This is a genomic window from Methanoregula sp. (genome assembly GCF_041645475.1).
In the GTDB taxonomy this organism is placed as follows: Archaea; Halobacteriota; Methanomicrobia; order Methanomicrobiales; family Methanospirillaceae; genus Methanoregula.
In genome coordinates this window covers 57,672-115,342 of the sequence record NZ_JBAZQA010000001.1, presented here as the reverse complement: position 1 = coordinate 115,342, position 57,671 = coordinate 57,672, and the positions used below count along the sequence as shown (strand labels likewise).

Genomic DNA, 57,671 nt, shown 5'->3' with positions numbered 1-57,671 from the left:
CGCCAGCTGGAAGATCATGTTCCGGAGTTCGGCAAACTGGGCTTCGATCTCCATACCTTTCTGGAGGTAGTAGGCAGCCCCGCTGTTGAGTGCCTCGATTGCAACCTCCTCCCGGCCTTTGCCGGTAAAGATGATAAACGGCGTCTCGTTTCCCATTGATTTCAAGGTTTTTAAGAGGATGATGCTGTTCGTGCCCGGGGGGAGTTCATAGTCGGCAACAATTACATCAAAGGAACGGGTGGTAAGAATGGCGAGAGCCTCATGCGAAGAGTGTGCTGTAATGATATCCCGGAACCCGCTCTCTTCGAGAAAGACCCGGCTCAGGCTGAGAAAATCGGGATCATCGTCAATGAGTAATAATCCGATATCGTTTTTCATGAGGAATCATTCCGGCCCGGATTTACGGGATGCCGTCCGTGAATAGTTCTCTGCATCCCGGTTGGAAGTTCATGCTCTGATTCACCGACCTGTATGCGAATCCGCACAGCGGGACACTCCCGCCACTACCTGATTATCTGTGAGTGGCGGGAGGTGTGGTTCCTGTTTATCCCGGACCGGTACCTGCTGGTGCGGAGGTGATACTGGCGCGGGCTGCCCGGCTGCCGGGATACTGCTGATCAGACCGTGAATTTCGCCATCTCGCGGGAGACATTATCCGCGATCTTGTTGACGTTTTCCACAACACGGTTCACTTCACTGACCGAAGCAGTTGCCTCTTCGGCAGCTGCCGCGGCATTGCTTGCTTCCTTTGCCGTGCTGTCGATCTTGGAGCTGACTTCGTGGACGCTTGCCGTAATCTCCTGGACGGTTGCTGCCTGCTCCTGGGATGCTGCGGCCACTTCTGCTGCAGCATTTGCCACACCCTCAGCGGCAACCTTGATCTTCCGGAAGGCTTCAAGTGCTTCTGCAGACATCTGGGTGCCTTTCGTAACCTGGTTTTTCGCGTCGTTCATGGCAACCGCTGCTGCCCGGGTGGATTTGTTGAGAGTGGCAATCATCTCGCCAATCTTTTCCGCGCTGCCCCTTGATTCCTGCGCCAGCGATTTGACTTCAGTTGCGACAACGGCAAATCCCCGGCCGGCCTCTCCGGCCCGTGCTGCTTCAATGGCCGCATTGAGAGCCAGCAGGTTGGTCTGGTTGGCAAGGTCGCTGATGAGCGTGACTATCTTGGAGATGCTCGCCATCTGGGTCTCGATGTCATGGACAACCTCGTACACGGTTGCCGCGGATCTGGCAATGTCTCCCATTCCCTTCTCGACATTTTCCGCAATGATTGCACCGGCTTTTGAGGCATCGCTGGCCTGTTTGGCCTGGTTGGAGACACCTTCCATGCTGGACGTAACCTGCTCGACGGCCGCATTCATGTCTTCCATTGCCTTGAGCACCTGTTCAACTCCCATGGCACTCATATCGGCATTTTCATTGACTTTCTGGGCATTTGAGGCGATATGGGCAGAGGCAGACGATACCTCGTTGAGGCTGTTGAGGGCTTCCTGTGCGGAATCTGCAAGGGTGGCGGTCTGGACACTGACCCCTTTGACTGCAGCAGATACGGACACACCGATACTGTTGAGTGCCTCCCTGAACACGATAAAATCGCCGGCAACCGGGATGGTTGCATCAAACCGGGCAGCGAAATTCTGGCGGGCGTATTCCTGCGACATCCTTAGCGCTTCATTGACCGGTTTTGTGAATGCATCAAGCGTGTTGTTGACGCCTTCGACAATCTTCCGGAAATCTCCCTGGTGCGGGGCCACATCCGCCCGTTTATTGAGTTTTCCTGCAACGGCAGCAGCAGCAAGCATGTTGGTATCAGTGATCATGAGCCGGAGCGCATCCCGCACTTCCGAGATTGCGGTATTGATGATGATGAACTGGTCATGCGCTTCCTGGGTGTTCGCATTTGCCGTTGGAAGTTCCAGATGGAAATTCAGATCGCCCGTGGCCATCCGGGTGAGGTCATTAGACAGGGTTTTAAAATACGTGCTCTGGTACAGCGTGACCTCCGCTTTTGCAGCATCTATCTTCCGCTTTTCCGTATTGTCATTATAGACCGCCATGAGGGCAACGATGCTCCCGTCTTTATCCAGGAGCGGGATGGTGTGCTGCTCGAGATAATGGATACCGGTCGGGAACTCGACCGTCACATCGCCGGTTACTCCTTTCCTTGTTTCAAGGGCCTCGCGGAGGTTATGGCCGCTCTTCTCCAGCACCTTGAAATCCCGGATGCTCATGCTCTGGAGTTTTTCTTCCGTGATCCCGCTTAAGGTAAGGAAGGCCTCGTTTGCGATTTTTATATGATACTTTGTGTCCACCAGGATGAGAGGCTGGGGATTCTGCATCATCATCGTAAAGGCAAGCTGTTTCTGTTTCTTTGCCTCTTCTGTCTGCTTTTTGATCTTTTCGGCCTGCTCTTTTTCCTTCTCGAACTCCTCAATCTCGCGCTTCACGGCCGGGACCAGCCGGGAGTACTGGCCTTTTACAATAAAGTCATGGGCGCCGGCCCGCATCGTGTTGACCGCCGTTTCCTCCCCCACTACCCCGGAGAGAACAATAAAGGGAAGCGTTATGCCGAGTTCCTTGACGAGGGCCAGCGCTTTCATGGCACCAAAATTGGGGATATTGTAATCACAAAGGATGATATCCCATGCTTCGCGGGCCAGCGCGGCCTTCATTGCTTCCGCGGACTCCACCCGGGTGTGGGTGATCGAAAGGCCCCCCTTTTGGAGCTCCAGCACAACAAGGGTTGCATCATCGGGCGAGTCTTCTACAATGAGCACGTTCAGGGTTGGTTTCATTTTACCTCAATCCGTAAGTCTCTATTTCAGGTGTCCCGTCTTTATAGTTTCCGTATTAATCCGCGCCGGAATGAGTGTACGTTTTAAAACGTGCCGATCATGGGCCATAGTAAACCCGGGAAAAGGATTGTCTCATGCACTCTGTCCCTGCGGCCTGATACCGGGAATATCCGGCCCCGGTCCTGCAACAACCGGTAAAGGCTGGATATCGCGAATGGCAGAGCACGGACAAGAAAACAGGTAAACCGGAAGGATCGGCAAAGAGTCAGATTCTGTTCACGGGACATGACCCGCCCGGTTTTTCCCGGAGAACCGGTAAAAAATGTGATCTCACAGGGTTACTTTCTTGACAATCTGCCCGTGCCGGAAGACCGTGATACCGCCACCGCTCTGCGAAACCACGATACCAACGACATTCGTCACCTGCGTGATCGCGGCAACCGAGTTGTGCCGGGTTCCCATGCCCGGCGCAAGCGAGACATTGCTCGTGTCAACCGTGATGTACCGGCCCACAGCCTCGACAAAACCGTCGCCGGTGATAACGAACGCACCATCCAGCTGCGCGAGGGCTTTGATATTCTCCTTGAGTTCGGGATTGGTCACTACCCGGAGCTCGGGTTTGTGCCCTTCGAACGGGTTGAGGATGATCTGCCGGGATTTCTCAAGTACATTTTTCGTATCGCCAATAAGGAATGTGGTGCCGACCGGCTTTCCTTCCCGGCCCTCGATCGAGATCTCCGTGCAGATGTGGAAGACTGCATCGAAGACCGCATCTTTCACATCGGAGTCGACAATCACGGTATCTTTCCAGGAATCGGTGCTGATCCGCACCTCGCCGCCCCGCTGTTTCCGGTCGGTGATGTCGTGACCTATGCAGAGGATCTCGATGATGTGCCCGTGACTGTCCCGGATCGCCTTGTTGATCCAGGCAATCCAGACCCGGTCGCCATTCCTGCGGACATTCTCGTTTACGTTCACCGCGTAGCCCTCGGCATTGAAACCAAGGTCGTTTACCATCATGGAGAGACCGTGCTGGATGCGGGTCTTCTGTGCGACAATGGTTCCCACAACGTTTTTCCCGATTACGTCCTCGCTCGTATAATCGAAGAACGTCAGGGCATAGTGGTTGAAGAATGTGATATTGCCCTGGGTATCCATACGGATGACGATACTCTGGGTGTTCTGGAGGATCTCGCGGTATTTGCCCTCGCTCTCTTTAACGGCATCGGCCATCTTCTGCCGCTCGGAATTATCCGTGATAACAAAAGTCCCGCCTTTCGTGACATCGCGGGGATCCAGGGGCTGCACCTGGATGTGGCAGGGAAGAAGTGTGCCATCTGCCTTCTGGATCCTGCACTCGGCGTGCAGAAGCCCGGCTGCATCCCGCCGGATCAAAAACTCCCGGCAGGTCTGATCGTACTCTTCGGTTGTCGTAAAAAAGGAGCGGAAATCCTTTCCCACAAGGCCGGACTCTTCTGTTCCGAGCATGACGGCAAACGGCCGGTTCACCCAGCCAAGGATACCATTTCTCATCTGGAAGATCCCAAGCGGCGTTGCCGACAGGATGGTTGCCAGCTGCTCGTTCTGGATCTTGAGATCCCGCTCGGCTTTCCGGCGCAGGGATGTCTGCTTGATGAGGTTGACCATCTCGAAGAGCTGCGGGCGGATATCGCCGGTTTTGGGAAGTGCAATCTCGGTCCCGTTGTTCACTTCCTGGAGGGCGATCTTGTTCCCACCCCTCCGGCAGAGAAGGATCACGGGAGTGGTATTCCCAAGAGACTTCAGGTACTTTAAGAATTCGATCCCGTTCATATCCGAGACGAACTCGATCCCGTTCACGTCCGGAATCTGCTCATAGGAGAGGATCACGTCAAAGGCCCGCCCTTTGAGTTTCTCGATCGCCTGCTTTATGGAATGGGCGGATTCTACCTTCATATCCCCGGTTTTTTCAAGGAAGGTGCGGATTTGCGTGAGGAGATCGGTGTTGTCGTCAATAAACAAAACTGATATCATCGGGCATCTCCCGGGAAAAATTGCGTGGAACTCACTTATATCAGGTGGATGGCCTGACGATAAATAGTTGTTGAGAACCGCGTTTGAGAGCGGTTCTGACCGATGAAAAAATAGGATTATTCAGGATCCGGAGTTGATTCCGGGTGGGAACCATCATCATCGTCTTCAGCATCGTCATCATCATCGTCATACTCCGGCTGCTGCCGGTATGTGATCCATCCCGTGATAAAGATGAGCGGAATACCCAGGGGAATTGCAAAGCCGGCCGTGAAACGTTCCAGTGCAGAGAGGCAAAAGAGAAGACCGGCCCCGAAGACCAGGAATGAAGCGTTCCTGATAGGTACCGCCTTTTCGCCAAGGGAGGCAATTAGCGTTAGGAAAAACGCGACAAGGAGCAGGATACCACCGGTTGTCCAGAAGACCACGGCAAGAATATTGTGGATTCCTGTTGTATGCCCGAGCAGGATAAAGTCGATATCCCGATTGACCGGGATAAACCCGGATCCCAGTCCTGTATACTGGTACCGGACAAATGCCCACTGCAGGTTGACCAGGAGCCAGTTGCCCCACATGTAGACGTTGAGTGGTATAAGAAGGGTAAGACACTGGAGAAGAAGGGGGATTTTGTACCTGACCATAACAAACAGGTACTCTTTTTATTGATGGGGTATTGAGCGTATCGGAACAAACCCAAAAAAAAATTATTCGTCTGTGTGCTGGACAATTGCCAGCTGGTACATCCAGTCCATGAGCGGGTGGCACTCTTCCACAATACATTCCAGCTCGCAGCCGATGCAGGGTATCAGTTCATCGCCGGCCAGGAGATCGCAGGGATTGACCGGCATCTGCTTTGCCCGCAGGAGATAGGTCTTGATCCCGTCTTTCTTGAACTCGACTCGTTCGATAAGTCCGCTGTCTTCCAGTTTCTTGACGATCCGGGAACACTTCCGGCTGTCGACACCCAGCTCTTTCCAGAGCTCGCTCTGAAGAACGCCTTCAGGCCTTGACTGAATCAACTTCAGTCCTTCATCTACCGGGTCTCCCATGAAATCCACCTCGAAACTGTGCTCAGATGACCGGGGCAATCGTGAGGATGTTATTTCCCCGGATTACGACAGTACCAAGGCTCCGGCCTCTCTGGTTGTCGACAAATTCGGTTGTCTCTTCCATGTGAATATTGAGATATTCATCAACAGCGACAAGGCGCCCCTGCAGTTTCCGGCCTTCGTCTTTGATCTCGACGGATATTTTAGAATCCACAAGCGCAAACACTTTCTTTATTGGCAAAACAATTCCGTTAACCATCTGCCCTAATTTGGGATGTAAGATAATTAAAGTTTGCTCATCGCTCCCTATACAGTGGTATATGCCGGAATCTCAAACAACGAATAAAATTATTTAAGGGAAAGGGATTCCCAGCGGTCTGCGAGTTCCGTCTCAACGCCGGGAAGGGTTGTGTATTCCATCTCGCCAAGAGAGCGCCGGTGGGGCTCGAACGGGCCCTGTGCCCGGATGATATCGGCCAGTTCATTGCAGCGGCTCCGGACCCGGTCGAATGCCGGATCATCGAACATGTCCGCAGGCCCGATCAACCGGCCATCGGAGACCTGGAATCCCATGCAGATGCACCGGGGCGGGCCATCGAAACGGGTGCAGCTCGATTCGCAGAGCCCGACCGGCAGGAAGGGGCCATGATGCGAACCCCGCATCCAGCCAGCAACCAGGACGGGAGTGCAGAACGGTTCGATAACTTCCCCTACTGACGGAAACCCGCTCTGGGCCCGGACGATCATGACCGGATCGTCTTTACCCACGTACCGGCCTGCCACAAGGTTCAGGTGCTGGGTACTTGTGGATGCTGCGATACTCCCATCCCTCCCAAAGACATGCTTGATAACATACCGCGACGGGGCGCCGATGTAGACGAGCAGGCTGTACAATTCCTCGGGACACGATAAGCGGATCTTCCGCTTGCCGATGAGATCGTGCACTTCGAAGATGAAACCCTTGTGCATGGAGGGATCGATGACAAGCCCGGACGTGTTGAAGGGATCGGCAAAGATCTTGTACAGGAAAAAGTTCCATGCCCCCGGCTCGGTCTTGTCCGCCATAAAGATGAGGACCGGATCCGATCCCCGTTCCTCGAACTCCATCTCGGCAACGCCAGGACCCATGCCCCGGACATTGCCGGAGAAGGCATCGGCAAGCAGGTCCTGCCCTGCGCCATAGAGCTTGAGGCTCTTTGCAATCTTTGTACATTCCGAAAAGACATCCCATGCAAGCCGGTGGACCTTCTCATTGTCCACGCCATGGGTATGGGTCATGATAAGTTCGAGATCATCGCCGCAGTGCGTGACAAAGGAGTCGATCAGGAGCTTCCCGTTCTCCTCTTTGAGGAGCTTCTGTGCTTTTTCAAGAAGTCTGGGGTGGATGCGGGAGTGACCCGGGAAACTTCCCACATCCGCCTTAATCACGGAGATCGTTGTCTTGGACACGAGATATCACAGTATGAGATCGCATTGTGATACTAAAAGACTGACCTTTTTGAGGGTCCGTTGGGTTATGCCTCTTCTCACGTCAGAAGTTGATAACCGGATTGATGCACCCTGAAAAACCCGAAGCGGATACCGCCAATAAGGCAAATCCAGAAAAAGAATGAAATATTCCTGAATTATTTTTTAAGAGATTTCCTTACCCGGGACGCCGACCCGTACGCGCCAAACGCCCGGAAGAAGACAAGACTCTCGGCATAGGCTCTTGCCCGGATTGCCTGACTGGTTGCGTCCTCAACCGAGTAAATCTGTTTATAGAATTCCTTGATCGCCATCTTGCAGTTGCCGTCAAAGACCTGCCGGTCTTTCTTGCCGGGGTTCAGGGGCCGGAACTTCTCGAGAGTCCATTCCTGGATCTCCTTGTAAAGCGCAGGCTCGTACACCTTGAGGATCTCGAAAACAACGTCCTGCCAGAACGTTCCGACATTGCCCTTGATGATGTCACCCTTGGGGAAATGCAGGTTGATGAGATCGCGGGGAGTACCGGTGATACCGTGCTGGGCTATGCCGACATGCAGCTTGTTGTCCCGCAGGGCTTGTGCAATCGCTTTTGTCTGGGGGATATCAATGGAGAGCTGCTCGACAACGTTCCCGTTTGCATCGTACGCATGCCCGTGCGAGCTGCCGTTTGCAATGGCGAGGACATCCGGGAAGATACCGTTCCCGTTGAGCGCCCGGATGAACTCGACCGCCTCCTCGGGGCGTGTCAGGATAAGGCCTTCCTGGTCTTTTCTCCCGATCTCCCCCACTTCCACTTCGAGGCCGAACTCTCGGTTGTTCATCCGGCTTTTAATGTGGCGGGCAAGCTCGGTGGTTACCCGGATGTTCTCCTCAAGTTCTTCCCGGACGTTCTTTCCTTCGAAATTGAAGAGGTGGGACGCGTCGATTGCAAAGGAGGTATACCCGGCGTTTACCTGGGCATCGATCAAGTCCTTGGTATCCTGGATCTCCTTTGCATCCCCTTTCTTGACCGAGATGTGATCCGCATGGAGGGCCCAGATATCAAACCCTGTTGCTTTTGCAGCCGCGCTCATCTTCTCCGAGAAGTTTTGGGGAGTCATACCGGTATACCCCCCCTTGAGATCGCATTCCGACCGTGCAAGTTCCATAAACACTACGGAGTCGGTATCCTTTGCAGCCTGGAAAATGCCATCTGCCACCGTGGCAATCCGGACATTCGCGGCCATGGCAATGGTCTTCTGGCCGGAGATGCCCTTGAGGATAGCCGAGCCGGAAATGGGAGCGTACGAGTTCTCTTTCATAAACCAATCACACCTCTTTGTTCACTCAATAGTCATTAAGGTTTCAATGAGCGCGATCTCCTTTCTGCCACCCACGTAAATCGGGGTGACCTGCCCAATGGATTCCGGCTTGATCGTAAGAATATCTGTCTTACCATCGCTGACTGCCCCGCCGGCCTGGTAGATGATCATGCCCATGGGGTTTGCTTCGTACAGGAGGCGCAGCTTTCCCTGCATCTTTCCCTTGTAACCCGGGTACGAGAACACGCCCCCCTTGTGAAGGATCTGGTGCACATCACCAACAAAACAGCCGCTGAACCGGAGCTTGTACCCGGCACCCTCAAGGGACTCAATCCACTGGGCATGGGCGGGAAGGTAATCCTTTCTGAGCGCACCGGGGGCATAGATCTTCCCGTCCGGAATCCGTAAGTCCTTGTGCCTCAGCACGAATTCACCGGTGTCTCTCATAACGAACTCGTGCACGCCTTTTCCGGTGGTGAAGGTTAAGGTTGTGAGCGGGCCGTAGAGAATGTAAAGGGCCGCGACCATGGTCCGTCCCTTTTCCAGGACATGACCGGGATAGATGCCGATAATGGAACCCACACAGAGGTTCACGTCAATCAGGGAAGAACCATCCAGGGGATCGATGACTACCCCGAACTCGTTCTTCGGATGTTCGACTTCAATAATCTGGTCCTGCTCTTCCGTTGCGATATATCGTACCAGGCGGCTTTTCTTAAGACCGGAGATAAAAACATCATCGGCATACTTGTCGAGAGCCATCTGTTCTTCGCCGAACTGGTTGCGCGTTATCTCTTCGGACGGGGTTCTCGGGATTGTACAGAAAAACCCGTGTTTAACGTTCCGGGCCTGTTCGCTGAAAAATACAATCAGATCAGTCAGGTTTTTTTCCGTTCCTGAGTCGACAAGGAATTCTTTAAGCAGCATTATTTTTTCGCCTTCCGCCTCATTATCGGGCAGCAGTACCGGATCTGCCTGTTCACTGCCCGGAGTATCTGTGTAGTCGTTGGATGCAGAGACATATCAGGATTATTGTCCTGCCGGGAGAGGACCTGTATCCCGTAAACCCGAGTGACGCACGGACTGATACGTGGCGCACGGAGACTACGCCTGGGTACAGGGCTATGGGTAAAGATCCCGGAACAATGACTCGTATTTTTCCGGATAATTGAGGAAGTCCAGGATGGATGCCCGTTGCTCTATCAGGTTGTATAATGGATCGGGGATCGTATCGGAAAGATCAACGAGCGGTTTTGCCTGGACAAGCCGTAGCGGCATTACATCCGCATATGCCGGATTTTTTACGAATTCTCCGTTTACCATCTCATAGTAGGCAGCGCCGTGCTGTTCTTCGTACTCACGGTACCTGCTGGAGAACCGGGAAGATACGATGTTTGCCATCTCAAGCACCGATCTTCTGGAGGGATTGATCGTCACATGCCCATACCCGGAGGGTACGACGACAACATCCCCGGCCCGTGCGGATATCAGGACAACATCGGAACAAGTATCGGTCTGGATAAGGTAATGCGCCTCTCCGGCAAGAACCTCATAGATCTCCGGGTACCCGGTGCCCGACGGGTCTTTTGGGTGGTAATGTCCCTTGGTCTTGATATACTCCCCGCAGAGATCGCACGGGGGGATAACCGTGATATCGAAGCGGAGCTCCCGGCTCTGCATCCAAAGGAGGTCTTCAGGAGTCCGGGCCACGTTGCGGTACATAGAATAGACCGGCCCGGCAACCCCGCAACCCGGATAGGCGAGCACATCCTTAAGATCTTCTGCGGTCCGGACATCAGGGCCGGGAAGAGGGCCGGTCCAGCGGGACGGACGGACCGGGCCATTGTGCAGTTTCCGGAATGAGGGTTGTTTCACGCTCATTTTTTCCCGCCGGTAACCATCATCCCGAGTTCATAGAATGCGGGGTCAACCGTTTTGAGTTGCTGGACGGCAGACTCAAGCGTGATCGATGTGATGCGGTTTCCCTGCAGGGCAACCATCTTGCCGAAATCGCCGGCATGGATCAGCTCAACCGCAGCAACACCGAAACGGGTGGCAAGGACGCGATCATACGCAGTGGGCGAACCACCCCGCTGAACATGCCCGAGTGTAGTGACACGCGTCTCGACCCCGAGACATCGTTCCAGTTCCTTTCCCAGCATGTTCCCCACACCAACGAATTTTTCATGACCGCATTCATCCCGGTCATGTTCGGGTACAGGCGGAACACCGATGTCCTCCCGGTGTGCCCCTTCGGCGATAACGACAATGGAGAACTTTTTCCCGGCCTCGTACCGGGCCCGGAGTTTCCGGCAGACCTCGTCCATGGTGAAGTGAACTTCCGGGATAAGAATTGCATCCGCCCCCCCGGCAATTCCCGCCGTAAGAGCAATCCAGCCAACGTTGCGCCCCATCACTTCAACAACAATGATCCGGTGATGGGACTCGGCAGTTGTATGGAGCCGGTCTATCGCTTCGGTAACAATAGAAACCGCAGTGTCAAACCCGAACGTGACATCGGTTCCGCTGATGTCGTTATCGATTGTCTTGGGAACACCCACGAGCGGTATTCCCTGTTTTGCCACATCGCGTGCCGCTGAAAGGGTTCCGTCACCCCCGATGACAACCAGTGCATGGATCCCGTATTTTTTTATATTATGCTGGATTTTCTGGAAGTCCGCCGTGTTTGCGAGGGGGTTTGTCCGGGAGGTTCCAAGGATAGTTCCTCCTTTGGGAAGGATGCCCGAGACCGAGAAATCCGTCAGCGGCTCCACATCCCCGTCAATGAGCCCGAGCCACCCGTTCCGTATCCCGAGTGTCTCAAAATCGTAGGCAAATCCTGCCCGCACCACAGCCCGGATCACCGCATTGAGTCCCGGGCAGTCGCCTCCTCCCGTCAGCACGCCAATGGTTTTCAAACCTTCTTCCCTCCTTACGTTCATGATATCCTGTCAAGGTATATGTTCATTGTCCCAGCCGCACTGTACAGATCTTGTTTCCATCCCGTGTTCCGTACACACTTGTTCATTCCTTGCAGCCATGACCGCTGATTGGAGGTACGGATCATATCCGGATGCTTCCGGCAGGGTCATCACCGGCTCATTTCCATGAAGATCCGGAGGTGGATGATCCGCCAGCAGAGAATCAGCTGGGCAAGGTCCCCTGCGGTCACATAATCCCGGTTTTTGAACAGGGAGATGGGCCGGACCCGGGTCTGGTCTTCGATACTCCGTTCCAGTTTTTTTACCACATGCTCGCTGAGTTCCCCGTCAATGATGAGTTGTCCCATCCGCTGGCCCTCATACTCGCCGGTCTCGAACATGAGACAGAAATTCCGTTCAGAGAGCGACAGAATTGAATAGAGATCGAGCGAGAGATCGATATTCTCAAGAGTTTGTTTCATCCGGTTCTGTTTCAGCGTTACCCGGTATACATTGCGCTCTTCGCCCAGGACCCTGCCATACTGTGAATAGCTGATACCGATGACCGCATCAGCAAATTCTTTCTGGGGATCGATATATCTCAGGTAATCCGGCTCTCTACGGAGGATTTCCTGGTATACCTCTTCCTGTGAATATCCCCGTTTTTTCATATCGCGGCGGATCTTCCAGTCGTATTTTACTTCTTTTGCAGGATCCACGAACAGGGTGAAATCCAGGTATTTTCGCAGTGTGGGTGTAAAAAACGTGTGAAGCCCCTCGAGAATGAGTATCTTTCCGGGCCGGAAGATAACGGGCGGATCAAAGGTTCCGGCAGTATGGTTATACACGGGCTTTTCGATTGGAACCCCACGCCTGAGCTGGATGAGGTCCCGTTCCATCTGGTCGATCCGGTTCGCTTTCGGATCGAGTGCCGTCAGCCCGGCATTCACCCGTCCCTCCCGGTCAAGACTGTGGTAGTCATCAAGGGTGATTGTGGAGACCAGGTCATTGCCAAAAATGCTCCGGATACCCTGGGTGAACGTCGTTTTTCCCGATCCGCTGTCCCCGGCAACACCGATCGTAAAGATATACGGTGATGCAGCAATGGTATCCTTGAAATTTTTCGAATGCATTCAGGTCACTGGTGGTAACAGGTCTCATGTGAATGGGGCGGGGCAGGAGGATGCCTGATACTTCATGGTGCAGTCTCCCGTTCTGGTGATCCGAAACCCGGCTGAAGTACCGGATGATATTCTCACAAAGAGACGGACCTCTGGTATCTTTCCGCACGTCTTTATGGGGTGGAGAAAACCGGCAGGAGGACGTGGTACAGAGACATGTCTCATGCCGAAATCCGTGTGTAGGTATCCGTCAGTCTCAGCACGATCGGCCCCCACAGGAACAGCCGATCCACCTTTTTCCTCCCCCGCATTCCCTGGGCAGATGCATTCCAGGGCTCATTGATCATGGTGCTGATGCCCCATGCAAGCGATTCCGCTGTGGGTTCGGTCTTTATGCCGTTCACGAATGCATCGATATTCTCACCCAGGCCGCCAACATCCGATGCCACAACTCCTTTCTCTGCACTCCAGGCCTCAAGAAGAACCAGACCAAACGGTTCATTCCGGCTTGGAATCACGACAACATCTGCGGCATTCAGGAGCCGGATATATTCGGAATCCGGAATGTACCCGACAAAATTGACCGGCAGGTCTTTTGCCCGATCACGAAGATACTGGATCATTCCGCCGTCACCGGCAACAATGACTTTTGCATCCCAGCGGTACTGACAGACCTGGCGGACGGCTTCTATGAACAGGTCGGGCCCCTTCTGGTATACCAACCTGCCAATAAACAGGACCAGCGGGGCATAGGGATGGATTCCGTACGCTTTTTTAACTTCCCCGGGATCGATCTCCGTACGATATTGCCGCGGAACAACACCATTGGGAATAATATCGCACTTTTCGTCAGGGATATTGTACAGCTGCATCACTTCCCGCTTGAGTGTTGCCGAGACCGCCGCAACCCTTTTTGCAATCAGGCCGCCATACCACTCCTTGCCGGAAATTTCCTTGAACTCCCACCAGTCCCCGTACTGGTTTCCATTCCGCCCGTATTCCGTTGAATGAAATGTCAGGAGCGTGTTCCTGTTCTGGAGGTGATGGAGCGCCTGGATCGGGTGCCAGTCGTGGAAGTGGAGGAAATCGAACCTGCAGGAGCGATCGTACACGTGGAACTGCTCCACCATCAGCCGGCTCATCGTATCGCAATAGTCAACGATATTTTTCCCGGCAGGCCTGCAATAGTGATACTGCACACCTTTGACGGTCTGGTCGGGAATATTCCCGCGGGTAAAGAAATGTACCTCGTGGTTTTGTTTCACCAGGGTTTCTGCAAGGTTTGTGGCGGCAGCGGCAAGCCCGCCAACCCGCTCGGCATACATCGATTCCCAGCAGAAGAAAGCTATTTTAAATGACTCCATAACAGTTCCCTCCGCTCTTTTATTGCATTTGTCAGGTCGTGGCGTTCTCGTAAACCGGTCAGGCTTTCTGCCAGGTGGATGTCGTCGAGCACATCGATAATCCAGTTCCGGAAATCCTCCCTGTCGAGATGATACTGGATCGAATCTGCCGGAACAACATACAGCAGTTCTTCAAACTGGTCCAGGTTATACGCGGTATAGCCGATGAAGCCGGACGGACCTGCGAAATGGAATGCCTGCTCTGGGGCGAGGGTCCGGAGTGTCTTTGCCGATCGGCGGTTCTTCATCACCCGTATCGTGCGGGATTCATAATCCGAGAGAACTTTCATGAAGGTCTTGAACGCGTCATCTGCATCATGGTGGCTGAAATACGTGTGCACTTCCCCGCACGTGCCGTACTTGGAGGCCATGTAGTAGAAGTGATCGCTTGTCTGGAGATAGCGCCAGATCGGCTTATCCACAGCAAATGGCCGGGCAGACTGGACTGCATGAAATGCAGTCTTCTGCCGGTCGTTTCCCATCCAGGCCGATGTATCTTTCTCGATATCTGCCCAGGATATCGTCTCCTGTACATCGATCGTGTCAACGGGTTCATTCCTTGAGATAACCTGGGATGGCAGCAGAGTCTCAACACCCTGCTGACTCAGCTCGTCCGGCAGGGCCCGCAGGAAATCCAGAATTCCGGTCTCCTGCCAGAAATGTTCCCCGAAGGTCTCGTAGTCGAGGAAGACGTTGATGATATCTCCGGAAGACGCGGCAATCCACCGGGCATAGGTATTGGCTGTCAGCGGATACATATCCCAGGAGCGGTTGGCAAACCGGAAGGCAATATCATCGGACAACTTGGTATTCCGGAGCAGAACCGGCAGATCCTTGCATGTGTACAGGTAATCCGGACTTCGCCATCCGAGAACCCGGTCAACACCTTCGGTGAAAATGCCGGCAAAGTCCATATCCCGGATCGTGGCCGCTACATCGTTGTTAAAGGTAAATTCGGTATTCTCGAAAACAACCGGACGGACCCGGAAGCGGTCGTACATTAGGTCGGAATGCATCTTAACCTGTTCAGCGAATTCAGTTTTGTCCGAAAAACAACTGGCAATGCTGTGGTAATAGGTCTGCCCGATAAGCTCGGTATTTTTATGCCGGGCAACCTCCTCGAACAGCGATAAGGTCTCCGGGCTCCATCGCTCGAATTGCTCGATGACAATTCCGGACAACGAGAAGGCACAGGAAAAACCATCATCCAGTTTTTCAAGGATTATCCGGGTTGCAGGATTGTAGCATTTCTCTGCAACACGCAGGAGGATTTCCTTATTGAGCCCGTCAAAATAGTGATCGAACAGGTCTTTCTTTTTCACTTTCGGCTGGGGCGAGAACATGCGGTTCAGCCGGTACGGCTGATGCACCTCGAATCCAAAACAGATCGGCGGCATAGTAATTTCTCCCGGACTGGCTGTGGGGACAGACCATCGGTGCCACTTGGAGGAGTACGAAAATCATTGAACGTGACGGGTTATTCAGCAGGTTTGGGAATCGTGTACGCCCTGGCGCGGTTACTTTTGAGTGGAAAGTCCTCAGCCTAGCAAAGATACATAACATAATCACAGGGATATAAATCTATCTCCATCCCGGATAGAGGGGAGTACCCTGGTATGCATGTGACCTGAGCCCAACAGGTATTGCTTTTTTCACGGAAATTTGCCATTCAGAAAGATGCCGGCTGCGCTGAAATCAAAAACAACTGCAACAAGGGCCATAAATGAAAGGAGATCCATAAGGCCGGAGGCTGCTGGGAGTTTTTTGGTGATCCGTGTCGGGGGAAGGAGAATCACATTGCAATCGGTCAGGAAGATTCCTGGAGTGGCACCTGGTTTGCATAAAAAAAATTCGCAATCAATCTCCGGCAAAAAAATTTCAATCACCCCCCAACCCCCTGCCCGGAATTTTGCAATCGCATCTTGATTGTATTTTCCGGGCCATCACGTCGGAGAAGTGAAAATTTTGTAGCATGTACATGCATTTTGTAGCATAATTATCCAATTGTAGCCTCATCAACTAACACCCCATGATAGCGATTAAAAAAATTAAGCAGGGTCTGCCATGAAAATGTGCCTTCAGAAGCGTGCATAAAAAGTGATACCAGGTACTGCTCAGGTCCTTATAACCATTATTTTGATTCGGGTACTCGTGATCTGACCTCATGAATTGTTGGGCAACGTATCCACACATTTGTCCATACGTTTTATTGTCCCACTCCATGAGGGCGGGTTCTGATTCTGCTATAGAGGCTCTCCAAGGTCTCTCTCCATCGGTAACGGCCGTTTCTGTTTTACGGTATCGTCACATATTCATCGACACAATACATTTCCCGGAACAAAAATTCATTTCTCAAACCCGGTTTTCTTTATCACCATGGGTATTGTCCGCCTCCCATACTATTAAGAAGATGATGAAACTACTACACAACTACTGAGGATTGACGTGGCACCCGATAAGATCAAAAAAATGTTCCCGCAGGTTCCCGAACGGATTAACGGCCTCATCGATCTCGCATACAATCTCTGGTGGAGCTGGAATCCCGCAGTAAAAATGGTTTTCAAGCGGCTGAATCCCCAGGCATGGGTGGAGAGCATCCATAACCCGGTGAAGATGCTCCGTGCCCTTCCTGAAGATGAGCTCCTTTCAGCATCGAAAAATCCCGCATACCTGCGGCATTACGATCTGGTGATGATCCGTTTCCGGTATGAGATGCAGAGGAAACACAACTGGTTCCTTGAACACTGCAGTCATAACCATGATCTCAATATTGCATATTTTTCCGCGGAATACGGGCTGCAGCACTCCCTTCCCCTGTATGCCGGAGGTCTCGGATTTCTTGCCGGGGATCATCTCAAGGAGTCAAGCGACCTCGGTCTTCCACTTGTTGCCGTGGGATTCATGTACTCGGAAGGCTATCTCCACCAGCATATCGGGTCGGACGGCTGGCAGCAGGACATCAAGGAGATCCTGGACCGGGATGCTGCACCCATCCAGAGGGTTCTCTATAATCATGAAGACCAGCTGATTGTGCGGATACCATTTATCGAACCCCCGATCTATGTCGCGGTCTGGAAAGTCGATGTCGGCACGATCCCACTCTTCCTGATGGACACCGATATTCCCGAGAACGATCCTGCTAACCGTTCCATCTCGTACCGGCTCTACACCGGAGACAATGAACAACGGTTAAAGCAGGAGATTGTTCTTGGTATTGGCGGGAGTTACGTGCTGGACGTGCTGGGTGTCCGTCCCTCCATTGTTCACCTCAACGAAGGTCACCCGGCATTCACCATACTTGAACGCATCCGGGAGAATGTCCTGGATAACATGAGTTTTGAAGAAGCTTCGGACAGGGTGCGGGAGACGACCATCTTCACCACCCACACCCCCGTCCCGGCCGGACATGATGCATTCTCCTCTACCCTCATGGACAAGTATTTCAAAAACTATTATCCCCTGCTTGGGATCAGCCGGGAAAAATTTCTTTCCCTGGGGTATTCCCCCCAGGCTTCACAAGACCTCTTCAACATGACCGCCTTCGCACTGAAGATGAGCGCGTTCAGAAACGGCGTGAGCAAAAAACATGGTGAGGTTGCCCGGTCAATGTGGAAACCGCTCTGGCCGGAACTTCCCAAAGAAGAGATCCCAATCCACCATATCACCAACGGAGTGCATGTCCCGACATGGCTGGATCCCAAAATGGAGCTCCTGCTGAACAGGTATTTTTCCCCCTCATGTCCTCAGTGGCGCACCGTGCATGATAAACCTCAGCTGTGGGAGTTGATCCACGAGATCCCGGATGAGGAACTATGGGCCGTTCACCTCCAGCTCAAACGGAAGCTTATCAACCGGATCCGGGAGCATAAGCGGCGCAAGTGGGTGGGCGAGAACACCGATCCCTTAAACGTCCTTTCCGGAGGAGCGCTTCTCGATCCGAACGCGCTCACGATCGGGTTCGCCCGCAGATTTTCCACGTACAAACGGGCAGATCTCATCTTCCAGGATATCGAGCGGCTCAAGAAGATTGTGAACAATCCCTGGAAACCGGTCCAGATCATCTTTGCGGGAAAAGCCCATCCGGCGGATGAGGAAGGGAAGCGGATCATCCAGAAGATATACCGGTATGCCCTCCAGCAGGACTTTGGCGGAAGGATTGCCTTTGTCGAGGATTACGGGGAGCAGATGGCCCAGTATCTGGTCCACGGGGTTGATGTCTGGCTCAACAATCCCATTCCCCCCATGGAAGCCTGCGGTACCAGTGGCATGAAAGCTTCCTTAAACGGTGTTATGCACATGAGCGTCCTCGACGGCTGGTGGCCGGAAGCATATTCCGGGAAGAACGGCTGGGCATTTGGGGATCTGTTGCCCGGCCAGAATCATGACCGGCAGGATGCTGAACAGCTGTACGGGCTCCTTGAACGGGAAGTTGTTCCGCTGTATTATATGCAGACTGACGACGGGATCCCGCACCTGTGGGTGAAGATGATGAAAGAGGCTATCAAATGTACGGCCCCGCGATTTTCAGCCCGCCGTATGCTCAAGGAGTACGTACGGCGGGGATACGATCCAGCCCTGAAAAAAGCATGGGAACAAAGGCAAGGGGAATCAGGTACCTCTGGTCATACCTGAAGTGCGGGTTCTGCATTCCTGTGTATCCAATTTCGCCGCTGAATGGTATGAACACATCCGCACATTCTGCAATGCGGCTCCTGTCTTCACTAGGGGTACTTCACGAAAAAAAGCCAGGGATACGATCTGCTGGATGCTGTTATGGAGGATCATGAAATGGAGAAATTCATCTGTATTCATGGTCACTTTTACCAGCCGCCCCGGGAAAATCCCTGGATTGAAGAAGTCGAAGTGGAGGATTCCGCGTACCCGTACCATGACTGGAATGCACGGATCACTGCAGAATGTTATGCCCCCAATGCCGCATCCCGCATTCTCAATGCAGACAAGAGGATTATCGGTATCGTCAATAACTATGCCGCGATCAGTTTCAATTTCGGGCCAACGCTCCTGAAGTGGCTGGAAGAGAAGAACCCGCAGGTTTATTCTGCAATTCTCGAAGCCGATAAAGAGAGTCTGCGGCGGTTCTCCGGGCACGGATCTGCGATTGCTCAGGCATACAACCATATCATCATGCCCCTTGCCAGCCAGAGGGACAAACGCACCCAGATAATATGGGGAATACAGGATTTTGTTCACCGGTTCGGGAGATTTCCTGAGGGCATGTGGCTGCCGGAAACGGCAGCAGATTCTGAAACGCTGGAGCTGCTCTCCGAACAGGGAATTCTGTTCACCATTCTCTCACCATCCCAGGTATTACGGGTAAAAAAGGTAACCGAGCCCCGCTGGGAGGACGTGAGCCGGGAGACCCTTGACTGCTCCATGCCCTATACCTGCCGGCTTCCCGGCGGAAAATCCATTGCCATCTTCTTTCTGGATGATGCCATTGGCCAGGAGCTGGCATTTGGCAGCCTTCTGGAGAATGGGGATGCGTTTGCCGGGAGGATGGTGCGCTCCGTTTCCCGGTTCCCAATGGGATCCGGTATTCTCAGTGTTGTTTCCGATGGTGAAACGTACGGGCATCATCACCGGTTTGCGGACATGGCACTTGCCTATGCCCTGTACATCGTGGACAAGACAAAACCGGCCACCCTCACCCTTTTCGGGGAATACTTATCCATCCATCCCCCGACACATGAGGTTGAGATCAGAGAGGACACCTCCTGGAGCTGTCTCCACGGGATCGAGCGGTGGAGGAATGACTGTGGCTGCACCACCCGGGGAACGATACTAAAGGGGACTGATTCCCCTCCCCGGAACCCGACACGGCCAACGGAGACACCCTCCGGGGGGACCGGAGTTTCTCACTCGGAATGGAAGCAGACCTGGAGGCGTCCGTTACGTGCGGCCATGGACTGGCTGCGCGATGAACTTGCCCCTCTTTATGAAAAAGGGATGAGCGGGTATGTTTCCGATCCATGGAAGGCCAGAGACGATTATATCAAGGTCATCCTTGATCGCTCACCGTATATCCGTGAACAGTTTTTCACAAACCATGCAACCCGGATTCTTTCAGATAAGGAAAAAAGCCGGGTGATCAGTCTTCTGGAAATGCAGCGGCATGCCATGCTTATGTACACCAGCTGCGGATGGTTTTTTGATGATATTTCCGGGATTGAATCGGTCCAGGTGATGAAATATGCGTGTCGTGCCATGCAGCTCGCACGCGAGGTTTCCGGTATTGATCTTGAGCCCGTCTTTATCTCATACCTGCTTGAAGCACAGAGCAATATTCCCGAACACGGGGATGGTGCAGCCATCTACCGGAACAATGTTGCGAGATCGATGATTGATCTCAACAGGATCGTTTTCAACTACGCCGTCTCCGCTCTCATTATGGATAACCCGGATACACAGGCTATCAGGCATTTTACGAAACTGGCTGAATCCGTTGAAAAATCCGAGTCCGGTAAGATCCGGATGGTGACGGGGACGCTGGATCTCCGGTCGGATATCACCGGTGAAGAGAAAATCCTTGAATTTGCTGTCCTTCATCTCGGCACCTATGAATTCCTGGGGGGCATACGGGAATTTACCGGTGATGTCTCATTCACCATGATGAAGGACTGTTTCAAAGCCGCTTTTAGAACCGCAGATATACCGCTTCTGGTCCGGAGCCTGGAAACGGAATTTGGCACATCCACCTATTCTCTCTGGCATCTCTTCAGGGACGGGCAGCGGGAGACCCTCTTCCGGCTCCTGGAATCAACCCTCGAAGACCTGGATTCTTCCTTCCGGCAGATCTACCGTCAGCAGATCAGCCTGATTCACGCAATGCGGGAGATGCAGATACCGGTCCCCAGAGTATTCGAAGACCCGGTCTGGTACATCCTCAACCGGGATCTCAACCAGACGCTCTCGGAGGGGGGTGACCCCCAGAAAATCCAACACCTGGTCAATGAGATGATCCACGGGCAGTTCTCGCCGGACCGCAGTACCCTGAATTTTACTGCCTCAAAACGGATTGCCTCCCTTACAAAAAAACTCTCCTGCGTACCGGATGATATCATTGCAATGGAGGAGATCATTGATCTATTTAAAATTCTTGTACCCCTCTCCCTCAACTACGAACTTTGGGAATGCCAGAATGATTATTTTTATTGCGGCAAGAAGCAGCTGGCATTCATGAAGCAGAGGGTCGGTGAGGGGGATTCACGTGCAGTCCGCTGGATCTCACACTTTAAGGAACTGGGAACCTGGCTTGGAGTTTCGTGCAGTGAATAACACTGGTGGAAAAAATGACGGGGCTGCAGCCGGAACAAACAAAATGCCAACATCAGGGTACATTGGAGGCGGGTGTATGAGTTGCCGCGGGAGCGGTATCCTGCTCCATGTGACCTCACTCCCCTCCCCATTTGGAATCGGGGATCTCGGGCCCCCGGCATACCGGTTTGCTGATTTTCTGCAGGATGCCGGCCAGAAATACTGGCAGATCCTTCCCTTAACTCCCACCGCCCCCCTCTATGATAACTCCCCCTACATGAGCTCGTCCGCATTTGCCGGAAATATCGGACTGATTAGCCCAGAACTGATGATCCGGGAGGGTTTTCTTGAGATGAGCGATTGCAAAGATGTCCCGGCTTTTCCCAAGAACTGCGTGGATTATGAGGGAGCAAGCCGGTATAAAAAAACCCTTTTTTCCCGGGCCTATCATGTGAGCAGCGATACGATCCAGGCAAGTCCTCATTATCAGAAGTTCTGCCGTGATCAGTCGGGATGGCTTGAAGATTATGCGATCTTCCAGTCTCTCACCAGTCACTTTGGGGATACTACCTGGGACACCTGGCCGGAAAAGATAAAAAAACGTGATGGGGAATCTCTTGAAGAAATAAAAAATCAATTACGGGATGAGATTGAAAAAGAAAAGTTCCTCCAGTTCATTTTTTTTAACCAGTGGAAGGCACTTCACCGGTATTGCCTGGACAAGGGAATCTTCCTGATTGGCGACATGCCAATCTATGTGAACCATAACAGCGCCGATGTCTGGGCACATCCGGACCTTTTCCGGCTTGATGCTCATGGTAAACCAACCGTTGTTGCCGGAGTGCCTCCCGATTATTTCAGCAAAACAGGGCAGTTATGGAAAAACCCGCTCTACCACTGGCAGGAACATGAGCGAACAGGCTTCTCCTGGTGGATTAGCCGGTTCAGACAGAATTTCGCCCTGTTTGACACCGTACGAATCGATCACTTCCGGGGGCTCGTTGCCTATTGGGAAGTTCCTGCGGATGCAACTGATGCGACACGGGGTACATGGGTCAGGGCACCAGGTGAACAATTCTTAACGATGATGAAAACAACATTCTCTGCCTTTCCGGTAATTGCAGAAGACCTGGGGGTAATAACTCCGGACGTGCACGATCTCATGCGACAATTCCATCTGCCGGGCATGAGAGTCCTGCAGTTTGCGTTCACGGATGAGACCTCGAAAAATCCCCATGCACCCCACAACCTGTCACGGGAACTTGTCCTGTACACGGGAACGCACGACAACTCCCCGGTCCGGGGATGGTTCGAGCATCATGCAACGCCCGAAGATAAACGCAGGCTTTTCCAATATCTGGGGAGGGAATACTCCGCAGATGAACTCCCGGAAGTTTTTATACGCCTCGCCATGATGTCAGTTGCAGATACGGTGATTCTTCCCCTCCAGGACATCCTTGGTCTTGGGGAAGAAGCCCGGATGAATACCCCGGGAACGGATGAGGGCAACTGGAGATGGAGGGTTGAAGAACCTATGACAAAAGAGATTGCCGGGTATCTTCATGATATGACGCGGGTTTTTGGAAGGGCATGATTTTTTAAAGAAAGGCTCTGTTGAAACCTCAAATCACATTGAATACCTGCTGGTTTTTGAAGAAATGATCGAGATAAAAAAAATGATGCATTGCAATTTGATTTCCTTACTTTGCTGTCGGTAAGACCGGGGTTGGATTGGTTTTCCAAACAATCGTTTCAAGATTGAAAAAACCGTTTCGGCTATGTTCCTGCGTCTGTAGATTTTCAGGTTGACTGAAGTGGCCATGCCCTGTCAGTTTTTCCAGAAAAAGATAATGCGTGCCAGTCTCGGATCGGAATGATGGATTGTGATTCAAAATCCTCATAATTCAACAGATGAATGCACGTGGAGTCGCAGCCCTTATCCACTACATACCCGGTTGAATGGTTCTCCGGGAAATGGAAGTGAATACCTCAGAACGACAGCACATTATCCTCGGCATGCAGTTCTTTTCTCTGGACCCAGAAGGCCCGGTCCGGTTTTATCACGAGCACGTCAATGGGTCCCCCAACCGTCTTGAGCCGGGTCTGGAACCGCATAGTGTCGCGGGTGGTCTTCACCGCGTAGATGGCAAAATCAATGGCATCCTGCAGAGTAAAGAACTGCCAGTTGATCACCGATGGCGGAAGCGGGGTTGCACTCCCATCCGGCCCCATGAGACTGACCGGCTGGATGAGCCGGGTCATGACGTCGTTCTCTCCTTCCCAGGCAGCTCCCTGATCGCCGGGCTTGTTGATCTCCGTCCAGGTACCGTTGATGAGAATGAGCCGCCAGAGGTGGGGGATCAGTTTCCCGTTCTTCTTGCTGTAGCCGGCAACATGGAACCCGGTATCGGGGACCAATGGGAGGGATCGGAAATAATCGATGAGCAGCTTCGGGACAGCATTGACATCGACAGCTGGCCCGGAAAATTTTTCGGTGATGAACGAATCAATGTAGCCGCTGATGGGAACACCCTGGATATCGGCGGCCCCGTACGTGGAGATACCGATATTTCCCGGGGCAAGGAAGGTCTTGTAATTCGCATCGGACTGGGGAACAGAGATCTGAACCTGCTGGTTTCCCCGCTGCTCGGTATGGGTCAGCGTGAGCCGGCTGTCACTTGCCATAACAATGCCTTCCTGGACATAGAGGGATATGATAAATGACATTTTTTGGATCTCCTTAAGGTTTGTATTTTCTCATTTGTTGAATTTAAAACGATGGATATGGAGTGGGTGAGGTTTTCCAATTTTCGTTCTGCCGCAGATTCATCCGGGAGATAATCGGGTGGTTGTATCCGGATACGAAAACTGAACACACCCGGTCATGTAACCGGTGGCAAGGATATGCAACTTACGGCAATCCCGAAAAATGAGTTCCTGATCCCGGCTTATCAGGAGTTTAGGGGTGGGATGGGGTTTCCTGAGGGGAACGGGAGTGCCGTGGTGGTCATAAAGGAAGTAATGAAGTACGCGGCAACCAGGATGAGGACAACAACCGGGATGACGACGGCAATGACAACAACCAGGATCAGTTTACCGGTACTGAGCTCCTGGTACTCGCGGATGCCCAGGATGCTAAGCACGAGCGACCAGAGGGCAAAGAAGATGCCGACAAAGGGGATCCACCCGAAAAGGAGACGGGGCGTGTTCCCGTACAGGATCGCTTTTATGGTCTGCATGATCCCCTTGCGCCCTCCGAAAAGGTATACCCAGAGGTGGAGCCAGGCAGCAAAGATGAGTGTGCAGATGAACCCGCCTATAAACACCATGAAAAAGACCATGACCGGGAAAGCAAGCCCGAAACTCATGCCGGAGATCTTCTCCATGCCGCCAAACCCGAGCGCAACAACCAGTGCCGACAGGACGGCATTGAAGAGAAGAAGTACCGCAAAGTAGGTGAACACAGCACCCGTTTCATCGGTCTTCGACTTCTGGAACGTCTCAACAGGATTTAAGAGAAATCCCTTTGCTTTGTCTGCGAGAGAATGCATCATACAACCCAATGATGGTAAGGGATGTGAGATAAAGGTGGAGTCTTCAGGATTAGTTCCCGAAGGCCGGTGGATAACAGGGTGAAAATACAACACCTTTTTTGCGATCCGGAACATTTTTTTGTATCGTATGAGATTCCTCATCGGTATAGCTATCCTTCTTGTTATCGGGGTTCTTGCCTGCGGCTGCACAAGCCAGTCCCCTGCAACAACAACTCCGGCCACCGTGACACCCGCACCGGCAAACCTTCCCGCTACCCTCTCCGACAGCCACCCGAATACTACCCTCTCACTCGATCCCTGTGTGATTGTTGTATCGGTCCGGACTGAGGATGCAGACAAGATGGAACTGGACTTTGCTAACCTGTCAGGTGGATACGTGGCAGCTACCGTGTTCTACACAACCGGCCCGTTCGCAGGATCGGTAGCATTTCAGGCACCCCAGAAAGATACCTACCAGCTCAACGTATCCGGCAGCGGCCGGTGGACTGCAGACATTGCTCCTCTGGTCACAACAAATCCCTTAAAAACACCGGTGAACCTTTCGGGTTCGGGAACCCAGGTAACACCGGTCTTCTACCTTGAACGCGGGGAATATTTCTTTGAACGCAACGAAACCGGCCTCGCCTCCCCCTACTACTTCCTCGGGTTTGGCAACGGCACACCCCTTATGGATGCCAACAACACGTATATCCAGCCGGATTTTGGCGCTCTCTCACCCCACCCGTTCACGTTCATTACCATTCCCGAAAGCGGCATCTATTTCCTGAACGTGCTCGGCCGGAATAATCCCGGGAGCTGGGCAGTCACCATAGAACCGGTTCCGAAAATACCATATCTGGGACCTGGTCCGGCCAGGCTTCCGGCGGGAGTTACTCTCACCCGGAATGTAACCCCATAACGAAGAGAACTGATCTGATTATTCCCTCCTTTTTAAAAAGAGTGCCAAGAGATACCAGAATATGATCTTCCGGTCATTCTGGATTTTTCAGACGGTTGAAAAAAGTACGTTAGGGTTGCCGCTCATCACGGTCAGGATCCTGGGACAGCGAATGGAGAGGATTGATACCGGAACCGGTGGCGGACCGGTCTCCTGCAGCCGGGGGCTGGTACCTCCCCCGGCCGGGATATCCTGCGTCTCACCGGGCCCGTATCGTGAATCTATCCCCGGTCTCCCAGGACCGGGTCGTTGCATTGTACAGTTTCTGGACCCCGTCGTAGGTTCCAAGGTCTTCGTGAACCGTGACGACAAGGTAACCGACCTGCTGATCATCTTGGGCAATATTTTTTGTTGGGTATTCCAGCGTAAGGACCGGATCAACGAGCGAAGTATTGAACGCCCCCATCTCTGCCCCGCCGTTCCCGCTGATGATCTGCTGCAATCCCTGCGATGCGCCCCTGACATACATATGGGTATGCCCGGAAAAATACGCGGAAACATTATTGTCCACCATGCTCTGCCAGAAGAGGCCGGCCTCGACGGGATGGACCCCGAGACTGAAGAGATAATCGTCTTCATCGTGTTCCACGAAGTAGACCGGGGAATGCCCGAAGACAAACATGAAGGGTTTTGTCTCCTGCGTGAGCTGCGCATTGACCCATGTCTGGTTCACGGTCTCTTTGATCCCGTTATGCGCAATGTAATCGTCGGTTGCAATGAATTTTGCACCCTTGTGGGTGAACGAGTACGTCAGTTTCTCTTCCCCGGGCGGTCCGTTTACCGGCATTGTGGAAGCAACGGTTGCAATATACGTGCCGGTGAGGTTGGCTGCGGTAGTATCCAGTGCGGCTTCGTGATTTCCTCTGACGGTATAAATCGGGATACCGGTTCCCGCCGGGTAGTTGTGAATCGGCGATACCCCTTTTGTCCAGTTGGCGAACTGGGCCGGGTAGTTACCCCGCACAGAGGATGTATTGGGTAACATCCAGCCGTTGATCAGGTCTCCGACATAGATGGCGAGATCCGGATTCTCAGCGGCAATCGCAGTCGAGATCGTACCAAGCTCGGGACTGACACCCACGGTCGTATTCTTGTCAGGGTCAGGTGAATCCCCGAATACCACGAACTTCCAGGTTTTCGATCCGGATGAGGTCAACGGGCCGGAAGGACCAATGACCGAAGGGGTGACGTTGATCTCGAGATACCGGCCTTGTTTCCGTGTGTAGTTCGGCCAGGTCACATTCATCCCGCCATTCGGGTTCCCCGTTTTGGCAAAGCGTGTCCAGAGATCCACGACATTCGCAGCAACCGCCGGATCCGGTTGTATTTTTGGGACCCCGAACAGTAAGAGAGCTTCGCTACCATGGAACGCCCCGTTGGGCTGCCCGGGAAGGATGTATGAGTACCGGTACATGTAGGTATCGGGGCGTATGTCCCCCATAGAACCTGCTGCAAATTTCACCGAATCGGAAAAGTCATAATCCGTCATGATCTGCGCCAACCTGAGCTGAACCTCGGCGGTAGAATTTGCAGGATACTTTGCGAGGACCACACCGGCATCCTTTCCGAACCGGCTCTTCAGGAACGCAGTATACTCCGGAACGGTCATGTTGGCATTTGCGGAAAGCGTTGTCCCGTCATTGGCATTGTTTCCGATCATGAGGGGGACCGGATTCTCGCGGTGCTGCAGGTACATGTTATCGAGGGTGTCGGGAAGGATCCACCCGTCAATCGTTGGCTCGAACTGGATGGTATGAGTGTTCCAGAACGAGGATGCCGGCCAGGGGGTTGCATTGATCAGGGTTTCGGGACTGACCTCCCGCATCCGGGCAATTGTATCCGGCCCTGAATATCCGAGGCTTGACGCGTAATCCACCCCGAACTGCTCGGCCTCTGATTTTGAGTGCGTGGCATTGATGATCGCCCCGTGCGCCCAGAAGGGACCGCTTTCAACAATGGCCTGCCGGTAGAGCCCTTTGCTTTCGGGGCTGGCAACATGGATCAGGGTGCTCTCCGCCCCGGCCGACTGCCCGAAGATAGTGACCTGCGACGGGTCGCCACCAAACGCCCCGATGTTTCGCTGAACCCAGCGCAGGGCAGCCTGCTGGTCGAGAATCCCGTAGTTGCCCGAACTGTTATGCACAGATTCGTTCGAGAGCTGGGGATGGGCAAGGAACCCGAGAGCGCCGACCCTATAGTCTGGCGTGACTACAATGACTCCGTTCTTTGCAAGGGTTGTCCCGTTATACAGCAGTATGGAGCCCGCCACATCGCCAAATCCCCCGCCATAGAAAAAGACCATGACCGGGAGTTTCTCATCAGTATTCTTCGCGGGGGTCCAGACATTGAGATACAGACAGTCCTCGCTCATGTTCAGAGGAGCCGTAGATCCCGGCTGGGGACAGGTTGCTGAATACTCCTTTGTCACCCTGACACCATCCCATGGTTGTACCGGCGCGGGAGGTCTCCAGCGCAGGTCGCCGGTCGGAGGAGCGGCGAACGGGATGCCATGATACACCCGGAGGCCATCCTGGTTTATTCCTGAAACATACCCGGCGTCCGTTTTCACGACCGCAGTATCCGGTTCCTTCTGGGTACATCCGGCAAATACCGCACATCCGATGAGGATTAGGCAGATTACCAGAATATTGCATATCCGCTTATTTGTGGGCATACGATTGCATCCTCTCGATCCTCCGACATAAACCTGGTCCGTAGTAAGGATATAAGATCTTACGGGCAAACCCGGTTCTCGTTGGTACCGTTTTTACGCATCAACGCGTTTTTGAGAATGGATAGTACAAGAGTATAACGTTTCGTACCAGGTATCCGGAAGATCCCCATTTTTCCCGGGGGATAAAAAAGAGTTTTCAGAGAATTATGGTTTTTGTATCCTCATCCTCGCCCGACAGGTAGTCAGGGTGCACTTCCTGCTTTGCAAAGATGGCGAGGATGAGAATGATGACCGCAACAACGAGCGAAGCAAAGAAGGCCAGATCGAACCCTGCCGTCATCAGTTCCATCTGGATTTTTGCCGGTGCTGTTTCGGTGATCCCGCGGTGGCCGGCAATTGTTGCGATACCCTGCATGAAGACCAGGTTTGCAAAGGCAATGCCAAGGGTTAAGGGAGCGAACCGCTCCAGGCTCGTAAGGCTGGAGACCATGCCCTGGTACTGCTTCCCTACGGAATTCATGATCATGTTCGAGGCCGGCGTGATCATCAGTCCCAGGCTGAATCCCAGGATGAGCAGGGTGAGGGTTACAAAGCTGGTCGGAGTGTTTATCCGGAGGAGTGTCATCAAGAAGTACCCGATGACGAGCAGGATACCCGCGACAATACAGAGTTTCCTGCCGCCAACCCGGTTGTAGAGCATGCCGGAAATAATGCCGGCAACCATCATGGCAACCGAAAGAGAGGTGAGGATGAGGCCGGAATCCGAGACGCCGTACCCTTTCACGTACTGGAGATAGAACGGGAGCAGGTAGTTGATGCCGGCAAAGCTGAAGAAGACCAGGGCCATGATGAGGTTGGTCATGAGGAAATTTTTGTTCCTGAAGAGGCGGAGCTCAAGGAGTGGATCGGTCACCCGGAGTTCGTGCAGGACAAAGTACCCGAGCGTGATGATGGCAAGCGCGAGGGATCCAAGGATGACCGGGGAAGTCCAGCCAAGCGAGATACCTTCGGATACCGCAAAGAGCAGGGCCGCAAGCCCGACAAAGATCAGCATCGCGCCGGCTTTGTCGAAACCCGCCGATTTGCCAACAGGACTGTTCTTTGGAATGACTTTTGCACCCAGGAGGAGAGCAATGATGCCCACTGGTACATTGATGAAGAAGATCCAGTGCCAGGATAGGTACTGGGTGAGCACCCCGCCTATGGTAGGCCCGATTGCGGTCCCGAGAGCAGCTGCAGTCATGACGACACCCATGGCTTTTCCTTTCTGCGACATGGGGATGAACGCGGTGATCATGGCCGGTGCAATCGCTGTTATCATGGCACCGCCGATTGCCTGGAAGACACGCGAGCCGACAAGCACGTAGAATGAATTCAGGAGATCCGGCAGAACGGCACATGAGAACGATCCGAGCGTGAAGATGATAAATCCTAAAAGGAAGATCTTCTTGAACCCTATACGATCGGCCAGTTTGCCAAATATGAGGACACAGCCGGCCAGCACCAGGAGGTAGATGGTCGCAACCCAACTCACGGTGCTTGATGAGAGATTGAAATCTGTCGAGATGGTCGGCAGTGCGATATTCACGATAGTGCCGTCCAGTGAGGACATAAAGACAGCAAGAGAGATGGAGATGATCAGGAGATTGAGATTCCCTGATTCTTCTCCATGACGGGAACGTTCCATGCAGGAATATTGGCGGTAAGGATAAAAAAGAGGTGGGAGATGGTTTCCGGGTCATAACAGCCGTGATGTATATCCATCCGTTTGTACCAGGTTATATGCGGCCTTATGGTTCGCAGGTTCCATAATTCACGTTTTACTCGGAGAACAGCAACTGGACTGAATAGTACCTTATTATTCGGAATTCTCCCGGCTCGGATATGACCGGGGAAACCCCGTGATAAAAAAAAATTATTGTTTCAGGGGGGGCTCGTTCATCCCGAGGAAGTCCTGGGTGTTCTTCCCGTACTCACCCGGGGCATACCGTGATCCAAAATGCGGAACACCTTTGAACCGCAGTACCCACGAGCCGTTGATCTGCCCGGCTATCTTAACCTGGATCTGATCGGGAGTCCGGATATCGGCAGTCCCCTCAACGAGCATGACCTCCTTGTGGATGTCGGACAGGCTGCGCCATCCAGGAAGGATTTTTTTCGCATTGTAAAAATTGAGAACTATACATAACGCTATCAGCAGAAGCAGCAATCAGGTATAATAAAAGGAACACGGGAACAGAAATGGGACATCGGGGTGTTGATTCCTGCAGGAGATATGATTGCGCTCATCTTATCTGCAGTTATCTGCTTGGGAATCATCTCTCCCGGGCCTGCGTGACAGCGAGCGAGATTGCTCGTTTTCATAACCTTTCCCGGAAATCCTCCCCGTCTATCAGTGCCATGCTGAATTTTCTCTACAGCAACCGGTCCGGGAGACCCGGTTCGGTTTTTACATCATGGGAACCGCCCCGTTCAAGAAGAGTAATTACCCTCACCACTATACGATAGAACTCATCGATTCGAGAAAGGGTTTGCTCTGATGACCCCATGACATTTGCGGTATGGGAATGGTTCATGGGAAGACACGAGGATGAACTTTTGGGCACCTATGATATTCGTGAAACCCACCCGGTCTGGAAGACGTGGTAGTTCCTTATCGGTATTGCGGTAGTGTGCATAGGTATAATCTGGCTTTTCTGGCCCGTATGAGGTAAAATTCCGAAGGGGAAGCTGTCTTAAGGGAGAACGAACGGAAATGACTGAAGGTATCATATGCGATTCCCGGGTAAAAAGGTCGTCATAGTGCGCCGTTGCCGGTGGTGTCAGGTACGGTGTGTCTCACTGGCTGATCGCAGGCTGCATGAACGGTTTTGCATGAGGAACCGCACACGGTGCACCCCCCGCTAACCCTACGTGTCATGTACCGCTCCCGCTGATCCTTCGTTGGTGCTGCATTTTTGTTATCATACGGGAACCCATGCCGGTCTTCCTGCAAGGATTGGCAGCACCGGATGATAACCATGCGGATGTGATACCAAAACCCCGCCTATGTCCCGTCATCCGCGTTTCACCGCGTTGTCATATTTTTGTGGACTCCATGGAGTTCCGTGAACTGGCTCAATCATTTCTGAAAAAAAAGGGGACCGGTGTGTCCCATGCCCGGTTTCAGCCAGATCGAGGAATCAGTTCTGGGACTGCGAGATCATCATGTCATCCACGCGGATGAGCATGACAGCGGTCTCTGAAGCGCTCTGGATGGACTGGCGCTTGGACCTGAGGGGTTCAATAACCCCCTCAGCGAGCATGTCAATGACTTTGCCCGTGTAGACATTCAGGCCGGCATTCTTCCTGCCCATGGCGTGGATATTCTTGAGCTCGACCAGCGTATCGATCGGGTCGAAACCGGAGTTCTCTGCAAGTGCCCTCGGGATGGACTCGTATGCGGCTCCATACGCCTCGATCGCCATCTGGACTCGCCCGCCAATTGTCTGGGCGTACTCGCGGATTTTCATGAGAATTTCGATCTCGACTGCTCCGCCACCGACCACATAGGTGCCGTCTTCCATGGCATCCATCACGACGCGGGTGCCATCGACAACGGCCCGCTCGAGCTCGTCGAGCAGAATGTCGCTTGTCCCGCGGAGCAGGATGGTCGTGGTCTTCGGGTTCCTGCACCCGGAAATACGGGTCACCTTGCCTTCGGTATCCTCTTCAACAAGGTCTGCTGCCCCGAGATCTTTTGCGCCAAGGGACTCGATCTTATTGACAATGGTTGCGCCAAGCGCCCGGCCTGCATACTTCATATCACTCTCGGACACATCTTCGATTGCCAGTATGCCCGCCTTGGCGAGATGGAACTGGGTGATATCAGAAATTCCTTTCTGGCAGAGAAGAACATTTGCGCCACTCGCTATGATCGTATCGGCGAGTTTCTTTAATGCCTCATGCTCCTGCGTGCTGAAGGCATTGATCTGGTCTGTTGTGGAGATCCTGATCTTCGCTTTAATCTGGGTCTTTGTAACTTCCAGCGGGGTTGCGATCAAGGCAACTTTTGCCTTCGTGATCTTCTTTGGCATACCCACATGGATCCGGGTCTTGTCGATGACAACGCCATGGATCAGTTCTGCGTCATCCATGGACGGTCCCTTCTGCTTCTTGATCATCACATCGTCTTTGTCAACCAGGACTTTGCCATCCGTCTTTTCGGCCACTGCCATGACCGCATCGACAATAATGCTGTCAAGCTTCTCTTTTACCTGCTCAATGGACTTCCCGGAGATGGCGGTGTTGGCAATCCTGATGAGAATCTTCCGGTCCGAGGAGTCGACCTTGAGCGCGAGACCGTCCGAGATCTCCAATGCCTTCATCATGCCCATGCGGTACCCCTCTGCTATAATTGTCGGGTGAATTCCCTGCTCGAGCATTGATCCGGCGTGTTCCATGAGGGCTCCAACCAGGATGATGGCGGAGGTTGTGCCGTCGCCGACTTCCTTGTCCTGCGTGAGTGCGACTTCGATCACCATCTTTGCACCTGGGTGCTTCACGGCAATCTCCCCAAGGATAGTTGCCCCGTCATTGGTGATGACAACGTCACCCCCGGCCGGGTTCACGAGCATCTTGTCCATGCCACGGGGACCCAGCGTAGACCTGACCGCACTGGCAATCACCTTTGCAGCCATGATATTCGATTGCTGGACTTCCTTGCCGCGAGTCTGGGTTGTTCCCTGCCTGAGAATGACAATCTGTTGTCCGCCAAGTTGTTGTGACATAGTTAAACCTCACTAATGGTATTTTCGGTTCTGATATTCCGGCATTGCCGTTCGTATTCCCGGTATTCTGCTCCGGGGAGTGTGCACTCGTAATCTGGGATTCCAATTCCCCCACATCACGGTTTGTTGGTAGGGGCTGCGAGACGTGACCCATCTGGTAACACCGGTCTCCAGCATACCTTGTGACGGTCAACACATGCTGCATGACCTCATATGTCTATCTGTAGCCAAGGTGTTCCGGATTCCCTTTATCGTTCGGTAACAAATGTCAGCAGAGCTCAGGGTTTTGTGTACCCGTAATACATTTCAGGGGCACAATTTCGCATCATAAGATATCTCAAAGAGAACCCGACGGCAATACGAGTGCGGGAATAGTATACCGGTGACACCGGATTGCTGGGCTCCCGTGCAGGAGATCCCTTTTGGCAAAAAATTTATTTATAATACCAAGATAGACGGGATTTTCCCAGAGTCTGTATTCCTCACGCTGTTTCTGAAGTTGCATGAAATTTTCATGCCGCGGGTATTCATACCGATTCACCCTGTTTGCTGCATTCGACTTCCCTTCCTGCGGGTTGAACCGGGCACCTTGTCCTGGCTTGCCGTCCCGGTGAGGGAAATACCTATGATGAAATAGATACCTGCTCTTGGAAAACTTCAGGAAAATGAATGAACCGGATCCAAAAACGGCTATCCGTTTTTTATCCGGCTGGCCCCGGTATCGGTTATCTCGTAAACGATCTCTGTTCTCTCCTGCCTGAGCTGCTGGAGATCCTGCAGGATCACCTGCAGCAGATTCTCCCGGTCCCTCCGGGCAATCGAATACGGCTGGTTTGGCTGGGGATTTTCCGGGGTATGAGCAAGAAGTTCACAGGTATTGCGCTGGCGGGTAATTTTGAACTGGGTGATCTTGTCCAGATCAAGGGAGACAAACTCCCCGGAATGGAAAGCCCCGGTGGTATGCAGGAACTTCACGGTCACACTCATAGGAAAACCTGAACCGTTGGGATGTCCGCGATGAGGCCTTGCATCTCTAACCCATTCCCGGGGGCATACCCCCCTGCGGGCCGGCAGATCGTGCAGAGGCGATAACATCGTCAATCCGCAGGATCATGACAGCTGCCTCAACTGCGCTGGACAGTGCCTGCGTCTTCACCCGGAGCGGTTCAACAACACCTGCTTTGAGCATGTCGACCGGTTTACCCTCAATGACATCGAGGCCGAATGTCCTCTTCCCGGATTCGTGCGCAGCCCGGAGTGCCACTATCATATCAATGGGATCGAGACCGGCATTCTCGGCAATCGCCCTTGGGACAATCTCAAGCGCTTTTGCAAAGGCTTCGATCGCGATCTGGATCCGGCCTCCGACCGTGGAGGCGTAGCTGTGCAGCTGGAGTGAGAGTTCGATCTCCGGTGCTCCTCCGCCGGCAACGATCGTGTGATCCCGCACGACAACGCTGACAACCATCAGGGCATCGTGGATGGCCCGTTCGAGTTCGTCAATAATGTGCTCCGATGCGCCCCGGATGATCAGGGCGACCGCTCTCGGGTTTTTGCAGTGCGAGACCGAGATCATCTCCTAGCCTGAGAGTTTCTTCTCTTCAACAAGACCGGCAAACCCGAGATCGGCTTTGGATATCTCGTCAAGGCTGCCTGCGACCGTAGCACCGGTTGCCCGGGCGATATTGTCCATGTCGCTCTTCTTGAGCCGCCGAACCGCCATGACACCGGCGTTTGCAAGGCAGGACTGGGCAACATCGTCGATGCCTTTCTGGCAGAAGACAACCGTTGCACCGGTCCGGATAACCTTCTCCGCCATGGCGCGGATCATCTGCTCGTCCTCGTCAAGGAATGCCTTGACCTGCTCCGGCCGGGAGATATTGATCTTGGCCGAGACCTCGGTCTTCTTGTATTCGAGCGCTGCGTTGAGGAGAAGGATCTTTGCGTTCTTTACGATCTTTGGCATTCCCGGGTGCGCCCGTTCCTTGTCGATAACCATTCCCTCGACAAGTGAGGTATCCTCGATTGCACCCCCGACTTTCTTTAACACGTTGACATGACTGATATCGACTGTCCCGTCAGCATCGGTAACACCCGTTACTGCCCTGACAACGAGATCGCAGAGGAGGTTCTTGTAGTCCCCCGCCCCTTTACCGCTGATAGCCGTTTCGGCAACGCTCCTGAGCATGGCGCGGTCGCCCGGCTTCACGGTAACGGCAATTCTATTAAGGATCTCAAGCGATTTTGCCGCAGCCTGCTGGTATCCTTCCGCGATAACGGTCGGGTGAATCTTCTGGTCGAGAAGGTGTTCGGCATTTTTCAAAAGTTCCCCGGCAAGGATGACTGCGGAGGTTGTCCCGTCGCCAACTTCCTTATCCTGGGTTTTGGCAATCTCGACCATCATCTTTGCGGCCGGGTGCTCGATGTCCATCTCCTTCAGGATGGTTGCACCATCGTTGGTTATGGTGATCTCCCCCATGCCATCGATGAGCATCTTGTCCATTCCCTTGGGTCCGAGCGTTGACCGGATCGCGTTTGCTACTGCCTTTGCTGCGGCAATGTTGCTGTTCTGGGCTTCCTGCCCGCGGTTTCGCGTTGTTCCCTGTCTGAGAATGATGATCTGCTGGCCGCCAAGTTGTTGTGACATATACTTCCTCATGGTGTTTGATTTTCCTGTCTGCTTCCCTGATTGCAAAAAAGCCTTCCCGGTTCCTGTTGCCCTGCCGTTTTCCCGAGGTATCGGTAATACGGTGTCTGGCGCACGAAACTAACTGCAGAGGATCCAAAAAGCACGGGAAAAGGAACGGCTCCGGATCAGTTTTACCCCGTTATTCAGTATATACGGGGTTTCCGGCAGTACTATTACAGGTGCGCAGGGTTTTATCACACGGTTGTGATGGGGGACAATTGGTTCGTGGGCTCATAGATGTATGTATGCAGTCTTTCCGGCATACAGCGAAGGCGGGGATGGTGAAAAGGTGACGCGGGAGTGCAGGTATTAAAAGAGCGGGATTCCCGCGATTGTCGTCAGCAGGAGAATGATTACTGGCTGGTGCACAAGGTAGATGATGAGCGAGTGTCGTCCAAGAAACGAGAGCGGGGTCACCATCAGATCCGGCAGGTTCCGGACAGGAAACTGCCTGATCCCGTCACGATACAGGAATTCCCCGATTCCCAGGCCGATCAGCACCACACCAAGCCACGGCAGGAGCGGAGTGTAGTCAACGCTATAAAACGTTACCGGATATATCCCTAACGGGATGAGATACGCCGGGCCGGAAATGCCGTGAAGACACAAGCCGGCAAGAACGATAACGCTCCCGATGAGGATATTCTTCTTCCCAAACCGGAAGAGGAACGGCGAGAACATCACGGCAACGCCTATCAGGTGCAGGATGCCGAAGACCACGAACCCTTCGTGCAGGTACAGGTACGTGGCAAGCGTGACAAGGAGGCCGAGTGCAAAGATGCCGGCCCCGCGGAACACGAATTTTTTTATAAGTGCGGCACCGGAGAGTTTTTGCACGGCCTTGGCATGGGAGACAACGAGCGACACCCCCACGACCAGCAGGAAGAGCGTGGCCGTTGCAAAGGCAAAACCGCGCCAGAACCCGCTCCCAACCTCAACCGGGGCAATCCCAAAAAAACTGAGATCGAAGACGGTATGGAAGACGACCATCATGATGATCGCGATCCCCCGGGCGCAATCGATCTCCCAGAGGCGCGATCCCTTGTCCATACAGAAATATCGTCCTTGTCGGACATATGTGTTTTGAGGTACCTTGAACAGGTTTTTACGGGGGGATAAAGATCCATTGGAAATATCTGACGGTATTATATGGCATCCCGTCGAATAAGAAAGAACATAGCCGGTAAACGAGGATCGCGTGGATATACGATATCACAACACCGATTGTTACAGCATCCTCTCCGCTCCAGCCGGGCGAATTCTGCCGGTAACGGATATATTTCATTTATGACTTTGGCGGGAAAATGGGTTGTCCCGGACGGATACCGATGATCCACGTGTGCGTGGTGAATAACCATTCAGGAAATCCCGTAACCCGACCCGGCCACCAGCCGGTGAGATCCTGCAGGAGCAGCAAAAACAGGCTATGCCTGCAGGATCCACGAGTGGCGATCCGGATGAAAAGACAGACGCATGGTAAATGAGGGGTTGTGGCATGCAACCGGTCCGGTCCTTGAAGAATCGGATACAATGTTCTATCCAGCGGAATCGGTACTGGATATTACAGGCAGGCGGTCAGCCCGGTATTTTACAGGGACCGGCAGAAGGATAGACAGGATCAATTCAATGCCACATGACAATAGCGCCATGCACAAAGAAATCTAAAAATTCATATGAACACACTATCAGGGAGTTATTCAACAATGGAAATAGAAATTATTGCTGTCGGCGGATATGATGAAGTAGGACGGAACATGACCGCGGTCCGCTGCGGAAAAGAGATTGTCATCTTCGATATGGGGCTCCGCCTGGATCAGCTGATGATCCATGAGGATGCCGAAGTTGAGAACATGCATTCCCTTGACCTGATCAAGATCAAGGCAATTCCCGACGACACCGTACTGAAATCCGTGGAAGGAACGGTCAAGGCTATCGTCTGCTCACACGGCCACCTCGATCACATTGGGGCCATCCCGAAACTTGCTCACCGTTACAATGCGCCGATCATCGCCACCCCCTATGCAACGGAGCTGATCCGCCAGCAGATCTCCGGGGAGAAGAAATTCGGTGTGGGCAACCGGCTCTTTGCCCTCAAAGCCGGTGAGCGGTACACGCTTTCCCAAAACCTTGTCCTGGAGTTCGTCCATACCCAGCACTCGATCATCGATACCGTAACCCCGGTTCTTCACACACCGCACGGTGCGATCATCTATGCCTGCGACTTCAAGCTGGACCGGACCCCCGTTATCGGCGCTCCTCCGGACTTTGCCCGCTTCCGGCAGCTGGGGAAGGAAGGTGTCTTTGCCTTAATCGTGGAGAGCACGTATATCCACCGCCCGGGACACTGCCCGAGTGAGCGGATTGCCCGCGATCTCGTGCGGGGCGTCATCACTGCTTTGGAGGACGATAAGAATGCGATCGTTGCAACAACGTTCTCTTCACACCTGGCCCGGGTGAAAACCATAGCAGAATGCGCCCATGAGATCGGCAGGAAACCGGTCTTTCTCGGGCGTTCGATGGAGAAGTATTCCACGACCGCCGAACAGATGAAATTTGTCTCGTTTCCCCCGACATCGAGCGTCTTTGGGGACCGGAGAACTGTTGAACGGGTGATGCGCCGCATGACAAAGGAGGGAAAAGAGAAATTCCTGCCCATCATCACCGGCCACCAGGGCGAGCCGGGATCTATCCTGACAAGGATCGCCATGGGCGATGCCCCCTACCAGATCAACAAGGGGGACAAGATCCTCTTCTCGGCAAACGTCATCCCCAACCCGATGAATTTCGGCCAGCGGTTTGTCATCGAGCAGCACCTGCGGAAAGCAGGTGCCCGCATTTTTGAGGACCTGCACGTGAGCGGCCACGCGTACCGGGAAGACCACTACGAGTTCATCAACCTGTTGCAGCCGCAGCACATCATCCCCGCCCATGCAGATCTGAAGATGACGTCCCTGTATGCGGATTTTGCCGGTGAACTCGGGTATACGACGAACAGCACGGTCCACCCGATGGTCAACGGGCAGCGGCTCAGGTTGAACTGATCACCACCGGGCCGGCTTCCGACATCTCGAATGGGCGGGTGGCATTTGTTTGCAGCCCGCCCGACCAATAACATCATACTCCCAAACCTGCAATAGTTCCGGAATTACGAGGGATCACTTCATGACCGTAAATCAGAGAAAAGACGAGCACATCATCGAAGCAATCGGACGATGCAGGATCATCATCCGCAACGGGGCTGTTGTTGAAGTGGGCGAATCGCAGATTCGTGACTGCCCGCTTGCAAAGCGGTTTGCATTCCCAATACCGGATATCAAAAAAGAGTCTGTAAAAGCCAATATCGAACACAGGATCAAGGCATTCGGCATGTGCACTCCCGATCGGGAAGTCCTGGACAACCGGGAGTTCGTGGGATTCGGGGCCTCCGAGATCTTAAGTTTCGCACTTCACGCAGGTCTTATCGATGCTGTGGTCCTGGCCTGTGACGGGGCAGGTACAATTGTTGTCACAAAGCCGGCACTTGTCCAGGGAATTGGCGGCCGGATGTCCGGCCTTGTCTCAACGTCACCGTACCCGTCCGTCATGGACCGGATCGAAGCAAACGGCGGCTTTGTCCTGGACCGGGAGAACGCAACCCTCGATCAGGTAGCCGGTGTCGCCCTTGCGGTTGAAAAAGGGTTCCGGAAGATAGCTGTCACCGTTGCCCTGCCGGAGAATGCAGCAACACTCCGCCGGATTCACCCGGCAACCCTGATCTTTGGGGTTCACGTCACGGGTCTTTCCGCAGAGGAGGCAGAGATGCTGGTCTCCGCGTCCGATCTTGTCACCAGCTGTGCTTCGAAAACCATCCGCGAGATTGCCGGCCGGAGAGCGCTGATGCAGGCAGGTATTGCTATACCGATCTTTGCCATCACAAAGGCCGGAAAAGAGCTCATCATTGAGAAAATTCGTATGAGTGATGAGCCTGTCCTCGTCAAACCGACAAAACTCCCGTCACTTAGCGACAACCAGCCGGACCCGCTGGTCTGAACCAAAATTCTTTTTGGATATTCACAAAAACGGGCAGGTCTGCCCCTTCAAACAGCTCTCCACCCGTAGTATTTTTATCCGGTGTCCCGTAGATGATTGCATTATCTCCGACTTCGGGCCGCGAATCACCGCCCGGAACGCTCGTCAGAATCTCCGTACCCCGCAGGATCCCTGTACAATGATATTGTACCACTTCCGGAGATTGAACGCACACAGGTCCTCCCTGCGATATCGGTATTTGCCGGGGTTTTATCCGCATCTCTCCCGACCCTCATTCATGCGAGATAGCCCAAAGATACAGGGCAACGGAGCCGTACGGGGAATAGCGTTTCCGGTACTGATCGAACTGATCCCGTGAAAGTGTTTCAAGACCATACAGGTTCATCATGCCCCTCCGGATGGCAAGATCGCTCCAGCTTACGACATCCGGTCGTTCCAGCGAGAAGATAAGGAACATCTCGGCAGTCCACCTTCCTACACCCTTCAGGGACGTCAGCCGGGCAATGATCTCTCTGTCGGAAAAATCCGGGAACCGGGAAAAATCCAGGTCGCCCTGCACCACGGCCGTACCGGTGCCATGAATATACCCGGCTTTCCGCAACGACATGCCGCATTGTCGGATTTCTTCCGGAGTTGCGGATGCGATAGTTGCCGGGCTGATCGTGCCGAGACGCTCCTGCATCCGGTTCCAGACGGTTTCTGCTGCTTTTGCCGATATCTGCTGGGTAACGATACTGGAGACGAGAGCGGTAAACGGATCGGGCGTGACGCCACGTTCGATCAACCCGATCCGGTCAATGGCTGCCCCGAGTTTTGTATCCCGCTTTTTTAAATGATTTATTTCAGTAGTCCTATACAGTAAGATATGCCTGTTCATTCTCTGCCAGTTCCCCTTCGATTGTACATCAGTGTTCCGGCTACATCAAGAATTTCCCGGATGGGAAAACCGGTTGGTTTTATGGGTCACAAAACCAGATAATTTCCAATGAAAAATTTCTCAGTTTCAGTCATTGTGCTGCTGGTTCTCGTTATTTTTCTTGTTACTGCCGGCTGTACTCATGACCTGTCCGGTATCAATCCGTCGGGAACGAATAACCCGGATTCCCCGCAAAAGGAGATTTACACGTCCAATGAAACGCTTGTTGCGTTTGTTGACAGTGCGGTTGCCTATACAAAGACCCATGGCAGGGAAAAAGCCCTTGCCGAGTTCAACAACCCGAACGGTTCATTCATCCGGGGCGAACTCTACATCTATGCCTACGCCTTCAACGGGACCACCCTCGCCCACCCGGTCAACCCGGAGGCGGTAGGAAAACTCCGTACGGGCACCAACGGTATATTTGTCACGGAAATGGCTGCAGTGATCCGGAATGGCAGCGGCTATTACCGGTTCATCTACATCAATCCCCTCCACAACAACACGCTTGAATCAAAAATGGGATACGGGGCTAAGATTGATGATGACTGGTGGCTTGGTTCCGGAGTATACACGGGACCGGTGGCTAACCAGATTGTATCCGGCAGTAAAGCATAACCGGGATGCCGGAGATTAAGAGCACGTCTCCAAACCTGAAGGACAAGACCTCCTTTTTTAAGGATAACACTGATGATGACCGGTTATTTCCGGAACGTTGAAACCAGCATCGCATCCATCAAAAAAGTGTAATATTCCCGTATCTATTCACAGACCTCCCAGAAGGCCGACAACCAAACCGTGGATACCCGATATCCACCATCGACTCTGTTGACAATAAACCCGACTTGCCCGATATCGGGAATCTCTTCCTGAATTGAAGCGTGATAAGGATCGCGGGGGATATTCTGTCGTATACATTTGATTTTTAGTGACAGATGCGGCAGGATATCTTACAAATCTTTACAACGAAAGACAAAAACAATCAGAAACAATAAGGAAAACTCTCCTGTCGATACAGAAAAGTGCGAGGGATGGGATTCGAACCCAAGAACTCCTGCGAGACCAGGCCCTGAACCTTACGCAATGTCATGGCGTAATATATACAAAAAAAGCTCAGTCTGATCGATGAGCGAATACCTGGATAAACTGCCTCTTCTCAGTGACGCCAACCGGGCGATCCTGAAATCGTATGTCCGGAAGCAGGAGATCAAACAGCTGCAGGTGGCATCTATCCAGGATAAAGTCTGGCGGGTCTATTATCTCCTGAAATTCCTGAACGGGAAAGACGCCCGACAGATCACCAAGGCGGACCTTGAAGACTATATCATTTATCGGAGAAAGACGGTCAGCCCCCGGACTCTTCAGGGCGATATGATCGAACTCCATATTTTTTTCAGGTTCATCGATCCGGCCAAAGAAAAAGAGTTCTTTCCTGCCGATGAGAAGATGCAGAAACCAAAGATCGAATTCCCGGATCCGCTCACCCGGGACGATATCCAGAAACTTATCCGGGCCTGCGATACGCTCCGAGACCGGGCCCTGATCATGTTCCTCTGGGATACCGGCTGCCGGGTGAGTGAGGCGCTAGATCTCAATGTCGGGGATATTCATTTTGAACAGAGCTGCGGGAATGCCCGGCTCCGCGGCAAGACCGGGGACCGGGAAGCCTGGTTACTGGATTGCCTCCCAGACCTGCAAGCCTGGATCAACGCACATCCCCGCAACATGGATCCGGAGTCTCCCCTGTTCGTAACCTACACCCGGTACGGGTTCGGGTCGCGGCGGCTGGATATCCGGACGGTACAGAACCTGTGTAAGACCCTGCAGAAACGAGGCGAGGTAAATAAACGGGTCCACCCTCACGGGTTCAGGCATGCCAGGGCAACCGACAAGGCCCGGGAGGGATACACCGAGATGGAGTTACGTATCATGTTCGGGTGGTCGAAATCGTCGAACATGCCCGCAACGTATATTCATTTGTCCGGTGCGGACGTGAAACAAAAGATCCTGCAAAAAGCCGGCCTGATCGAACAGCCCGCGCAGGCCGGTGACCGGCCCCTGGATCCGGTGAAGTGTCCACGGTGCGGGATGATCAATACCGGGGATTCGGTATACTGCAAGAGTTGTTCTATGGGTCTGCGGGATGAAGTGCGCAGGAGAATGATGAGCTTGCATCAGCGTATCCAGGCATCACCGGATTATCAGGCGATTAAGGAGAGAATGGAGCCGGGGTGATTTGAAAGATAGATTTATTGGTATATATTGTGATATACCAAAGTATATGCCCGAAATAACAACGGTGAGAATGCGATCAGATACCAAAGCCATCCTGGACGATCTGAAAATAAATCCCCGTGAGACATACGACGATGTTGTCCGCCGCCTTGCGAAATCTGCATATGACGATGAGCCCCTTACAAAAGAAGAGATCGATGCCATGGAGGAAGGCATAGCAGATATCAAGGCAGGTCGGACCCGGTCACTTCGGGATGTGATGAAGGACCTTGGAGATGATGAAGCGATCAAAGCCCGGGGCCAGTAATGGCATATCAGATAAAACTCTCACGACGGGCAGAAAAAGACCTGACATCACTCCCCCAGGAGATCCGTATTCATATTGAACTGGCCCTGGAAGAATTTGCTGAAGACCCATGCCGGCGGCACGATGTTGTGAAGGTTCGGGACAGTCCAAAGGTCATGCCCCGGTATCGGCTTCGGATTGGGGAGTATCGGGCGACGTTTTTTATTTACCACGATATTTTGATAATCGAGATAATTACTATCGGGAAAAAGAAGAATTTCACATATTGAAAAATTTAGGAAAAATCCTTATGACCAAGATCTTTTTTTTTATTCTCCATTCTTCACGATCAAACCAATAATGATAACGGATATTTCGATGAGCCGCCATCAGCGTATCCAGACATCGCCGAATCATAAGGACCAGAAAGAGAAGATGGAGTGGGGATAAATTTTGATTTGAAACAATTCGGAAAGAGATGTTTTTTCAAAAATTAGGATTTGGATCCAACATACGCCAGCCCAAGAACAAGAAGTAATCCTGTAAAAAGAGCAAACGCTCCATGAGCTTTAGCCATCAGATCATTACCGGCAGTTTCAACTGAGGCTGCGGTAGGTTCAATCGCTGTTCCGTGGAGTGTTTCTTTTACAAAATGACCTGCGGCCGATTCGATAGACCCGATACCAGCCGCGATTAAGATCACTCCAAATATTGTGCCAATTATGACACATACAATAAGTGCTGTGTTGAAATTCATTTTGCCGTCCTGATCGATATGAAACCGAAGAACGGGCGATACCATTAAGTAAAGATAACGAAAAACAGATAATTGGTAAGATTATTCTGATCTTCGGAACCTAAACAGGGTTTCGACCCTTTTTTGCAGCCATATGATCACTTAAATAGTGTGATCTCCCCAGTATATAAAGTACGAGTGCGGCGTTAAAAGAAAATAAGCAATTTAGAAGCTTAAATCATCGATTAGCGCTCATTACAATCGTTTTATGGATCGAACGCGTTTTCGACAGGAAGCGAAGATATTGATTAATACTTATTGGTTTGTCTTTACGGTCTTTAGTATATTTGATGAAGAACGCGGATGATGATGCGTCAGCATTAGAGGATCCAGGCATCTCCTGATTATCAGGATCTGAACGGAAAGATGGAGATCGAGTAATTCCACTTTTTTAAACCGAGGGTATTTTTCTTCTAATTTAAATAGGATTATTATCGTTCACAGAAAATGTAAATAATGTGAGACGCGCTACTAAATCGGAATCACCGAAATCAAAAAATCAAACCAAAACGTGTTTTGTTATCTGTCCAATCGGAAAAGAAGGGAGTGAACAAAGAGAATGGTCCGATACGGTCATAAATGAAATCATAAGACCGGTTGCTGAAACTCATTTTCAGTATCACGTATTTCGGGCGGATGAGATCCCCGCGCCAGGCACGATAACAAGACAAATTGTTGAACACTTAATCTCGTCAGAATTAGTCATTGCGGATTTATCCTTCAACAATCCGAATGTTTTTTATGAACTTGCTGTAAGGCATGTCACAAGAAAACCCTATATTCAAATGATAAATCAAAAAGAATCAATTCCGTTTGATGCGGGAGCAATAAGGACCATTCAATTTAACACGGACATAAAATATGCGAATAAAGCAAAAAGAGAATTAGAGATCCAAATTTCAGCCATTGAGTGTGGTGAATTTAAAATTGATAACCCAATTGGGGATGCAATAGATCTCATGAGTTTAAAAAATTCTGATAGCCCAGAAAATTATCAAATTGCTACTTTGGTAAAATCGATGTCAGAAATCCAATCACAATTATTTTCGCTGACTCAAAATATCGAGAACAGATCTAATCGAGATTTTTGGTCGCTCAGAAAAGATGCATCAAACGATCCGTATGAATACGCTAGGCAAAAAGCTATGGAAGCAACTCAAATACAATCAGAATTAGATGAGTTAAATCATGCATTCATTGTTGCAAAACAATGTAAAACACCAAAAACGGAATTAGACCGATTACAACATTGCATTTTAGAGAAGGAACGGGAATTTAAAAGACATATGCGAGGATACGATACTATTGCATGATCCTGATCAGATTACAAGGGATTCGCAGGATTATCTGGAATTGAAAGAAAGGATGGAAACGGAATAACCGTTTTACACAAATAATTTATTTTAATTAACACCCATCACAAACTAGTGGCTTACACATGATCGATAAAACAGAAATCATTGTTGCACTCATCGCTGTTTTTGGGGTAATTTTTGGTGCAGTTGTTCCATACCTTTTTCAGAGGAACAAAGAATTAAAACTCAAAATTGCTGAACAAAAACGTGCGGCATATACCATTTTTCTGAATGACTTCACTGAAACGGCGGTTGCTATTATGCACAATGAGGATGTTTCAGGAAAAGATTCAGACAGAAACCGCATGTTAGCCAGAGACCAACTCTTGCTGTATGCCAGCGACGAGGTTGTCAAGGCATATGATGCTTGGATTAGATACGCTGACATTGAAAAACACGATATTGATCGGGAAAGTGAGCTAGTGGATTTCATCTTTCTCGCTATCCGCAGAGACATATTAGGTAAAACAAAAGTGAAAACGGAACAAATTACAAATCTTAATCCGTTCAATCGTGGCTGAGTGAGTAGCAGTCCACTCAAAAATATTGCGTTTATTCACAAACAAATCCCATATATTAATCAGATCCAAATTCACTAGTTTAAAGGGTTTATTGTGTTTTCGAAAGCATATGAAATTGCATCTCAATACACAGCACCCGTAATTATTTCATCTTTATCCATTAATAATGAAGTCCAATGTCATGGAGGTGCCTTCGTTTATTTAAATAACGAAGGATGGATATTATCGGTAGCTCACATTTTTAATACAAGAAATAAATGTGAAAAAGATTCAAAATTATTAACAAAATATTATCAAGAGATAAAGAATATTGAAAACAATCCCAGAATAAATTTGCATACTAAAAAGAAAAAAATTGCAAATGTAAAGAAAGATCCAGATTGGGTTATTACGGATTCATATTTTTGGGGAAATGATAATGTTTATCTTGAAGACATAAAGATCATACCAGAAGCAGATTTAGTAATTGGGAGACTTGACCCATTCCATCCAAAATCTGTAAAAACATATCCTAAACTAAAGGATCCATCAGAGTTAAAACCTGGAACCTCACTTTGTAAATTGGGATTTCCATTCCATCAGATAAATGCAGTGTATGATAACAAAACAGGGGGATTTCAATTCGACCAAAACGCGTTTCCAGTTCCATTATTCCCAATTGACGGGATATTAACTCGCATTTTCTTATGCGGAAAAACAAAGGATGAAAAATACGATATAAAATTTATTGAAACCTCATCTCCGGGATTATTGGGTCAGAGTGGCGGCCCTATTTTTGATTCTAATGCTACAATTTGGGGAATTCAAAGCCATACAAGCTGTTTACCTTTAGGTTTTTCACCCAAAATTGCTAAAAATGGTAAAGACATAGAAGAAAACCAGTTTATTAATGTAGGGTATGGCATTCATCCAGAAGTTATTATTAATTTATTAACAGATAATGGCGTTAAATTTGAATTAGGATAGCATAATAGGAAAATTATCCAAACAAACTCAATAATTTATTCTAGATCAAAAAAATTCTATTGCACATTTCAAGCAAAATCACTAATACATGATCATATCTCCCTTTGAGGTCGTTGAACTCGTAAACTTCCCATCCATCCGGGGGATCATAGAAATATGTTTTGTAGTATGCTCCAATAACGGGTTTTGCGTCTTTATGATAATACAAAATAATATTCTTTTTCCCGCGATGGTTAGCCTCTTGCATTTCACCAAGTACCGATTCATTAATTCCATGTTCATTGGCACTTTCATTAAAAACCACAAAAATTAGAATATTACTTTGGTTAATAAGCTCATTACTAATTCGATGAATATATGAATACTCCGTTTCAAGGGCATTTTGATGATATTGTTCCTGTAAATCTGATGCGAGATATGTATTTTCATAACCATTCTTTCTTAAAAAAAATTGTAATAGAGCCAAATTAGTTTTATTTTGATTAGAGTACGAACCAAAAATACCAATTTTACATTCACTTTTAAGCGCCTCAAAACCTTCAAGTATATCCGGTCTTTCAGGCACAAAGGGAATTAAAACCATTAATTTAATATTAATTTGAATGATTAATAATCATTAAGATTACATTTTTGTAACTCAATTTTTAGAAATTGTCGATTATATTAAATATCTGTTACACAAATGTATCTAAACAAAAATGAGGTAGAATCGTGGAAGAGGAAAAAATGAATACTTATCTAAAGAAAATCCCTCGTGAGATTCGTCATTCAATAAAACAATTAGATAATGACCAGAAATGGGCGGTGTATCTTGCAATTATGTTTGAGGGTCGAAAATCATTCACTGAACTTAAAGAGGAATTGGGAGCTAATGCGACCGAGATAACGAGAGCTCTTAATTCATTAATTGAGGGAGGATTGGTTTCAAAAAGGATTGAAAATATCTCAACAATCCGAGATACAAAAAAATATTTGTATTATTCGACCGCCCAAGGCAGAAAGATACTAAATTGTTTATTCGATACAATACCCACGAAAAACACGACGGCCTTAAAAAACACCGTTTCAGTGCAATATAAGGAGTCAAGCTCATCCATCGTAAAAATGCCAAGTGCTGAACACATTATTAGTATGTCCAGCGGAATATCAGATAATCCGAGATCGTATATGGTCCCAACAATTGCCCTAGGGGTGAAAAAAAATGGCTGAAAAAAAAATAGAGACTGCAATGATAAAAACTGAATTATCTCCAGATTTTTCAGTAATTCATGTTGATGGTGTCTTTGGTGGAATTAGCACAGATCAAGGTACTGCCTGGGTTCAAGTATTCTGTGATCTCCCAAATTCAGAAGTATCTGGTGCAAATGGAGATATGGCTGTAACAAAAATTCGACGGCAAATCTTGGTTGATATGCGAATGTCAACTAGTACTTACAGAGCAATTGCAAAATGGATGGAAGAAACCGTTAAAAAATTAGATGCAATAAAATAATCCTTTTTTGAAGGATTTTATAAAGGAACCGTTTGTTTATCTCTTGAGACTTTTTTTCCACGGATTGTTTCTCACTTTCACAACGCGTTAACATCTTCGATATCATAATGGAAATTGAATGAAGAAACTGGGGTGATCATATCTCTCACTCAAGCATCAAGGAAAGCGTGAACGATCCGCCTCATCTGAACACAGATGAGGAATCTTTAATCTTTAAAATTTTTGAGAAGTATTTAGAAAAACAAGAAGAAGCCGATTGAATTATTTATTTTTCAAAACCAACGGCATCATAGCCCCAAGGCTTGTTATTTATTCCCTCAAATATGAATCCAATATCATTGAAAAAAGATCGGAACTCTCCAGTAATTTTTATTAAATCATCATCCGAGTTGTAAAAATGGGAAACGGTCACTCGTCGCCCCTCAATGGTTTTTTCCCGATAAATCGAATCGAGCAGAGGATAGATTTCAAGATATTTTTTCCAGGGGATCCAGTTGCAGCGATCCTCATCGCTCATATCTTCGCGTCGTGGTGCGGCATTCGGAACCGGTGTTCCCGGTCGGATCTTGCCGTTTCTGATTGCACGTTTCTCATATTTCCGTATCAGATTTTCCCGGCGTGCTTCGTCATTACTTGCCACGTAATTTCCTCTCCATCGCCTTCATCATCAATTCGGTCATTTTTTCTTCGCCATCCTTCGAATCAAAATATTTCTGTATTGCTTCTGATTGATCCATTTCCCGGTCTCGATCCCGATTTCGATTATCAAAATAATATCTGATGGCAAAATTTACAAGATCGGTAACCGTCTTAAATTCTTTATTTTTTATTGACAACTCCATGTCTTTGAGATTTATCGGAGTGAACGTTATTGTACCCCGTTCTCTTATTTCCGTTTCACGTCGGGTTCCCATAGTAATTGATTCAGAATGGAACCTTTTTAATATTTGGAGGGGGATTGGTTTCCAATATGTGTACTTTTTATAGATTTGATTCCAATTGGAATCTGATAATAAAATGTCTGGAAACTTTGAACGAACGACTATCTCCCTCACTGATCCTCAGATGAAGGCGATGAAAAAACTCGTTGGGGATGGAGAATACCCTGACCTAACGGAAGCTATCCGAGCAGCGGTGAACCTACTGATTGAGGTACATAAATATCCGTCCCTCTGGCACTGGCATAGGGCTCACGAGAAAGCAAAAGCCCTTCTCGATCCTGAAGCGGATGGAATAACGGAATCTACGAGTCCAAAACCAGCAGCCCCTGGTATGTCATCATGACCGCCATTACTAGGCCAGCTCTTGAAATCATCCCCCAGGAAGAACTGGACGCCATGCAGGATCCGATCGCTACTGCCGTGGTGGTTCAGTGGGTTATCCAGGGAAAAGCGAAGATCATCCCACGGGGGCAATCATGCAGGGTGTAACAGAAGATGGGAGAAGCCAGGTCTGTTCCGGCCAAGGAATACAGGACACGGCTTCTTATTCATCTTCTTCGGTGTCCGATGACAAAAACCTTCCGGCAATCCGTCACGATGCCGCAACTCTTCTGGAATTTTTGCAGGACTCGGATCCACTTCTGACCAACGATGAACGGATGCAAATCAACCTGACCGCCCGGATACTTGCCGATGCATCTACCCGTTACCGGAAACGAGCGGCACTTCGTTCAGAGCTCTCCCGGGAACTTGAAAGGGCGGTGGGATGAATGGCTGATATCAGACTCGAAGTGGCCAACCTCCTGACCGCGATCAGCGAACACGATCCCTATCTCAACCATATTGAAAAGTTGGTGATTGATAACGCGATAGAAGTTCTCGACCGGGCGCGATCCCGGGAAGAGCGGATCCTTGAGGATGCAGCAACCCGGCGGAATGAGGACATTGCCAGGGCAAAAAGGATCGGTGCGGATCCGGATAATATCCCGGACCTGGAAGATTACATTTGTGTCCGGGGTGTCTGCGGATGAATTCACCGACCAAGTATCAACTCTGGAAAAAATACCCGGAACTTCCCGGGCTCTGGTCGGAATATATCCGATTATGCAGACTGCCGGCCCCGGTATCTGAAGTATCGTGGGCTTTTGAAAAATACCGGCTCGCTTATTTAGGTCATAAGGCGCGGTATCAGATCGTTGAAGAAATAGCGGAGCCGGTCCCGGGGGTTGCGTCCTGATGGCGATCAATTGGGAGGATCTCCCGGATCTCATCCTGCATGTCAGGAAAGAGTATTTTGATCAGATAAAATCAGGACCGAAAACCGAAGAATACCGACTCATAAAACCGTACTGGACCCAGCGGTTATGTGGTCCCCCTGGGGGAGCGGCCCATTATCGTTATGTCCGGGTTTTCTGCGGGTATCCGTCAAAGGACCATAAAGAAAAACAGATCGTTTTTGCTTATGACGGTTACACAACGCCAACGATTACTCATAAGGAATTTGGTGATCTGCCGGTTCAGGTCTATGCAATAAGACTTATTCAGAAGTTGCGCCGGGACAATCCCGCTCTCTCTCAGTAGTTTCTCAGGCGACGGAGGGAAAAAGCGAAATGTCACCGGCTACCTTAGGGTATCCTCTCAGGGATATCAAACTTCTTTTACTGAAAGGCAAGAAGAACACGATCGACCTTTACCCCTACATTAAAACCGGGGAATGGAAGATCTCCGATATTGTTCGGGACATAAAACCCGGTTGCGAGATCCCGAAAGATCCGCTATACTGGCGTGTCTATCGTCGTATAACCCGGCTCGCAAAACTCGAATACATCAAGCTTGAAAAAAGGGAAAGGGTAGATTGGGATAAAACCCAGGAATCCCGGCTGGATGAAATAGAGGCCTCGGTCCATGCGATATTCCGGGCAGCGGTGAAACCCGCCCTCCCCATAGTTTCCGGTGGAACCTCTCCGACGGAGCCCGATCTATCCATTTCCACTGTAAAAGTAAAAGAACAATCGTTCTACGTCGTGCCAACCGGGAACCTTATTTACTTGTTCTCGCAGGTGCAAAATTCAAACACGCGATCCGGAAGTGCAAACCTCACGCCGGAAAAGAAGGGATCGTACTGGGACAAGCTTTACAAAATTCCGCAAAGCTGTTCCTCAGAGCGTGTGAACGCGATCAAGATCCTGATGTCCCTCCATGGGGAACGATACCAGGAAGCCTCCGGCCGCATGGCGGACCGGCTGTTTAAAAGGGATGTCACATGCCCCACGTGCGGGAAGAGGGGAGAATACATCTCCGGTAAAAAAATGGCTACCTGCTCATGCGGGGCCAGCTGGAAACCGCCGTTAAATATCGAGCTCAAAAACGAGCTCACCGAAGTTCAAAGCACTTTTGAGATCTGGGAAGACAAGGCCCTGAATAAAGAACTCTTTTTCGACCGGGGACCGGGAACCCCGATATGCAAACTGAAGGCATCAACCAGGTTTACCGACAAGGGGAGAAAAGTAAAAAATATCCGGACCTATGATCGCGGGTGGAGTCGGGCGAATCAGCTTTACAAGCGGGGGGTATTCCTCACCCTTACCACAGATCCCGCCATGCATGATTCAGTCTGGCACGCTAACCGCCATCTGGCAAAGGCCTGGAACAAATACCTATCACTTCTCCTATCCAGAAAAAAACAGGCCAAGAAGAGCGGCCACGATACCGAAAAAGAGGAACACGATTCAATCGATAACGGGCTCGGCCGTCTAAAATTTATTGCTGCATATGAGTTCATGGAGAACGGCCTGATCCATCTTCATGTCTGCATCTTCGGGATCCGGTATCTCGCAAAGATTGACAAAATCGCTGAGGATTGGAACAAGTGCGGTCAAGGTGAAATAGTCCATGCCTACGGTATCCGCAAAAATGGTGATGTCTGGGAATGGAACCGGGAGAGCCCGGCAGATGCCCAGGGTAAAAACCCGGTCGATTATCTCCGGAAATATTTAGAAAAGGCCCTTTACGTCAATGAAAACTTCGGGCTCTATTGGGCGATGAATAAACGGTTTTGCTCGATGTCCCGGATATTCCAGACAAAGGAATGCCAGGGATGCCGGGCCGTGTGGGGATCTCATCTCCGTGTCTGCCCTGATTGCGGTGCACCTTTGCGTCGAATCTCTCAGGGCTTCCGTTTCCTCGGAGCCCTCGATAAGGGTGTCGGCCCGACTGCGGAAATTATGGAACGGCGAAAACATCCGATGAAAGAAAGATGGGGCGGGGTGCCGGCATGAAACCCATATCGATCACCGATCAGGAAATCATCACCGAGTATCGGGATAATGGTAAATTCATTTTGCAGATATGCCACGAACACCACGCGGGAATACGAAGGGTTCGTCGGGTACTTGATCAGGAAGGATTACGCGGGGGTACGCTCGCATGACCCGGGCAGATCTCGAGATTGTGAATGATGAGATCGGGCAATGGAACGACACGGCCCGAGAGCGGATGCAATCCCATTGGGAAGGGTCCGGCAGGCACGGGGAAGGAAGCGCCGGCCGGTTATCCCGGTGTATTCATCGGATGGTTATGATTGATGTGCGGTGATGGCAAGGAAGCGATCCGGGGCCCGCGGTCAGAGCGTGAGCTGAGGCAAGCGGCCCGAGTCGCATGGGATCGGGACCACGGGCAGGATCACCAGGAAAACTCCCAATGGGGCCGATCATGAATCCACCCAGAATAATCTTGATAGCTCCCCGGCAGGGTGTAGTAATTCATTCAGGGCTTGAAATTTTCACAGAAGAAAGTGCCAAACGGATAACCGAGTTTTGCAGGATCAAGGAAAAAGAATATGGAGAAATCGAGAGAGTGATCGTGTCAATGGGAACGGTCCGTATCATGGATCCAGGTGAGCCGGTTCCGGTCCCTCTCCGGCCCGGTAAAGGTCTCACCATCCCGGCGGGAGGCGCATTATATTGAATGGGATAGATAACCTCAAAAGGACAGGCGCGGCATCGGGGTTGCAAGGTGATTATAAAAAGCATGTATGATTAATCTTTCGTATGCTAGCGTAGCATATTGAAGCCCGATTGACAATAGGACCAAGGATTACCCTTAATATCTGTGCGATCCAATATCTACTGGGAGTTATGACCCCTTGTAATAAGAAAAAGAAAACGTATGGGAAAGATAATTTGTGCATATCTACTCTTTCCTGAAACGACTTAAAAGTTCCCAATTGCAATGCAATTGGTGAAATAAGGCAAATACCGGTAGGTATCAATCGAATATTTTACACCGATGCCTAAACCTAACAATATTCGGAAAAAAGAACCGGCTTTAACCGGAGTCAAAGAAAGCCAATGGATCGTCAGCAACGGAATACTTGTACTCATTGCAATGACAATGGGGTACATTGTTCTCAAAGTTGCTGTGATCTATGGAGGAGAATTCCCCGCAACGATAGGAGCATGGTTTACAACGTGCACCTTGATTTATTTGGGGAATGTGGTCAATATCCTCCGACATACAATGCGAAGAAAGGGGAGAAAATAACTCCCTGCTATTTTTTAATCGTAATATCCAGTTAAGTACCTACATAGTTCATATCTTGCCATAAGTCTCCCTTTTTGGTAAAGGTCAATTATCAAAACTATTTTGGAAAGGGGTTGATCAGTATCGACCCATTTTTAGATACATGAAAAACGGGAGATGACAACAAGGTATAATTATAATGTTGACCCGTAATTTGGAGTGGGTCACCTTGAATCAATCCTCCCCTGGGGAAGAATATGTTGCCATGGGGAGTTATTGATGAACAGGATTGTAATCTTGTAAAAGATGTTATCAGAGATCCGCTGATTATTATTCTCTTATTGTTGACTTTAGGATTGACCACACAAGTTAGGATTTTCTTTTTCCCGTCAACGACAGGAATTATTGATTTAATTATCCTATTTGAAGATTGTTGGATTATCCTTTTCGCACTGAAGTATAGTTTCAAAATCCTCATTGAATTCTATATTGGCATCCGGAATAACATCAAAAAAGCGAAGGCTATAACGATTAGCTGAGCTGCAATAACTCCCCAACAATAGAATCAAGAATCACTGTTCATCATCCATTTCAAAATTTCTACAAAACGAGAACCGATCTTCCTAAGTAGAACGCCCAGGTCCGGCCGGATCCTGGATGATCTTATGTGCGGCACGTCCGGTAAAAGCGGCCTTGATTGGACAAGCCGGACATGGGCATGGGTGCGCGGGGGGGTGCTCGATGCTCTGCGAACCATCCGCAGGGGGCGCGGCGTTTTGTCCAGTTTTAGATATATATACACAGGAGTGTGAGGGGCATCCCTGTACATACAATGAGAGAGTAGTAAAGCCGACGCGGAAAACAGCAGTTAAGCCTATCCCGATATTGTCCATCAGCTTCCTTTCAGTATCAGATATCCTAATTCCGCCCTGCCTTTTTTTGGACATAAGTAGAAAATTAACAGAAATATTAATAATACTTTGCGACAAAAAGACTTTTAAATTAGGACAAAAGTAGAACTATTCATGTCACTGATGACTGCAATCGAAAACTTCCGATCCAATCGGAAGGTAGAACAGGAGAAGATCAATGCAGGCCAGACCACGGCCCCAGCTCGCTCTGGTCTTGTAAAGATGCTCGGTATTCCGTTTGCCCTGGCATTCGTGTTCATGCTCAACGCGATAGAGCCGGCATCTGCAGAGGTTGACGTAAACCTGTCTGTGATCACCAATGTGATCAATGCCTTCGTGGGTCTGATCTCTCCGATCACAAACCTCGTGATCGCTATCGTTCCCCTGTGGTTCGTTATCATGATCCTCGGGTTCGTGATGGGTCTGCTCGGTGCGATCCTCGCCCTCATCAAGTCCGGCATGAAGTTCTGAGGCAGGAAAAAAATCCCATTTTTCCTTCCTCCTTAATCACTCGTAACTTCAGGAAGGAAAATGATGAAACTTGAAAAAACGGCTCTTCTAATTCTCTGCGTTCTCGCAGTTATCGTATTGCCGGCATCTGCTGAAGTTCTCCATCCGGAAATGGTGGACTTTAACAAAACAATCGCTTATTCGGATCTCGGTCTGACGGGACAACAGGACATACAGGTATGGGTCGGAAATGTCCTGGTAATGACCGGCAACACATCAGCCGGATCCTTGCCCCAACCGATAGGCGATTATCACGTTATTGTGAAGCCCTCACTCGCAAACCGATGGCTGAATAACCCGGCGTTATTCCTTCAGGATGGAATGGCTTACCTACTCGCCTTCGCATTCCCGATCTTTATCATTCTCGGATTCGGAGCGATCCTCATAGGCCTCGCCCATGCAGGGAGGCGAAGATAATGGATCTTCGGCGGGATACTAAAAATCTTCTGGTTGACCAGAGGGGTGCGATAAAAAAAGTCCTCTCTTTCTACAATTCGCCAACGGTCCCGACAATCCGGCTTACATCGGATCATGGGGTTACCTGTTTTGAGCTGGGCAAGCGGGCACGGAAACGGGAAAATACGATCACTGATGCCCTGGACAAAAACGGGTGGGAAATATCATCAGAGCCGGTCCTGATCAAATCAGGAAAGGAAGTAGAGCTCGGTTACGTCACGCATCCGTCCGGTGTCACTCTCACAATCAAGCCGGATGTGAAGATTCAGGCAGTAGATGAAAACGGCGAGAAAATTCCCGGTAAATATGTCGAAGGGTCTTATTGCGGGACCATCGGTCGGGCCTGCGATATTGACGACTTCAACCAGTCCATAGAGCGGGAGAAGTCTGGCAACTGGCTTCTTCCCTTGGTGATTGGGATCGTTGTTGGCGTAATGTTCTTCTCACCCCTGTTCGCGTGGTTGATGGGGTTTGCCGGGGGTAACTGATGCGGCCGGCAATCCAGGGGGAGCGGGGGAACGGAGAGACCGGCCCGGGTCGGCAGCCGTGGGAATACGATCCGGAGCTTGCCAAATACAACGCAATTGCGGAATTTATCAAAATGTCTGGGGATCTCTCGGACACAACGGATCTTTTCCACGGATATGAAGCGCAGTGGATCGCCCTCAATAAAGTCACCGGGTATGACTGCTCTCTCAGGCTCAAAATGTACCGGGAATTCAGGCGTACCAGTCCGGATCATCTGCGCATGGCTCGTAACGAGATTGTCCGGCTCCTGTCTCAGCCAAAAATGATTGTTCATGGTAACGATCTGATCCGTGATGATGTAGAGGAACCGGGCTTCTGGTCGAACGTTGCCAACGGTGCAAAAAAGTTACTTGGGATGAAGCCGGCAGAACAACCGCGACCGGAGGCGCAGACCAATGGAAGGTATTGATATCTTCCTACCCTCGGTAGTGACAGAACCAACGGTCTGCGCTCCGATCCGGTACGTCCAGACTCTTACCACTTCAGAGAATGCGTTGTTTATGGGTGAGATGGGGGTCGTGGTCGGTATCCTAACCTGTGTTCTGTGTTATGTCGGGTATTTCTATGCAGCACCCTGGCTCGTAAAAAAAATGGGGTGGTCCTGACGGCATATGGGAAGTCAGCCAATCAACCCATGAATTTTTCATGGCAGATTGCACGGAAGATAGACCGGCTTGATCTTGGGCAATTCGCGGCCACGGAATTCTTTTACCGGAATGCGATCCTTTACGGCCTGATCCGGGCGATTGACCCGAAAGAGAAAATTGAGGACGATGAGGATCAGCCCGGTCAGAGTATCCAGGATCTCATAAGCTCCGTTGATGACAGGATCAAAACCCTCCTGGAATTCGATACTACCGCGATCCTCATGGGGCATAGCAATCTCCCGGAGGTAAAGCAGTTCCAATCCGGTTCTATGGATGTCTGGTTTGAAATTGCGGAGATAACGCACCGTTGCCATCTCTGCGATCAGGTTCTCTATCAAATCCCGGAGGCTCCCTGATGGGTATCAAAATACCTCCGTGGTTTACCTCACAATTCGATGAAGATAAGATGAGGAAATTTTGTCATGAAGAATGGTGCCTGGAATTCTTCAAACAGGTGATCCAGACAAAAGGAACCTCAATCTTTTTCACCGGCACGCCGGGCAGCGGCAAGAGCCAGAAGGATCGGTACTTCCTCCAATACTTCGCACCCTTCGAGACCGTAATAAAATGGGATACCGGGAAGGACGATATCC

The 57,671-nt window shown here is 50.8% G+C and carries 55 protein-coding genes and 1 pseudogene (2 of these 56 cut by a window edge); 28 read left to right on the top strand and 28 right to left on the bottom strand.

The window, feature by feature from the left end; all coding sequences use genetic code 11:
• From WC598_RS00555 to WC598_RS00490, 14 genes are all read right to left on the bottom strand, one after another.
• Positions 1-378 carry the start of an ATP-binding protein gene (locus WC598_RS00555; RefSeq protein ID WP_372959512.1) on the bottom strand. Its footprint begins 777 nt before the window's first position, so 378 of the gene's 1,155 nt are visible here — the first part of the coding sequence; the start codon lies at positions 376-378; its stop codon lies off the left edge, out of view.
• A gap of 239 nt (positions 379-617) precedes the next feature.
• Entirely contained in the window at positions 618-2,798 is a 2,181-nt protein-coding gene (locus WC598_RS00550; protein ID WP_372959511.1) for a methyl-accepting chemotaxis protein, read from the bottom strand.
• Between the two features lie 330 nt (positions 2,799-3,128).
• A complete protein-coding gene (locus WC598_RS00545) occupies positions 3,129-4,811 on the bottom strand; it encodes a PAS domain S-box protein (protein ID WP_372959510.1) in 1,683 nt (560 codons plus the stop codon).
• A gap of 116 nt (positions 4,812-4,927) precedes the next feature.
• Entirely contained in the window at positions 4,928-5,449 is a 522-nt protein-coding gene (locus WC598_RS00540) for a hypothetical protein (protein ID WP_372959509.1), read from the bottom strand.
• A 63-nt stretch (positions 5,450-5,512) separates the two neighbouring features.
• Positions 5,513-5,857 (bottom strand): helix-turn-helix transcriptional regulator, encoded by a 345-nt coding sequence (locus tag WC598_RS00535; RefSeq protein ID WP_372959508.1) that lies wholly within the window; start codon positions 5,855-5,857, stop codon positions 5,513-5,515.
• Between the two features lie 22 nt (positions 5,858-5,879).
• A complete protein-coding gene (locus WC598_RS00530) occupies positions 5,880-6,116 on the bottom strand; it encodes an LSM domain-containing protein (protein WP_319375493.1) in 237 nt (78 codons plus the stop codon).
• Between the two features lie 89 nt (positions 6,117-6,205).
• Positions 6,206-7,306, bottom strand: a complete 1,101-nt coding sequence (gene fbp / locus WC598_RS00525; RefSeq protein WP_372959507.1) for a fructose-1,6-bisphosphate aldolase/phosphatase — start codon at positions 7,304-7,306, stop codon at positions 6,206-6,208.
• Positions 7,307-7,482: 176 nt separating this feature from the next.
• Positions 7,483-8,625 carry a class II fructose-bisphosphate aldolase gene (locus tag WC598_RS00520; protein WP_372959506.1) on the bottom strand — a complete coding sequence of 381 codons (1,143 nt, stop codon included), beginning with the start codon at positions 8,623-8,625 and terminating at the stop codon, positions 7,483-7,485.
• A gap of 21 nt (positions 8,626-8,646) precedes the next feature.
• A complete protein-coding gene (locus WC598_RS00515) occupies positions 8,647-9,552 on the bottom strand; it encodes a class 1 fructose-bisphosphatase (protein ID WP_372959505.1) in 906 nt (301 codons plus the stop codon).
• Positions 9,553-9,747: 195 nt separating this feature from the next.
• Positions 9,748-10,500, bottom strand: a complete 753-nt coding sequence (locus tag WC598_RS00510; RefSeq protein ID WP_372959504.1) for a glucose-6-phosphate isomerase family protein — start codon at positions 10,498-10,500, stop codon at positions 9,748-9,750.
• Positions 10,501-10,502: 2 nt separating this feature from the next.
• Positions 10,503-11,567, bottom strand: a complete 1,065-nt coding sequence (locus tag WC598_RS00505) for a 6-phosphofructokinase (RefSeq protein ID WP_372959503.1) — start codon at positions 11,565-11,567, stop codon at positions 10,503-10,505.
• A gap of 149 nt (positions 11,568-11,716) precedes the next feature.
• Positions 11,717-12,679 carry a phosphoribulokinase gene (locus WC598_RS00500; RefSeq protein WP_372959502.1) on the bottom strand — a complete coding sequence of 321 codons (963 nt, stop codon included), beginning with the start codon at positions 12,677-12,679 and terminating at the stop codon, positions 11,717-11,719.
• A gap of 209 nt (positions 12,680-12,888) precedes the next feature.
• The gene (locus WC598_RS00495; protein ID WP_372959501.1) at positions 12,889-14,031 is read right to left on the bottom strand and encodes a glycosyltransferase family 4 protein; all 1,143 of its coding nucleotides are present in this window, start codon (positions 14,029-14,031) and stop codon (positions 12,889-12,891) included.
• The gene (locus WC598_RS00490; protein ID WP_372959500.1) at positions 14,013-15,467 is read right to left on the bottom strand and encodes an alpha-amylase; all 1,455 of its coding nucleotides are present in this window, start codon (positions 15,465-15,467) and stop codon (positions 14,013-14,015) included. The genes WC598_RS00495 and WC598_RS00490 overlap by 19 nt, the downstream gene beginning before the upstream one ends.
• A 1,048-nt stretch (positions 15,468-16,515) precedes the next feature.
• Here WC598_RS00490 and glgP point away from each other — a divergent pair.
• The 3 genes from glgP to malQ all read left to right on the top strand — a co-directional run bounded on the left by glgP (position 16,516) and on the right by malQ (position 22,939).
• Entirely contained in the window at positions 16,516-18,702 is a 2,187-nt protein-coding gene (gene glgP / locus WC598_RS00485; protein ID WP_372959499.1) for an alpha-glucan family phosphorylase, read from the top strand.
• A 156-nt stretch (positions 18,703-18,858) separates the two neighbouring features.
• Positions 18,859-21,366 (top strand): DUF3536 domain-containing protein, encoded by a 2,508-nt coding sequence (locus WC598_RS00480; RefSeq protein ID WP_372959498.1) that lies wholly within the window; start codon positions 18,859-18,861, stop codon positions 21,364-21,366.
• Positions 21,367-21,442: 76 nt separating this feature from the next.
• The gene (malQ, locus tag WC598_RS00475) at positions 21,443-22,939 is read left to right on the top strand and encodes a 4-alpha-glucanotransferase (RefSeq protein WP_372959497.1); all 1,497 of its coding nucleotides are present in this window, start codon (positions 21,443-21,445) and stop codon (positions 22,937-22,939) included.
• Between the two features lie 395 nt (positions 22,940-23,334).
• Here the strand turns inward: malQ and WC598_RS00470 are convergent, their stop codons facing one another.
• Both WC598_RS00470 and WC598_RS00465 read right to left on the bottom strand, forming a co-directional pair.
• Positions 23,335-24,072 carry a hypothetical protein gene (locus tag WC598_RS00470; protein ID WP_372959496.1) on the bottom strand — a complete coding sequence of 246 codons (738 nt, stop codon included), beginning with the start codon at positions 24,070-24,072 and terminating at the stop codon, positions 23,335-23,337.
• Positions 24,073-24,296: 224 nt separating this feature from the next.
• Entirely contained in the window at positions 24,297-24,899 is a 603-nt protein-coding gene (locus tag WC598_RS00465) for a YIP1 family protein (RefSeq protein WP_372959495.1), read from the bottom strand.
• Between the two features lie 127 nt (positions 24,900-25,026).
• On the opposite strand from WC598_RS00465, the gene WC598_RS00460 reads away from it, so the two are divergent.
• Positions 25,027-25,797, top strand: a complete 771-nt coding sequence (locus WC598_RS00460) for a hypothetical protein (protein ID WP_372959494.1) — start codon at positions 25,027-25,029, stop codon at positions 25,795-25,797.
• 238 nt (positions 25,798-26,035) lie between these two features.
• On the opposite strand, the gene WC598_RS00455 is transcribed toward WC598_RS00460, so the two are convergent.
• The 7 genes and pseudogenes from WC598_RS00455 to WC598_RS00425 form a co-directional block, all read right to left on the bottom strand.
• Entirely contained in the window at positions 26,036-28,510 is a 2,475-nt protein-coding gene (locus WC598_RS00455; RefSeq protein WP_372959493.1) for a carboxylesterase family protein, read from the bottom strand.
• A gap of 196 nt (positions 28,511-28,706) precedes the next feature.
• On the bottom strand, positions 28,707-30,197 hold the full coding sequence (locus WC598_RS00450) for a DHA2 family efflux MFS transporter permease subunit (RefSeq protein ID WP_372959492.1): 1,491 nt from the start codon (positions 30,195-30,197) through the stop codon (positions 28,707-28,709).
• A gap of 228 nt (positions 30,198-30,425) precedes the next feature.
• Entirely contained in the window at positions 30,426-30,617 is a 192-nt protein-coding gene (locus tag WC598_RS00445) for a hypothetical protein (protein WP_372959491.1), read from the bottom strand.
• Between the two features lie 1,075 nt (positions 30,618-31,692).
• Positions 31,693-33,279 carry a thermosome subunit alpha gene (gene thsA, locus WC598_RS00440; protein WP_372959490.1) on the bottom strand — a complete coding sequence of 529 codons (1,587 nt, stop codon included), beginning with the start codon at positions 33,277-33,279 and terminating at the stop codon, positions 31,693-31,695.
• Positions 33,280-33,969: 690 nt separating this feature from the next.
• Positions 33,970-34,266 (bottom strand): hypothetical protein, encoded by a 297-nt coding sequence (locus WC598_RS00435; protein ID WP_372959489.1) that lies wholly within the window; start codon positions 34,264-34,266, stop codon positions 33,970-33,972.
• A gap of 46 nt (positions 34,267-34,312) precedes the next feature.
• Positions 34,313-35,926, bottom strand: a pseudogene (thsA, locus tag WC598_RS00430) (thermosome subunit alpha).
• A 351-nt stretch (positions 35,927-36,277) separates the two neighbouring features.
• On the bottom strand, positions 36,278-37,018 hold the full coding sequence (locus WC598_RS00425) for a heparan-alpha-glucosaminide N-acetyltransferase (protein WP_372959488.1): 741 nt from the start codon (positions 37,016-37,018) through the stop codon (positions 36,278-36,280).
• 653 nt (positions 37,019-37,671) lie between these two features.
• Here WC598_RS00425 and WC598_RS00420 point away from each other — a divergent pair.
• Positions 37,672-39,009 (top strand): RNase J family beta-CASP ribonuclease, encoded by a 1,338-nt coding sequence (locus WC598_RS00420; RefSeq protein ID WP_372959487.1) that lies wholly within the window; start codon positions 37,672-37,674, stop codon positions 39,007-39,009.
• 121 nt (positions 39,010-39,130) lie between these two features.
• Positions 39,131-39,997 (top strand): methanogenesis marker 8 protein, encoded by an 867-nt coding sequence (locus tag WC598_RS00415; protein WP_372959486.1) that lies wholly within the window; start codon positions 39,131-39,133, stop codon positions 39,995-39,997.
• Between the two features lie 271 nt (positions 39,998-40,268).
• On the opposite strand, the gene WC598_RS00410 is transcribed toward WC598_RS00415, so the two are convergent.
• The gene (locus WC598_RS00410; RefSeq protein WP_372959485.1) at positions 40,269-40,874 is read right to left on the bottom strand and encodes a DNA-3-methyladenine glycosylase; all 606 of its coding nucleotides are present in this window, start codon (positions 40,872-40,874) and stop codon (positions 40,269-40,271) included.
• Positions 40,875-40,982: 108 nt separating this feature from the next.
• Here WC598_RS00410 and WC598_RS00405 point away from each other — a divergent pair, with 108 nt between their 5' ends.
• The 4 genes from WC598_RS00405 to WC598_RS00390 all read left to right on the top strand — a co-directional run bounded on the left by WC598_RS00405 (position 40,983) and on the right by WC598_RS00390 (position 43,724).
• Positions 40,983-41,531 carry a cache domain-containing protein gene (locus tag WC598_RS00405; RefSeq protein WP_372959484.1) on the top strand — a complete coding sequence of 183 codons (549 nt, stop codon included), beginning with the start codon at positions 40,983-40,985 and terminating at the stop codon, positions 41,529-41,531.
• A gap of 507 nt (positions 41,532-42,038) precedes the next feature.
• Positions 42,039-43,148, top strand: a complete 1,110-nt coding sequence (locus WC598_RS00400) for a tyrosine-type recombinase/integrase (RefSeq protein ID WP_372959483.1) — start codon at positions 42,039-42,041, stop codon at positions 43,146-43,148.
• A gap of 70 nt (positions 43,149-43,218) precedes the next feature.
• On the top strand, positions 43,219-43,455 hold the full coding sequence (locus tag WC598_RS00395) for a hypothetical protein (protein ID WP_372959482.1): 237 nt from the start codon (positions 43,219-43,221) through the stop codon (positions 43,453-43,455).
• Positions 43,455-43,724, top strand: a complete 270-nt coding sequence (locus WC598_RS00390; RefSeq protein WP_372959481.1) for a type II toxin-antitoxin system RelE/ParE family toxin — start codon at positions 43,455-43,457, stop codon at positions 43,722-43,724. The genes WC598_RS00395 and WC598_RS00390 overlap by 1 nt, the downstream gene beginning before the upstream one ends.
• 203 nt (positions 43,725-43,927) lie before the next feature.
• Here the strand turns inward: WC598_RS00390 and WC598_RS00385 are convergent, their stop codons facing one another.
• Positions 43,928-44,191, bottom strand: a complete 264-nt coding sequence (locus WC598_RS00385) for a hypothetical protein (protein ID WP_372959480.1) — start codon at positions 44,189-44,191, stop codon at positions 43,928-43,930.
• Positions 44,192-44,688: 497 nt separating this feature from the next.
• On the opposite strand from WC598_RS00385, the gene WC598_RS00380 reads away from it, so the two are divergent.
• The 3 genes from WC598_RS00380 to WC598_RS00370 all read left to right on the top strand — a co-directional run bounded on the left by WC598_RS00380 (position 44,689) and on the right by WC598_RS00370 (position 47,072).
• Complete coding sequence (locus WC598_RS00380; RefSeq protein ID WP_372959479.1) at positions 44,689-45,543, top strand: hypothetical protein; 855 nt, start codon at positions 44,689-44,691, stop codon at positions 45,541-45,543.
• A gap of 125 nt (positions 45,544-45,668) precedes the next feature.
• The gene (locus WC598_RS00375) at positions 45,669-46,106 is read left to right on the top strand and encodes a hypothetical protein (protein WP_372959478.1); all 438 of its coding nucleotides are present in this window, start codon (positions 45,669-45,671) and stop codon (positions 46,104-46,106) included.
• Between the two features lie 93 nt (positions 46,107-46,199).
• A complete protein-coding gene (locus tag WC598_RS00370) occupies positions 46,200-47,072 on the top strand; it encodes a hypothetical protein (RefSeq protein WP_372959477.1) in 873 nt (290 codons plus the stop codon).
• Between the two features lie 40 nt (positions 47,073-47,112).
• Here the strand turns inward: WC598_RS00370 and WC598_RS00365 are convergent, their stop codons facing one another.
• A complete protein-coding gene (locus WC598_RS00365) occupies positions 47,113-47,655 on the bottom strand; it encodes a hypothetical protein (protein ID WP_372959476.1) in 543 nt (180 codons plus the stop codon).
• A gap of 128 nt (positions 47,656-47,783) precedes the next feature.
• Here WC598_RS00365 and WC598_RS00360 point away from each other — a divergent pair, with 128 nt between their 5' ends.
• Both WC598_RS00360 and WC598_RS00355 read left to right on the top strand, forming a co-directional pair.
• Complete coding sequence (locus WC598_RS00360) at positions 47,784-48,281, top strand: hypothetical protein (protein ID WP_372959475.1); 498 nt, start codon at positions 47,784-47,786, stop codon at positions 48,279-48,281.
• The gene (locus WC598_RS00355) at positions 48,274-48,564 is read left to right on the top strand and encodes a hypothetical protein (protein ID WP_372959474.1); all 291 of its coding nucleotides are present in this window, start codon (positions 48,274-48,276) and stop codon (positions 48,562-48,564) included. The genes WC598_RS00360 and WC598_RS00355 overlap by 8 nt, the downstream gene beginning before the upstream one ends.
• A gap of 265 nt (positions 48,565-48,829) precedes the next feature.
• Here WC598_RS00355 and WC598_RS00350 read toward each other — a convergent pair whose 3' ends face one another.
• Positions 48,830-49,204 (bottom strand): hypothetical protein, encoded by a 375-nt coding sequence (locus WC598_RS00350; protein WP_372959473.1) that lies wholly within the window; start codon positions 49,202-49,204, stop codon positions 48,830-48,832.
• Complete coding sequence (locus WC598_RS00345) at positions 49,194-49,478, bottom strand: hypothetical protein (protein WP_372959472.1); 285 nt, start codon at positions 49,476-49,478, stop codon at positions 49,194-49,196. Before WC598_RS00345 ends, WC598_RS00350 begins: the two co-directional genes overlap by 11 nt.
• 151 nt (positions 49,479-49,629) lie before the next feature.
• Between WC598_RS00345 and WC598_RS00340 the strand changes: the two genes are divergently transcribed.
• From WC598_RS00340 to WC598_RS00280, 13 genes are all read left to right on the top strand, one after another.
• Positions 49,630-49,848 carry a hypothetical protein gene (locus WC598_RS00340; RefSeq protein ID WP_372959471.1) on the top strand — a complete coding sequence of 73 codons (219 nt, stop codon included), beginning with the start codon at positions 49,630-49,632 and terminating at the stop codon, positions 49,846-49,848.
• Positions 49,845-49,994 carry a hypothetical protein gene (locus tag WC598_RS00335; RefSeq protein ID WP_372959470.1) on the top strand — a complete coding sequence of 50 codons (150 nt, stop codon included), beginning with the start codon at positions 49,845-49,847 and terminating at the stop codon, positions 49,992-49,994. Before WC598_RS00340 ends, WC598_RS00335 begins: the two co-directional genes overlap by 4 nt.
• On the top strand, positions 49,982-50,275 hold the full coding sequence (locus WC598_RS00330; RefSeq protein ID WP_372959469.1) for a hypothetical protein: 294 nt from the start codon (positions 49,982-49,984) through the stop codon (positions 50,273-50,275). The genes WC598_RS00335 and WC598_RS00330 overlap by 13 nt, the downstream gene beginning before the upstream one ends.
• Positions 50,276-50,536, top strand: coding sequence for a hypothetical protein (locus WC598_RS00325; protein WP_372959468.1), 261 nt, complete (start codon positions 50,276-50,278; stop codon positions 50,534-50,536). It begins immediately after the preceding gene.
• 579 nt (positions 50,537-51,115) lie between these two features.
• Positions 51,116-52,783 carry a hypothetical protein gene (locus tag WC598_RS00320; RefSeq protein ID WP_372959467.1) on the top strand — a complete coding sequence of 556 codons (1,668 nt, stop codon included), beginning with the start codon at positions 51,116-51,118 and terminating at the stop codon, positions 52,781-52,783.
• Positions 52,784-53,204: 421 nt separating this feature from the next.
• A complete protein-coding gene (locus WC598_RS00315; protein ID WP_372959466.1) occupies positions 53,205-53,471 on the top strand; it encodes a hypothetical protein in 267 nt (88 codons plus the stop codon).
• Positions 53,472-55,051: 1,580 nt separating this feature from the next.
• Complete coding sequence (locus WC598_RS00310) at positions 55,052-55,408, top strand: hypothetical protein (RefSeq protein ID WP_372959465.1); 357 nt, start codon at positions 55,052-55,054, stop codon at positions 55,406-55,408.
• Between the two features lie 60 nt (positions 55,409-55,468).
• Positions 55,469-55,864, top strand: a complete 396-nt coding sequence (locus WC598_RS00305) for a hypothetical protein (protein ID WP_372959464.1) — start codon at positions 55,469-55,471, stop codon at positions 55,862-55,864.
• On the top strand, positions 55,864-56,391 hold the full coding sequence (locus tag WC598_RS00300; protein WP_372959463.1) for a hypothetical protein: 528 nt from the start codon (positions 55,864-55,866) through the stop codon (positions 56,389-56,391). Before WC598_RS00305 ends, WC598_RS00300 begins: the two co-directional genes overlap by 1 nt.
• Positions 56,391-56,840, top strand: coding sequence for a hypothetical protein (locus tag WC598_RS00295; RefSeq protein WP_372959462.1), 450 nt, complete (start codon positions 56,391-56,393; stop codon positions 56,838-56,840). The genes WC598_RS00300 and WC598_RS00295 overlap by 1 nt, the downstream gene beginning before the upstream one ends.
• Entirely contained in the window at positions 56,827-57,036 is a 210-nt protein-coding gene (locus WC598_RS00290) for a hypothetical protein (protein ID WP_372959461.1), read from the top strand. Before WC598_RS00295 ends, WC598_RS00290 begins: the two co-directional genes overlap by 14 nt.
• A gap of 29 nt (positions 57,037-57,065) precedes the next feature.
• A complete protein-coding gene (locus tag WC598_RS00285) occupies positions 57,066-57,434 on the top strand; it encodes a hypothetical protein (RefSeq protein ID WP_372959460.1) in 369 nt (122 codons plus the stop codon).
• 50 nt (positions 57,435-57,484) lie between these two features.
• Positions 57,485-57,671, top strand: the beginning of a protein-coding gene (locus WC598_RS00280) for a hypothetical protein (RefSeq protein ID WP_372959459.1). It continues 797 nt past the right edge of the window; only the first 187 of its 984 coding nucleotides appear in the window; the start codon lies at positions 57,485-57,487; its stop codon lies off the right edge, out of view.

Coding starts and splice junctions, on each gene's coding strand:
- WC598_RS00550 (WP_372959511.1), bottom strand. CDS start 2,798: ATGAAACCAACCCTGAACGTGCTCATTGTAGAAGACTCGCCCGATGAT.
- WC598_RS00545 (WP_372959510.1), bottom strand. CDS start 4,811: ATGATATCAGTTTTGTTTATTGACGACAACACCGATCTCCTCACGCAA.
- WC598_RS00540 (WP_372959509.1), bottom strand. CDS start 5,449: ATGGTCAGGTACAAAATCCCCCTTCTTCTCCAGTGTCTTACCCTTCTT.
- WC598_RS00535 (WP_372959508.1), bottom strand. CDS start 5,857: ATGGGAGACCCGGTAGATGAAGGACTGAAGTTGATTCAGTCAAGGCCT.
- WC598_RS00530 (WP_319375493.1), bottom strand. CDS start 6,116: ATGGTTAACGGAATTGTTTTGCCAATAAAGAAAGTGTTTGCGCTTGTG.
- WC598_RS00520 (WP_372959506.1), bottom strand. CDS start 8,625: ATGAAAGAGAACTCGTACGCTCCCATTTCCGGCTCGGCTATCCTCAAG.
- WC598_RS00515 (WP_372959505.1), bottom strand. CDS start 9,552: ATGCTGCTTAAAGAATTCCTTGTCGACTCAGGAACGGAAAAAAACCTG.
- WC598_RS00505 (WP_372959503.1), bottom strand. CDS start 11,567: ATGAACGTAAGGAGGGAAGAAGGTTTGAAAACCATTGGCGTGCTGACG.
- WC598_RS00500 (WP_372959502.1), bottom strand. CDS start 12,679: ATGCATTCGAAAAATTTCAAGGATACCATTGCTGCATCACCGTATATC.
- WC598_RS00495 (WP_372959501.1), bottom strand. CDS start 14,031: ATGGAGTCATTTAAAATAGCTTTCTTCTGCTGGGAATCGATGTATGCC.
- WC598_RS00490 (WP_372959500.1), bottom strand. CDS start 15,467: ATGCCGCCGATCTGTTTTGGATTCGAGGTGCATCAGCCGTACCGGCTG.
- WC598_RS00480 (WP_372959498.1), top strand. CDS start 18,859: ATGGAGAAATTCATCTGTATTCATGGTCACTTTTACCAGCCGCCCCGG.
- malQ (WP_372959497.1), top strand. CDS start 21,443: ATGAGTTGCCGCGGGAGCGGTATCCTGCTCCATGTGACCTCACTCCCC.
- WC598_RS00470 (WP_372959496.1), bottom strand. CDS start 24,072: ATGTCATTTATCATATCCCTCTATGTCCAGGAAGGCATTGTTATGGCA.
- WC598_RS00465 (WP_372959495.1), bottom strand. CDS start 24,899: ATGATGCATTCTCTCGCAGACAAAGCAAAGGGATTTCTCTTAAATCCT.
- WC598_RS00460 (WP_372959494.1), top strand. CDS start 25,027: ATGAGATTCCTCATCGGTATAGCTATCCTTCTTGTTATCGGGGTTCTT.
- WC598_RS00455 (WP_372959493.1), bottom strand. CDS start 28,510: ATGCCCACAAATAAGCGGATATGCAATATTCTGGTAATCTGCCTAATC.
- WC598_RS00450 (WP_372959492.1), bottom strand. CDS start 30,197: ATGGAACGTTCCCGTCATGGAGAAGAATCAGGGAATCTCAATCTCCTG.
- WC598_RS00445 (WP_372959491.1), bottom strand. CDS start 30,617: ATGCTCGTTGAGGGGACTGCCGATATCCGGACTCCCGATCAGATCCAG.
- thsA (WP_372959490.1), bottom strand. CDS start 33,279: ATGTCACAACAACTTGGCGGACAACAGATTGTCATTCTCAGGCAGGGA.
- WC598_RS00435 (WP_372959489.1), bottom strand. CDS start 34,266: ATGAGTGTGACCGTGAAGTTCCTGCATACCACCGGGGCTTTCCATTCC.
- WC598_RS00425 (WP_372959488.1), bottom strand. CDS start 37,018: ATGGACAAGGGATCGCGCCTCTGGGAGATCGATTGCGCCCGGGGGATC.
- WC598_RS00420 (WP_372959487.1), top strand. CDS start 37,672: ATGGAAATAGAAATTATTGCTGTCGGCGGATATGATGAAGTAGGACGG.
- WC598_RS00415 (WP_372959486.1), top strand. CDS start 39,131: ATGACCGTAAATCAGAGAAAAGACGAGCACATCATCGAAGCAATCGGA.
- WC598_RS00410 (WP_372959485.1), bottom strand. CDS start 40,874: ATGAACAGGCATATCTTACTGTATAGGACTACTGAAATAAATCATTTA.
- WC598_RS00405 (WP_372959484.1), top strand. CDS start 40,983: ATGAAAAATTTCTCAGTTTCAGTCATTGTGCTGCTGGTTCTCGTTATT.
- WC598_RS00400 (WP_372959483.1), top strand. CDS start 42,039: ATGAGCGAATACCTGGATAAACTGCCTCTTCTCAGTGACGCCAACCGG.
- WC598_RS00395 (WP_372959482.1), top strand. CDS start 43,219: ATGCGATCAGATACCAAAGCCATCCTGGACGATCTGAAAATAAATCCC.
- WC598_RS00390 (WP_372959481.1), top strand. CDS start 43,455: ATGGCATATCAGATAAAACTCTCACGACGGGCAGAAAAAGACCTGACA.
- WC598_RS00385 (WP_372959480.1), bottom strand. CDS start 44,191: ATGAATTTCAACACAGCACTTATTGTATGTGTCATAATTGGCACAATA.
- WC598_RS00375 (WP_372959478.1), top strand. CDS start 45,669: ATGATCGATAAAACAGAAATCATTGTTGCACTCATCGCTGTTTTTGGG.
- WC598_RS00365 (WP_372959476.1), bottom strand. CDS start 47,655: ATGGTTTTAATTCCCTTTGTGCCTGAAAGACCGGATATACTTGAAGGT.
- WC598_RS00355 (WP_372959474.1), top strand. CDS start 48,274: ATGGCTGAAAAAAAAATAGAGACTGCAATGATAAAAACTGAATTATCT.
- WC598_RS00345 (WP_372959472.1), bottom strand. CDS start 49,478: ATGGGAACCCGACGTGAAACGGAAATAAGAGAACGGGGTACAATAACG.
- WC598_RS00340 (WP_372959471.1), top strand. CDS start 49,630: ATGAAGGCGATGAAAAAACTCGTTGGGGATGGAGAATACCCTGACCTA.
- WC598_RS00335 (WP_372959470.1), top strand. CDS start 49,845: ATGACCGCCATTACTAGGCCAGCTCTTGAAATCATCCCCCAGGAAGAA.
- WC598_RS00330 (WP_372959469.1), top strand. CDS start 49,982: ATGCAGGGTGTAACAGAAGATGGGAGAAGCCAGGTCTGTTCCGGCCAA.
- WC598_RS00325 (WP_372959468.1), top strand. CDS start 50,276: ATGGCTGATATCAGACTCGAAGTGGCCAACCTCCTGACCGCGATCAGC.
- WC598_RS00320 (WP_372959467.1), top strand. CDS start 51,116: ATGTCACCGGCTACCTTAGGGTATCCTCTCAGGGATATCAAACTTCTT.
- WC598_RS00315 (WP_372959466.1), top strand. CDS start 53,205: ATGGGGCCGATCATGAATCCACCCAGAATAATCTTGATAGCTCCCCGG.
- WC598_RS00310 (WP_372959465.1), top strand. CDS start 55,052: ATGTCACTGATGACTGCAATCGAAAACTTCCGATCCAATCGGAAGGTA.
- WC598_RS00305 (WP_372959464.1), top strand. CDS start 55,469: ATGATGAAACTTGAAAAAACGGCTCTTCTAATTCTCTGCGTTCTCGCA.
- WC598_RS00300 (WP_372959463.1), top strand. CDS start 55,864: ATGGATCTTCGGCGGGATACTAAAAATCTTCTGGTTGACCAGAGGGGT.
- WC598_RS00295 (WP_372959462.1), top strand. CDS start 56,391: ATGCGGCCGGCAATCCAGGGGGAGCGGGGGAACGGAGAGACCGGCCCG.
- WC598_RS00290 (WP_372959461.1), top strand. CDS start 56,827: ATGGAAGGTATTGATATCTTCCTACCCTCGGTAGTGACAGAACCAACG.
- WC598_RS00285 (WP_372959460.1), top strand. CDS start 57,066: ATGAATTTTTCATGGCAGATTGCACGGAAGATAGACCGGCTTGATCTT.